General features: G+C 56.4%; 55 protein-coding genes, 1 tRNA gene and 2 pseudogenes (1 of these 58 only partly in view). 16 read left to right on the top strand and 42 right to left on the bottom strand.

Annotation, left to right across the window (positions count from 1 at the left end; genetic code table 11):
• The 8 genes from pstB to ACR0LZ_RS18170 form a co-directional block, all read right to left on the bottom strand.
• Positions 1-77: the 5' end (the start) of a phosphate ABC transporter ATP-binding protein PstB gene (gene pstB / locus ACR0LZ_RS18205; protein WP_480751403.1), read on the bottom strand. Its footprint begins 721 nt before the window's first position; 77 of the gene's 798 nt are visible here — the first part of the coding sequence; it begins with the start codon at positions 75-77; its stop codon lies beyond the left edge, outside the window.
• A gap of 12 nt (positions 78-89) precedes the next feature.
• Entirely contained in the window at positions 90-1442 is a 1353-nt protein-coding gene (gene pstA / locus ACR0LZ_RS18200) for a phosphate ABC transporter permease PstA (RefSeq protein WP_480751401.1), read from the bottom strand.
• The gene (gene pstC, locus ACR0LZ_RS18195; protein WP_480751400.1) at positions 1439-2911 is read right to left on the bottom strand and encodes a phosphate ABC transporter permease subunit PstC; all 1473 of its coding nucleotides are present in this window, start codon (positions 2909-2911) and stop codon (positions 1439-1441) included. The genes pstA and pstC overlap by 4 nt, the downstream gene beginning before the upstream one ends.
• 81 nt (positions 2912-2992) lie before the next feature.
• Positions 2993-4033: a substrate-binding domain-containing protein gene (locus tag ACR0LZ_RS18190; RefSeq protein WP_480751399.1), complete on the bottom strand. Its 1041-nt coding sequence runs from the start codon at positions 4031-4033 to the stop codon at positions 2993-2995.
• Between the two features lie 195 nt (positions 4034-4228).
• A complete protein-coding gene (locus ACR0LZ_RS18185; protein WP_480751397.1) occupies positions 4229-5275 on the bottom strand; it encodes a sensor histidine kinase in 1047 nt (348 codons plus the stop codon).
• 71 nt (positions 5276-5346) lie between these two features.
• Positions 5347-5871: a gamma carbonic anhydrase family protein gene (locus ACR0LZ_RS18180; RefSeq protein ID WP_480751396.1), complete on the bottom strand. Its 525-nt coding sequence runs from the start codon at positions 5869-5871 to the stop codon at positions 5347-5349.
• On the bottom strand, positions 5868-6509 hold the full coding sequence (gene gmk / locus ACR0LZ_RS18175; protein WP_480751395.1) for a guanylate kinase: 642 nt from the start codon (positions 6507-6509) through the stop codon (positions 5868-5870). The genes ACR0LZ_RS18180 and gmk overlap by 4 nt, the downstream gene beginning before the upstream one ends.
• Before the next feature lie 18 nt (positions 6510-6527).
• On the bottom strand, positions 6528-7406 hold the full coding sequence (locus ACR0LZ_RS18170; protein WP_480751393.1) for a YicC/YloC family endoribonuclease: 879 nt from the start codon (positions 7404-7406) through the stop codon (positions 6528-6530).
• A 284-nt stretch (positions 7407-7690) separates the two neighbouring features.
• Between ACR0LZ_RS18170 and ACR0LZ_RS18165 the strand changes: the two genes are divergently transcribed.
• The 3 genes from ACR0LZ_RS18165 (at position 7691) to ACR0LZ_RS18155 (ending at position 10127) form a co-directional block, all read left to right on the top strand.
• The gene (locus ACR0LZ_RS18165) at positions 7691-8311 is read left to right on the top strand and encodes a PAS domain-containing protein (protein ID WP_480751392.1); all 621 of its coding nucleotides are present in this window, start codon (positions 7691-7693) and stop codon (positions 8309-8311) included.
• Between the two features lie 614 nt (positions 8312-8925).
• Positions 8926-9375, top strand: coding sequence for a type II 3-dehydroquinate dehydratase (gene aroQ / locus ACR0LZ_RS18160; RefSeq protein ID WP_480751390.1), 450 nt, complete (start codon positions 8926-8928; stop codon positions 9373-9375).
• Entirely contained in the window at positions 9372-10127 is a 756-nt protein-coding gene (locus ACR0LZ_RS18155) for an autoinducer binding domain-containing protein (RefSeq protein ID WP_480751389.1), read from the top strand. The genes aroQ and ACR0LZ_RS18155 overlap by 4 nt, the downstream gene beginning before the upstream one ends.
• Before the next feature lie 367 nt (positions 10128-10494).
• Here ACR0LZ_RS18155 and tsf read toward each other — a convergent pair whose 3' ends face one another.
• The 5 genes from tsf to ACR0LZ_RS18130 form a co-directional block, all read right to left on the bottom strand.
• Entirely contained in the window at positions 10495-11370 is an 876-nt protein-coding gene (gene tsf / locus ACR0LZ_RS18150) for a translation elongation factor Ts (RefSeq protein ID WP_480751387.1), read from the bottom strand.
• Between the two features lie 76 nt (positions 11371-11446).
• Positions 11447-12226 (bottom strand): 30S ribosomal protein S2, encoded by a 780-nt coding sequence (gene rpsB, locus ACR0LZ_RS18145; protein ID WP_480751385.1) that lies wholly within the window; start codon positions 12224-12226, stop codon positions 11447-11449.
• A 166-nt stretch (positions 12227-12392) separates the two neighbouring features.
• On the bottom strand, positions 12393-13229 hold the full coding sequence (gene olsA, locus ACR0LZ_RS18140) for a lyso-ornithine lipid O-acyltransferase (RefSeq protein WP_480751384.1): 837 nt from the start codon (positions 13227-13229) through the stop codon (positions 12393-12395).
• Positions 13226-13987, bottom strand: a complete 762-nt coding sequence (gene olsB, locus ACR0LZ_RS18135; protein ID WP_480751382.1) for an L-ornithine N(alpha)-acyltransferase — start codon at positions 13985-13987, stop codon at positions 13226-13228. Before olsB ends, olsA begins: the two co-directional genes overlap by 4 nt.
• Positions 13988-14096: 109 nt before the next feature.
• Positions 14097-14285 (bottom strand): DUF3553 domain-containing protein, encoded by a 189-nt coding sequence (locus ACR0LZ_RS18130; protein ID WP_480751381.1) that lies wholly within the window; start codon positions 14283-14285, stop codon positions 14097-14099.
• Positions 14286-14330: 45 nt separating this feature from the next.
• Here ACR0LZ_RS18130 and ACR0LZ_RS18125 point away from each other — a divergent pair, with 45 nt between their 5' ends.
• Positions 14331-14927, top strand: coding sequence for a histidine phosphotransferase family protein (locus tag ACR0LZ_RS18125; protein WP_480751380.1), 597 nt, complete (start codon positions 14331-14333; stop codon positions 14925-14927).
• 22 nt (positions 14928-14949) lie between these two features.
• Here the strand turns inward: ACR0LZ_RS18125 and ACR0LZ_RS18120 are convergent, their stop codons facing one another.
• The 9 genes from ACR0LZ_RS18120 to ACR0LZ_RS18080 form a co-directional block, all read right to left on the bottom strand.
• Positions 14950-16212 (bottom strand): glutamate-5-semialdehyde dehydrogenase, encoded by a 1263-nt coding sequence (locus tag ACR0LZ_RS18120; RefSeq protein WP_480751454.1) that lies wholly within the window; start codon positions 16210-16212, stop codon positions 14950-14952.
• A 38-nt stretch (positions 16213-16250) separates the two neighbouring features.
• On the bottom strand, positions 16251-17357 hold the full coding sequence (proB, locus tag ACR0LZ_RS18115; protein ID WP_480751379.1) for a glutamate 5-kinase: 1107 nt from the start codon (positions 17355-17357) through the stop codon (positions 16251-16253).
• Entirely contained in the window at positions 17345-18379 is a 1035-nt protein-coding gene (gene obgE, locus ACR0LZ_RS18110; RefSeq protein ID WP_480751377.1) for a GTPase ObgE, read from the bottom strand. The genes proB and obgE overlap by 13 nt, the downstream gene beginning before the upstream one ends.
• 37 nt (positions 18380-18416) lie before the next feature.
• Positions 18417-18953, bottom strand: coding sequence for a GNAT family N-acetyltransferase (locus ACR0LZ_RS18105; protein WP_480751376.1), 537 nt, complete (start codon positions 18951-18953; stop codon positions 18417-18419).
• The gene (locus tag ACR0LZ_RS18100; protein ID WP_480751374.1) at positions 18950-19558 is read right to left on the bottom strand and encodes a LysE family translocator; all 609 of its coding nucleotides are present in this window, start codon (positions 19556-19558) and stop codon (positions 18950-18952) included. The genes ACR0LZ_RS18105 and ACR0LZ_RS18100 overlap by 4 nt, the downstream gene beginning before the upstream one ends.
• 97 nt (positions 19559-19655) lie before the next feature.
• A complete protein-coding gene (rpmA, locus tag ACR0LZ_RS18095; protein ID WP_480751372.1) occupies positions 19656-19925 on the bottom strand; it encodes a 50S ribosomal protein L27 in 270 nt (89 codons plus the stop codon).
• Between the two features lie 11 nt (positions 19926-19936).
• Positions 19937-20536 carry a 50S ribosomal protein L21 gene (locus tag ACR0LZ_RS18090; RefSeq protein WP_480751371.1) on the bottom strand — a complete coding sequence of 200 codons (600 nt, stop codon included), beginning with the start codon at positions 20534-20536 and terminating at the stop codon, positions 19937-19939.
• A 211-nt stretch (positions 20537-20747) separates the two neighbouring features.
• Positions 20748-21557, bottom strand: coding sequence for a DUF2059 domain-containing protein (locus ACR0LZ_RS18085; RefSeq protein WP_480751369.1), 810 nt, complete (start codon positions 21555-21557; stop codon positions 20748-20750).
• A complete protein-coding gene (locus tag ACR0LZ_RS18080; RefSeq protein WP_480751368.1) occupies positions 21557-22399 on the bottom strand; it encodes a DUF2059 domain-containing protein in 843 nt (280 codons plus the stop codon). Before ACR0LZ_RS18080 ends, ACR0LZ_RS18085 begins: the two co-directional genes overlap by 1 nt.
• Before the next feature lie 123 nt (positions 22400-22522).
• Between ACR0LZ_RS18080 and ACR0LZ_RS18075 the strand changes: the two genes are divergently transcribed.
• Positions 22523-22612 (top strand) — tRNA-Ser (locus ACR0LZ_RS18075).
• 113 nt (positions 22613-22725) lie between these two features.
• Here the strand turns inward: ACR0LZ_RS18075 and ACR0LZ_RS18070 are convergent.
• The 9 genes from ACR0LZ_RS18070 to ACR0LZ_RS18030 all read right to left on the bottom strand — a co-directional run bounded on the left by ACR0LZ_RS18070 (position 22726) and on the right by ACR0LZ_RS18030 (position 30358).
• A complete protein-coding gene (locus ACR0LZ_RS18070) occupies positions 22726-23196 on the bottom strand; it encodes a DUF411 domain-containing protein (RefSeq protein ID WP_480751366.1) in 471 nt (156 codons plus the stop codon).
• Between the two features lie 104 nt (positions 23197-23300).
• A complete protein-coding gene (cueR, locus tag ACR0LZ_RS18065) occupies positions 23301-23705 on the bottom strand; it encodes a Cu(I)-responsive transcriptional regulator (protein ID WP_480751364.1) in 405 nt (134 codons plus the stop codon).
• A 12-nt stretch (positions 23706-23717) separates the two neighbouring features.
• Entirely contained in the window at positions 23718-26228 is a 2511-nt protein-coding gene (locus ACR0LZ_RS18060) for a heavy metal translocating P-type ATPase (RefSeq protein WP_480751363.1), read from the bottom strand.
• 102 nt (positions 26229-26330) lie between these two features.
• Entirely contained in the window at positions 26331-26816 is a 486-nt protein-coding gene (locus ACR0LZ_RS18055; protein ID WP_480751361.1) for a c-type cytochrome, read from the bottom strand.
• 36 nt (positions 26817-26852) lie between these two features.
• On the bottom strand, positions 26853-27407 hold the full coding sequence (locus tag ACR0LZ_RS18050) for a cupredoxin domain-containing protein (protein ID WP_480751360.1): 555 nt from the start codon (positions 27405-27407) through the stop codon (positions 26853-26855).
• Positions 27408-27458: 51 nt separating this feature from the next.
• A complete protein-coding gene (locus ACR0LZ_RS18045; RefSeq protein ID WP_480751358.1) occupies positions 27459-27890 on the bottom strand; it encodes a c-type cytochrome in 432 nt (143 codons plus the stop codon).
• 143 nt (positions 27891-28033) lie between these two features.
• Positions 28034-29098, bottom strand: coding sequence for a dihydropteroate synthase (locus ACR0LZ_RS18040; RefSeq protein ID WP_480751356.1), 1065 nt, complete (start codon positions 29096-29098; stop codon positions 28034-28036).
• 9 nt (positions 29099-29107) lie between these two features.
• Positions 29108-30034 (bottom strand): methylenetetrahydrofolate reductase, encoded by a 927-nt coding sequence (locus tag ACR0LZ_RS18035; protein WP_480751355.1) that lies wholly within the window; start codon positions 30032-30034, stop codon positions 29108-29110.
• Between the two features lie 27 nt (positions 30035-30061).
• A complete protein-coding gene (locus tag ACR0LZ_RS18030) occupies positions 30062-30358 on the bottom strand; it encodes a virulence factor (RefSeq protein ID WP_480751354.1) in 297 nt (98 codons plus the stop codon).
• A 242-nt stretch (positions 30359-30600) separates the two neighbouring features.
• Between ACR0LZ_RS18030 and ACR0LZ_RS18025 the strand changes: the two genes are divergently transcribed.
• From ACR0LZ_RS18025 to ACR0LZ_RS18015, 3 genes are read left to right on the top strand one after another with little or no spacing between them, the layout of a single operon-like run.
• Positions 30601-31713, top strand: coding sequence for a Ppx/GppA phosphatase family protein (locus tag ACR0LZ_RS18025; RefSeq protein ID WP_480751353.1), 1113 nt, complete (start codon positions 30601-30603; stop codon positions 31711-31713).
• A gap of 9 nt (positions 31714-31722) precedes the next feature.
• Positions 31723-32058 carry a hypothetical protein gene (locus ACR0LZ_RS18020; RefSeq protein WP_480751352.1) on the top strand — a complete coding sequence of 112 codons (336 nt, stop codon included), beginning with the start codon at positions 31723-31725 and terminating at the stop codon, positions 32056-32058.
• A 51-nt stretch (positions 32059-32109) separates the two neighbouring features.
• Complete coding sequence (locus ACR0LZ_RS18015) at positions 32110-32826, top strand: RlmE family RNA methyltransferase (RefSeq protein WP_480751351.1); 717 nt, start codon at positions 32110-32112, stop codon at positions 32824-32826.
• 324 nt (positions 32827-33150) lie between these two features.
• On the opposite strand, the gene ACR0LZ_RS18010 is transcribed toward ACR0LZ_RS18015, so the two are convergent.
• Positions 33151-34008: a YihY/virulence factor BrkB family protein gene (locus tag ACR0LZ_RS18010; RefSeq protein ID WP_480751349.1), complete on the bottom strand. Its 858-nt coding sequence runs from the start codon at positions 34006-34008 to the stop codon at positions 33151-33153.
• Positions 34009-34154: 146 nt separating this feature from the next.
• On the opposite strand from ACR0LZ_RS18010, the gene ACR0LZ_RS18005 reads away from it, so the two are divergent.
• The 3 genes from ACR0LZ_RS18005 (at position 34155) to cls (ending at position 37870) form a co-directional block, all read left to right on the top strand.
• The gene (locus ACR0LZ_RS18005) at positions 34155-35234 is read left to right on the top strand and encodes an AI-2E family transporter (RefSeq protein WP_480751348.1); all 1080 of its coding nucleotides are present in this window, start codon (positions 34155-34157) and stop codon (positions 35232-35234) included.
• Entirely contained in the window at positions 35197-36333 is a 1137-nt protein-coding gene (locus ACR0LZ_RS18000) for an acetoin utilization protein AcuC (RefSeq protein ID WP_480751346.1), read from the top strand. Before ACR0LZ_RS18005 ends, ACR0LZ_RS18000 begins: the two co-directional genes overlap by 38 nt.
• A 124-nt stretch (positions 36334-36457) precedes the next feature.
• Entirely contained in the window at positions 36458-37870 is a 1413-nt protein-coding gene (gene cls / locus ACR0LZ_RS17995; RefSeq protein ID WP_480751345.1) for a cardiolipin synthase, read from the top strand.
• Here cls and ACR0LZ_RS17990 read toward each other — a convergent pair.
• On the bottom strand, positions 37867-38301 hold the full coding sequence (locus ACR0LZ_RS17990; RefSeq protein WP_480751343.1) for an ion channel: 435 nt from the start codon (positions 38299-38301) through the stop codon (positions 37867-37869). The genes cls and ACR0LZ_RS17990 overlap by 4 nt on opposite strands.
• Positions 38302-38485: 184 nt before the next feature.
• Between ACR0LZ_RS17990 and ACR0LZ_RS17985 the strand changes: the two genes are divergently transcribed.
• The 3 genes from ACR0LZ_RS17985 to ACR0LZ_RS17975 are packed head-to-tail and all read left to right on the top strand — an operon-like array spanning position 38486 to position 42571.
• Entirely contained in the window at positions 38486-39133 is a 648-nt protein-coding gene (locus ACR0LZ_RS17985; RefSeq protein ID WP_480751342.1) for an ABC transporter ATP-binding protein, read from the top strand.
• A complete protein-coding gene (locus ACR0LZ_RS17980; protein WP_480751340.1) occupies positions 39130-41544 on the top strand; it encodes an FtsX-like permease family protein in 2415 nt (804 codons plus the stop codon). Before ACR0LZ_RS17985 ends, ACR0LZ_RS17980 begins: the two co-directional genes overlap by 4 nt.
• A complete protein-coding gene (locus tag ACR0LZ_RS17975) occupies positions 41534-42571 on the top strand; it encodes a lipocalin-like domain-containing protein (RefSeq protein WP_480751339.1) in 1038 nt (345 codons plus the stop codon). The genes ACR0LZ_RS17980 and ACR0LZ_RS17975 overlap by 11 nt, the downstream gene beginning before the upstream one ends.
• Positions 42572-43955: 1384 nt before the next feature.
• Here ACR0LZ_RS17975 and ACR0LZ_RS17970 read toward each other — a convergent pair.
• Complete coding sequence (locus tag ACR0LZ_RS17970; protein ID WP_480751337.1) at positions 43956-44954, bottom strand: LysR family transcriptional regulator; 999 nt, start codon at positions 44952-44954, stop codon at positions 43956-43958.
• A 135-nt stretch (positions 44955-45089) separates the two neighbouring features.
• Entirely contained in the window at positions 45090-47525 is a 2436-nt protein-coding gene (locus ACR0LZ_RS17965) for a GcvT family protein (RefSeq protein WP_480751335.1), read from the bottom strand.
• A 187-nt stretch (positions 47526-47712) separates the two neighbouring features.
• Between ACR0LZ_RS17965 and ACR0LZ_RS17960 the strand changes: the two genes are divergently transcribed.
• On the top strand, positions 47713-49233 hold the full coding sequence (locus ACR0LZ_RS17960; RefSeq protein ID WP_480751334.1) for a trimethylamine methyltransferase family protein: 1521 nt from the start codon (positions 47713-47715) through the stop codon (positions 49231-49233).
• A gap of 84 nt (positions 49234-49317) precedes the next feature.
• Positions 49318-50298 (top strand): agmatinase, encoded by a 981-nt coding sequence (speB, locus tag ACR0LZ_RS17955; protein WP_480751333.1) that lies wholly within the window; start codon positions 49318-49320, stop codon positions 50296-50298.
• Here speB and ACR0LZ_RS17950 read toward each other — a convergent pair.
• The 7 genes and pseudogenes from ACR0LZ_RS17950 to ACR0LZ_RS17920 all read right to left on the bottom strand — a co-directional run.
• Positions 50285-51265, bottom strand: coding sequence for an arginase family protein (locus tag ACR0LZ_RS17950; protein WP_480751331.1), 981 nt, complete (start codon positions 51263-51265; stop codon positions 50285-50287). The two genes, speB and ACR0LZ_RS17950, sit on opposite strands and share 14 nt — an antisense overlap.
• A gap of 57 nt (positions 51266-51322) precedes the next feature.
• Positions 51323-52912 (bottom strand): ABC transporter permease, encoded by a 1590-nt coding sequence (locus ACR0LZ_RS17945; protein ID WP_480751330.1) that lies wholly within the window; start codon positions 52910-52912, stop codon positions 51323-51325.
• The gene (locus tag ACR0LZ_RS17940) at positions 52905-53942 is read right to left on the bottom strand and encodes a quaternary amine ABC transporter ATP-binding protein (RefSeq protein ID WP_480751328.1); all 1038 of its coding nucleotides are present in this window, start codon (positions 53940-53942) and stop codon (positions 52905-52907) included. Before ACR0LZ_RS17940 ends, ACR0LZ_RS17945 begins: the two co-directional genes overlap by 8 nt.
• An 80-nt stretch (positions 53943-54022) precedes the next feature.
• The gene (locus tag ACR0LZ_RS17935) at positions 54023-54982 is read right to left on the bottom strand and encodes an ABC transporter substrate-binding protein (RefSeq protein WP_480751327.1); all 960 of its coding nucleotides are present in this window, start codon (positions 54980-54982) and stop codon (positions 54023-54025) included.
• A gap of 305 nt (positions 54983-55287) precedes the next feature.
• Positions 55288-55395 (bottom strand): annotated as a pseudogene (locus ACR0LZ_RS17930) (IS6 family transposase); the annotation flags it as partial.
• A 66-nt stretch (positions 55396-55461) separates the two neighbouring features.
• A complete protein-coding gene (locus ACR0LZ_RS17925) occupies positions 55462-55602 on the bottom strand; it encodes a hypothetical protein (protein ID WP_480751326.1) in 141 nt (46 codons plus the stop codon).
• Between the two features lie 68 nt (positions 55603-55670).
• Positions 55671-55770: pseudogene (locus tag ACR0LZ_RS17920) on the bottom strand (IS5/IS1182 family transposase); the annotation flags it as partial.

The following is a 55770-nucleotide window of genomic DNA, read 5'->3' as shown; positions in this document are numbered from 1 at the left end:
TAGACCTGAACGTTTTTTGCCGTGATCTTGGGTTCCTGCGTTTCCACTTCTCTCTCCACGCGAGACAAATCTTTCATATCGTGCCCCTTTTACCAGCGGCGTTCAAAGCGGCGGCGAAGGATCACGGCCACGGTGTTCATGGTGACGAGGAAGACAAGCAAGATGATGATGCCTCCCCAAGCGCGTTCGTAAAAGGCCGGATCGGCCCGTTTTGCCCATTCGTAAATCTGTGCCGGCATAGCGGAGTTCGGTGACAATAGCCCGCTTGCGATGCCGTCCGGCGCATTCGAGGCGATGAATCCCACCATGCCAATCAGAAGCAGCGGCGCTGTTTCACCAAGGGCCTGCGCCAAACCGATTATTGTTCCCGTCAGAATGCCTGGAGCGGCCAGAGGCAGCACGTGATGAAACACGGATTGCATCTTCGATGCCCCTACCCCAAGCGCCGCATCACGAATGCTGGGCGGTACCGATTTTAGCGATGCACGAGTCGAAATGATGATCGTTGGCAGGGTCATCAGCGTCAAGACCAGCCCTCCCACCAGAGGTGCGGACATCGGCAAGTGCATATAGTTGATGAAGACTGCAAGGCCCAGGATACCAAAAACGATCGACGGTACAGCGGCCAGGTTTGAAATGTTCACTTCGATGACATCGGTCAGCCAGTTTTTCGGCGCAAATTCCTCAAGATAGATCGAAGCTGCCACTCCTATTGGCAATGCCAGCACCAATACCACCAGCATCATGAACAGCGATCCGATCATTGAAACCCCCATACCTGCCGCTTCCGGCCTCTGGTCAGAGGCGTCGGCACCAAAGATGAAATCGGGATTGAAGGTTTTTTTCAGGACGCCCGCGTTGCGTAGTTGGTCCACGAAATCCAGCTGCTCGGCAGAAATGGACTTGTCATTTTCGATGGAAGCCCGCGTGACTCGGCCTTTCAAATAGCCGTCTACTCGCGAATTGGCGAGAAAACGAAACTCGATTGTTTTTCCGATCTTGTCGGGATGTGCCAGAACATACTCACGCAATTGCGCGACTGCGCTTTTCGACAGAATGCCTGCCTGATCTTTCGTTTTCAGTTCAGTATTGAGCCCAAGCTTTTTCACTTCGGTCTCAAAGGCGTTGTTGATGAGAGGCGCATAGCCAAAGGTGGTCACCTTCTTGATGTCTTCAAGATTCCGGTCGCCTTTCTTGTCGAGTTTGCTTTCCAGCAACTCGACCGGCAGGGTTACAAAGGTTTGCGTAAATGCACCCATGCCCTTGCTCACAATGTTATAGACCAGTAGCACAAGCATCAGCAGGCCAATGGCAATTGCAACGGCACCATACGCCTTGAACCGGGTCTCGGCGCGATTTCTGCGGATGGTGCGGGCATCTTTCTTTAGCAGTGAAGCGTTTTGCCTGCGGGACGAGACGCCGTTTCGGCTGATATCGGTCATTCGTACTGCTCCCGGTATTTGCGCACGATGTAAAGCGCCAGAACGTTCAGGCCGAGTGTAAGGACGAACAGCGTCAGGCCTAGCGCGAACGCGACCAGCGTCTCTGGGCTGGCAAAGTCGGTATCCCCGGTCAGCTGGCTGACAATCCGGGTGGTGATAGTTGTCATTGATTCCAAAGGATTAAGCGAGAACTTGGCAATAGCCCCAGCCCCCATGACGACGATCATAGTTTCACCGATAGCGCGCGAGGCGGCCAGCAGAACCGCGCCCACAATGCCGGGCAGCGCGGCGGGAAGGACGACCTGGCGAATGGTTTCGGATCTAGTCGCGCCCAGGCCCAGCGAGCCGTCGCGCATCGATTGTGGAACGGCGTTGATGATATCATCGGACAGGGACGAGACGAACGGGATCAGCATGATCCCCATCACCAATCCTGCGGTCAGTACCGACGTTGCACCGGCCATCCATTCGACCCCCAGAAACCCGCCCTTGGAAAAAACGTTTGCCAGCATCGGGCCAACGGTCAGCAATGCAAAGAGGCCGTAGACGATTGTCGGGATGCCGGCGAGAATTTCGATCATTGGCTTGGCAAAGCTGCGGGTGGCCTTGCCGGCGTATTCGGACAGGTAGATTGCGGCGAATAGTCCAATTGGTACTGCCACCAGAAGCGCGATGGCCGAAATGTACAACGTGCCCCACAGCAGCGGCAGAATGGACAATTCGGAATCGCCGCGGAAATTCGGCGCCCAGGTGCTGCCCAGGAAGAAGTCCTTCCAATCATGCATGCGGAAGAAATTCGTGGTCTCGAAGAGCATCGACAGAACGATGCCAACTGTGGTCAGAATGGCCAGCGAGGCGGCCAGGATCAGTAACGCCAGAATGCCGCGTTCGACGGTATTGCGCGCCCGGAAGTCTTTGTGAGTTCTCGCGTAGGAGACTGCCAGACCGCCAAGGGCAAGCGCTGCGACGAGGATTGCCATTGCACTTCCGCCAAGGGTGTTCATCCGACGATAGCTTTGTGCGGCGCGCAGAACCTCAGGGCGAACATCCGATCCCAGCGCGACGCCGAGATCACCCAATTGCGCACGGATATCTGTTTCCTCTGCATCCAGTGCGCGGGCCTCAAGTCGGGTCAGGACACCCTGTTGCACGGCGATGTCCAATCCATCGGCCACACGCCGGACATCGGACATAAGCAGGTCACGGGTCGATTCCTGCGGAATCGCCTCGTCGGGGATCATGCCCGAGACCCGGCTCTCGACGATCATGGGCTGTGCCAGCAGCCATATGACGAGAACGCCGAGCGCGGGCACAAGAGATGTCAGCGCCACGTTAAATCCGTAGTAGACGGGCAAGGAATGGAGGGCGCGCGTGTTGCCGCCAGCCGAATTCAGTGCGCGACGGCGCCCGGCGACATACCCGATGGCGGCCAGAACAAACAGCGATATCACCAGCCAGAGTGTCGGCATCAGAACCAATATCCGTATTCAGAAGCAGCAAGACCGGGGCAGCGCTCCTGCCCCGGTCAGTTTCGGATGATCGCGGGCAGATTACGAATTGCCGTCCATAGTGGCTTCGTCTGCGACAGCGTTCTGGGTGTCGCCCAGTTCAGGGTCGGCGACCAGGCCGTATTCGGCCAATGGGCCATCGGGGCCTGCGACCTCGTCAGCGACGAAGAACTCGACATATTCCTTGAGGCCGGGGATCACACCGATATGCGCTTTCTTCACGTAGAAGAACAGTGGGCGGGACACCGGGTATTCGCCGGTTGCGATCGATTCGGTCGAGGGAACGATGCCCGACATGGTGGCAACCTGCAGCTTGTCGGTGTTGTTCTCATAGAAAGCCAGACCAAAGACGCCGATGCCGCTTTGGTTTGATTCGATGCGGGCCAGCGTTTCGGTGTAATCGCCGTCGATATCGACAGATTTGCCATCGGTGCGCAGAGCGATACAGGCTTTTTCAGCCGCTTTTTTGTCATCGCCATTGGCCGCCATGAAAGCTTCGAATGCGCCGGTTTCCTCGCAGCCAGCAAGGATTACCTTGTCTTCGAACACCTCGCGGGTGCCGTGCTTGGTTCCGGGGATGAAGGCCTGAATATCAACAACCGGGAAATCCGGGTTCACATCGGCCCAAGTGGTGTTGGGGTTGTCGACCAGAGCGCCGTCGACCAGAATCTTGTCGGACAGGGCCGAAAACCAGTCGCTTGGGGTGAACTCATAAGAGTTGCCGTTGATATCGCTGGCAAAAACGATGCCGTCATAGCCGATGCGGACCTCGATAATGTCGGTTACGCCGTTTTCGGCACAGACCTTGATTTCCTTGTCCTTGATCTTGCGTGAGGCATTGGCGATGTCGATAGTGTTTTCGCCCACACCCTCACAGAACCGCTTGAGGCCAGCGGACGACCCACCGGATTCAACAACCGGCGTCGGGAAGTCGAAATTTTCGCCAAAAGCTTCGGCAACGATCGAGGCATAAGGCAGTACGGTCGACGAGCCGGCAACCTGAACCTGATCACGAGCGGCGGCAGCAGTTGCGGATACAGCGGCAATTGCGAGGGCCGAAGCCGACAGTTTCACAAAGGACATTTCAGTCTCCTTGGTAGAGATACGTTTGCGATCACCCCATGATGATCCTGGGCGCACTCCTAGGGACGGCGCGTAAGCCTTTTGTGACGGGTTTGTAACAGTTGCATGACAACTGGCCGGGTTTGGCAAAAATATTCCGCATTGCTGTTATGCGCATGTTTCATGACTGACACATCAATGCCAAATCTGCTGGAATCACCGCGGCAGGGACACCGTGAAGGTTGATCCTTTGCCAACCTCGCTTTCGACCCGCAGCCGCCCGCGATGGCGATTGACGATGTGCTTGACGATGGCAAGCCCCAGCCCGGTGCCGCCAAGTTGACGCGAGCGGTGGCTGTCAGCGCGATAGAACCGTTCGGTCAGCCGGGGCAGATGAATCGCATCTATCCCCGGCCCCTTGTCGATGATCTGAACCCGCGCTGCGGGGCCGCGAAGGGCCGGATCGCGTTCGGGTGTCATCAGGATCGCGGTCACTTGTCCACCGCTGCCGCCATATTTGATCGCGTTTTCGATCAGGTTGGTGAAGACCTGTCGGAGCTGATCGGGATCACCCTTGATCATTACCGGGTCGTCGGGCGTTTCCAGTTTCAGGGAAACATTCGCGGTGTCAGCCAAGGGGCGAAGGGAGTTCATCGTGGTCAGCAACACCGTCGAAAGGTCGAGTTCCTGCTTTGGGCGCACCCGTTCTTCGCTTTCGACGCGGTTCAGAGACATCAGGTCGCCAACCAGACGGTTCATCCTGTCGGCCTCATCCGCCATAATCTGAAGAAAGCGTGCGCGGGCTGTTTCGTCGTCCTTCGCCGGGCCGCGCAGAGTTTCGATGAATCCCATGAGCGCTGTCAACGGGGTGCGTAATTCGTGGCTGACATTGGCGACGAAATCCCGTCGCATTTGCCCGGCCTGTTCAAGATGGGTGATGTCCTTGAAACAGACAAGCGCCGCCCCTGCCTCGGTCTCGCCGAGGTCAGATATGAATCGGCATTCGACCTCGAAAGTGGTGTCCTGTGCGCCGTCGTTGGCCAGGTGCCGAGTGATTGTGGGCTCTGTGGTCTTAAGCGTTTTCTCCAGAGCTTCGATGACCTGCGGCTGGCGCAGGATGGTTGCAAAATGTCGACCTGAGATCTGTTGCCCCAAGAGTTTCCGAGCATCGGAGTTTGCGACAATGATCCGTTCGGACCTGTCCACCAGAACCGCAGGCATGGGAATTGCAGTGATGAATTTTGACAGGAGATCAAGTGGCATGGGTGGATTCGCGACTATTGGGTTGCCCGGCGACTGCTAAACCCGGATTGCGGTGTCTCGCTGGCGGAGTGTCATGAGACGGGGACAAGGGTTTCGCGAAACTTGCGCATGTTTTCCTGATACATCCGCGCGCTCAAGGCAAGCCGGGCGGCGGCCGTGTCATCGAGTTGGCGCACGACCTTTCCGGGAGTGCCCATGACCAATGAGTTGTCTGGGATTTCCTTGTTTTCAGTGATCAGTGCCCCAGCCCCGATCAGGCAGTTCCTGCCTATTTTTGCGCCGTTCAGGACGATGGCGCCCATGCCGATCAGGGTGTTGTCCCCGATCGTGCAGCCATGCAGCATCACCTTGTGGCCGATGGTGCAGTCGCGGCCGATGGTCAAGGGATAGCCCGCGTCGATATGCATGATGCAGTCTTCCTGCACGTTGCTGCCAGCGCCCACACGGATCTCTTCGTGATCGGCGCGGATGGTGCAGCCGAACCAGACCGACGCGCCTTGTTCGAGCACGACCTGGCCGATTAGGTTGGCATCCGGTGCGACCCAGGTGTCTGGGTGGATCCGTGGCTTGTGTTCGCCGAGAGCATAGATCGTCATGACGTTTCCTCGAATTCGGATTGCAGGGCGCGCACGTGGTCCGTCAGGTGCGGCTGTTGGATGCGGCGCAGTCGGGTCGCGGTGATGATGGTCTTGAGCGCCTCTTCGGTCGCGTCCAGATCATCGTTGATCAGCACGTGGTCGTAACTGCCCCAGTGACTGATCTCGTCCCAGCTTTTCTGCATCCGGCGCGCGATGGTTTCGGCATCGTCCTGACCACGCGATTCCAGTCTGCGGCGCAACTCGTGGATCGAGGGTGGCAGGAGGAAGATCGACAGCGTGTGCTGACCCAGATCGGAGTTTCGGATCTGTTGCGCCCCCTGCCAGTCGATGTCGAACAGAACGTCCTGCCCGTTTTCGATGGCGGTTTGTACCGGGCCCTTGGGTGAGCCGTAGAAGTTGCCGAAGACGTGGGCATGTTCCAGCATTTCGCCCTTGTTCACGGCGGATTTGAACGCCTCTTCGGTGATGAAGTGATAGTCCTGTCCGTCGATCTCTGTGGGGCGTGGTTCGCGGGTGGTGGCCGAGACCGAGAACCGGATGGATGCGTCCCACGCCCGCAGCCGTTTGGCCAGCGTGGACTTGCCCGCGCCCGAGGGTGAGGACAGAATGATCAGAAGGCCCCGGCGATTTGCCATGATGTCGTATTCCCGTATTTATTCCACGTTCTGCACTTGTTCGCGCATCTGATCGATCACGGCCTTGAGCTCAAGCCCCAGGGTGGTCAAATCCGCGTTCTGCGACTTTGAACACAACGTATTGGCCTCGCGGTTGAACTCCTGCATCAGGAAATCCATTTTGCGACCAATCGGCCCGCCCTGCCCCAACAGATCGCGCGCGGCAGCAACATGGGCGGTAAGACGATCGATTTCCTCGGTCACATCGGCCTTGACCGCAATCAGGGCGAGTTCCTGCGCAACCCGATCGGGGTCTGCGCCGTCGGTATTGTTCAGCACGCGCGCGAGATTGACCTTGAGAGTGTCTGCCATCTGGTCCCGCCGGGAAAGCGCCAGTTCGGCAGCCTGTCTGGTCAGAGCCTCGACCAGATCGAGTTGCGATTGCAGCACGCGCGCCAACGCATCCCCTTCGGTCCCGCGCATATCCAGAAAGGACCGGACCAGTTGCCCGAAATCCCGTTTCAGCTGTTCAACCAGAGGCCCGGCGTCATCCTCGTCAGCGCCTGCTTCCATCATACCGCGCAAGGCCAGGAGATCTGATGCGCGGGATGGAGCGAGGGATATTCCCTTGGTTTTTGCCTCGTGCTCGACCGTCGCCAGAGCGTCGAGTGCTGATTGTAGCAAATCGCGGTTCAGCGTCAGGTCGCCACTTTCTTCGCTGCGGGCGACTCGCAGGGACAGGGTGATATTGCCGCGCGCGGCCGCCTTGGCCAGGTCGGCGCGAAGGGCCGCTTCGAGACCGGTCAGCCAATCGGGAACACGCAAGCGCAGGTCCAGCCCCTTGCCGTTCACGCTGCGCAATTCCCAGCTCCAGCTATATGCGCCAAATTCGCCCTTGCCCGAGGCGAAACCGGTCATGGATCTTATCATACCTGCCCTTTCCTGATGCCGGTGGTGGATGCACCTAATGCCATAGGGCGGCAGAGGGCAAGTGTTGGCCTGAAAAGGTCACGTTAACCGGCGTTAACCAAACGTTAAAGATTTGCTCCAAAATTGACTCAACCCGTGTCAGGATAAGACTTGAGTAAACTGCGTATCACTGAGCGCTGAGTAGTTGGGTGATCTGTCATTTGGCAGGGGGTTAAGTGGTGAAAGAGTTGAGTAAAAACGTCCCCGGATCGGTATCGGGGAAGGTGGTGCCCATGGATCGGTTTGTCAGCGGTCGCAGTTTATCTCCCATCCGGCAGGCCGAAGCCTATTGGACCGCGCTGTTGGATGGCACAGGCGTTCCGAAGCGGTCGGATATTGATCCGCGCGGGTTGAACAACATCCTGCAGTTCACTTTCATCCTGGAACGTGTCGCGCCTGGTGTCGCACGGTTTCGTCTGGCTGGCAGCCATTTGACAGAGTTGGCCGGTATGGAAGTGCGCGGGATGCCGGTTTCAGCGTATTTCACACCTTGCGCTCGGGATGAACTGGCCAATGCCCTGGTGCAGGTCTTCGACGCACCAGCCATTGCAGAGTTTAAATTGGCGGCGCCGACACGGCTGGGGATGGCGAAAGTCGAGGCCAGGATGATCCTGATGCCTTTGAAAAGCGATTTGGGCGATGTCAGCCGTGTATTGGGAGTATTGGTGGCCGACACATTCAGAGCCAAAACCCCGGTGAGATTTGACATTGAATCATGTCGGGTCAAACCCGTCTCGCAGCTTGCCGCGAGGCCGGTGAGTTGCACGGAATCGGTTGCGGGACTGACCGCGGATCAAGGAGCGTTCAAATCTCGCACCTTTCAGCTGCGGCTGGTGTCATCAAATGACAATTAGACAAAGAGGATTCACCTGAGGATAAGCTCGTCGTGACGCACGGACGATCTGCGGCCCTGCGGTTATCACACGGTGGACGTTGTCGTGCATAAAGATCGAGGCCAAGTTTAAAGCTGCGACCCTCAACCCTTGGGTGATTGGAAGGCATGCCGTGTCTGTATTCACTGGTTAACAGTTCGGCCCGCGTCCGCTTCGTTCAAAGAGGCCATCTTGGGAAAGGAAACCCTTCGATTTGGATGGCGTGATCGCGTGACTTTCCTTGTCACGATACCAACAATACGAATCAGCATTGAACCAACGCGAACTGGAATATGCTGCAGCATTGAGAGTTTTTGAGTGGTTTTGGATTGATGGCAAGCGGTTATCTGAGTTGCTCGGCCTCAGAAAACACACTGAAACTGATCAGTTAGAGGCGCCTGTTCCAAATTTCGCCATATGATGCACTGCTGAAGTTGCGCCGAACGGGTTTCAGCATCTTTTCGCCATGAAATTGTGCCAGACTTCTACCACGCTGATCGGGCAACCAATTGCCGTTGGGGCTGCGGTACCAAGGCATCGCTGTGGACAGTCGTCTGCGAACCCCGTAAAAAGTACGCCAATGGGGAAATACATACATGAAAAAAATTCTGGTCCTGAATGGTCCGAACCTGAACCTGTTGGGTACTCGACAACCAGAGGTATACGGCCACACCACGTTGAAAATGATCGAAGAGGCCTGTGTCGCGCATGGATCCGTGATCGGCCTTGACATCACATGCGTGCAGTCAAACCACGAAGGTGCGCTGATCGATGCCATTCACGACGCGCGCGGTGTTCGGGACGGGATCGTGTTGAATGCGGGAGCTTATACGCATACCTCTGTGGCCTTGATGGATGCGATTTCCTCGGCCGAAGTTCCTGTCGTCGAGGTTCACCTGTCAAATATCCATGCCCGCGAGCCCTTCAGGCACACATCCTATATCGCCCCTGTCGCGGTCGGGCAGATTTGCGGCTTTGGAGCGCAAGGATATCTGCTGGCGCTCGACGCACTGTCAAATCATTTTCAGCGAGATGACCGACAATGACGCCAGTCGAGTACCTCAATTTCGTCAGCTACGCAAAGTCGCTTGAAGAACTGTGGGATGCACATTGCCGTCAGATGGAAAAATTCGGCTTTGTTCGGCTTCTTTACGGATACACGCAATATCGCACACCTACCTCGTTGGGCGATCCCGAGGATTTCATCATCCTGACCAACCATTGCAAGGAGTACATAGACGGGTTCCTGCACTCGGGGCTGTATTTCCACGCACCCATGCTGAAATGGGCGTTGAGAAATGAAGGCGCCGGCAGTTGGAGGCATATTTCTGAGGCGTTGGCGAACAATACGATGACCGATAAGGAGCGGCAGGTGTATGAGTTCAACGCCTCGATGGGTGTGACCGCTGGTTACACGGTCAGTTTCAACTCGGTCTCCATGCGTACCAAAGGCGCGATTTCCCTGGCCGCGCGAAAGGGGCTGTCACAAGACGATGTCGAGGCAATCTGGGATGAGCATGGAAATGACATCCTGCTGATGAACAACATAGTGCATCTCAAGATCCTGACCCTGCCCTATAATCCGCCCAACCGTTCGCTGACCAAGCGGCAACGCGAGGCGCTGCAATGGGTGGGCGACGGAAAGACGACGCAGGACATCGCGTTGCTGATGGGGCTGACATCGGCAACGGTTGAAAAACATCTCAGGCTGGCGCGTCAGGCCCTGGCCGTCGAGACGACCGCACAGGCTGTTCTGAAGGCTGCTTTGCACAATCAGATGTTCGTCATGGAAGTTTGAACCTGCGCTTTTTGCGCCAGTTGACGCATGGTTACCTAAGGTAAGGAAATCATGACTACCAAACTTTCGGGTGGCGGTGCATTATTATCGCGTTCCGTGAGTGGTGGCTTTGGCCAAGGAACATTTGGACGGATCTTCGCAATATCGTCGCTCTCCGTCCGGTCTGGCAGTGGTCGTTTTATTGTTCGGCGCGCCAATGTCGGAATTTTGAGGGGCCCTTCCATCCCCATCGTGCAGGGCCCCTCATTTATTTCCGGTTTGAGCTTGTCGGGACTGCGATTGGCGGTCCTTTTTTTCGTTCGGAAACGAAAAAGGCCGGCTGCGAGTTCTGCAACCGGCCCTTTTGGCGATCCTGGATGGGTTGAACTTAACCCTGTGCGGCCTTGGCGACTTCGGCTGCGAAGTCTTCTTTTTCGACCACGATGCCTTCGCCAACTTCCAGTCGAATGAAGCCGGTGATGGTGGCGCCGGATTCTTTTGCAGCGGCTTCAACGGTCAGGTCCGGGTTTACGACGAACTGCTGGTTCAGCAGGGTCGACTCGGCCACGAATTTTTTCATCCGACCTTCGATCATCTTTTCAATCACCTGCTCCGGCTTGCCGGATTCGCGGGCGATGTCCATCTGGACCTGCTTTTCCTTTTCGACAATCGCCGGGTCCATGTCTGCTTCGGACAGGGCGGCGGGGTTTACGGCGGCGATGTGCATTGCGACCTGCTTGCCGATGTTTTCGTCGCCACCCGACAGCGCAACCAGCACACCGATCTTGCCCATGCCTGCGGTTGCCGCGTTGTGAACATAGGACACCACGGTGTCGCCTTCGATCTTGGCCATGCGGCGGATCGACATGTTTTCACCGATTTTCGCGATCTTGTCGGTCAGGGTGTCAGCGACGGATTTTCCGCCCAGTTCGGCCGCTTTCAGCGCTTCAACGTCGGCGACGTTGACTGCAGCAGCGGCAATGCCAGCCACCATGTCCTGGAACTCGGCGTTCTTGGCGACGAAGTCGGTTTCTGCGTTAACCTCAACAGCCACGCCCTTGCCGCCCTCGACAACAACGGCCACCAGGCCCTCGGCGGCGGTGCGGCCAGATTTTTTCGCTGCTTTTGCCAGACCTTTGGTGCGCAGCCAGTCAACGGCGGCTTCCATGTCACCTGCGGTTTCGGTCAGGGCTTTTTTTGCGTCCATCATGCCTGCGCCGGTTGCGTCGCGCAGTTCTTTTACGAGTGCAGCTGTGATTGCCATCTCTGGGCTCTCCTCAATTCAAACGGATTAGGGGCAGGTCTACCCTGCCCCGTATGTCATTCATATGACGGGCAGCTTACGCTTCTGCGGTGGCTTCGGCGTCTTCTGCGACGGCTTCTTCGACCGGCGCTTCTTCCAGCTCACCCAGATCAACGCCTGCGGCGCCCAGTTGCGCGGACATGCCGTCAAGCGCGGCGCGCGCAGCCAGATCGCAGTACAAAGAGATGGCACGGGCCGCGTCGTCGTTGCCGGGAATGATGTAGTCGACACCATCGGGCGAACAGTTGGTATCGACCACGGCCACAACCGGGATACCCAGTTTGTTGGCTTCGGCAATTGCCAGTGCTTCTTTCTTGACGTCGATGACAAAAAGAAGGTCCGGAACGCCGCCCATTTCGCGAATTCCACCCAGCGAAGCCTGAAGCTTCTGCTGGTCACGCTCCATGCCCAGACGCTCTTTCTTGGTCAGGCCTTCGGCGCCGGATTCCATGGTTTCGTCGATCTGCTTGAGTCGGCTGATCGACTGGGAAACGGTTTTCCAGTTGGTCAGCGTCCCACCCAGCCAGCGGTGGTTCATGAAATACTGTGCCGATTTTTCGGCCGCTTCGGCGATCGGGCCTGCGGCCTGACGCTTGGTGCCGACGAACAGGATACGGCCGCCTTTTGCGACAGTTTCACGGATCACGTTCAGCGCCTGATCCAACATAGGAACGGTCTGGGTCAGGTCCATGATGTGGATGCCATTACGCGCGCCGTAGATGAACGGCGACATGCGCGGGTTCCAGCGTTGTGTCTGGTGGCCGAAGTGAACGCCAGCTTCCAGCAGCTGACGCATGGTGAACTCGGGAAGAGCCATGCTTTGTTTTCCTTTCCGGTTTCTTCCTCGGCGGGGGTTTCAGAGCGGGTGCTCCAACCGGCGGTCCTGTTGGGGATGTCTCCCCCAAAAGGGCCAAACCCCGCCTGCGGGTTTGAATGGCGCGCGTATACGGCAGGATTGAATGGGGTGCAAGGGCCAATCGCCCTTATTTTGATGACCGCGCGAGGGCGTGGGCATTGCGCACGGCATTTTCACAATGGGCCGCGAGCGCCTTGCGGTCGCCAAAATCACTGACCTTTGCCGGGGAGTGGTAGATCAGTTCGACCCAGCCTTGCCGCCGGGCCGCGAGGGTTTTGAGAAGATGCGGGCCAAACTCCATATCGCCCCACCAGCCGTAAAACCGGTCGGATTCACCATCGGGGGCGTGGAAAATGACCGAAACGGGCTGGATGTGAACGTCATCCCGCAGGTGATCGGAGAAGAACGCAGCGAACAGAGTTGTTTTGAATGGCAAAACCCTCAAACCATCGGTCGAAGTGCCTTCGGGAAAAAACAGGAGTTTATGACCTGCCTTGAGCCGGGATTCAAAAATCTCGGTCTGTTCCCTGGCCTTTTTAGGGTTCCGTTCGATGAACACCGTTCCGGTTGCACGCGCCAGCCAGCCAATGGCAGGCCATCTCGCAACCTCGGCTTTGGACACGAAATAGACCCGCTTGCGCGCATTCAGGGCGAATATGTCCAGCCAGGACGTATGATTTGCAACCACAGCGCCGTGTTGGTGCATCAGTTCACCGGACGTGCAGAACCCGATTCCCAGGATACGCAGCGCATTCCGGCACACGAATTGAGCGATGTGAGGCGTGATCGGGCGATTATGGCCATGAATCGGATGTTCGATCAGGCGAACCAGTAGAAGAACCAGAAGCCCGCCAAACACCAAAAACGCCAAGGGTATGCCACGTGCCAGAACACGTAACCATCCTCCCAAACTGATGCGGATCGGATCAGGTTCATCATCGCTGTTCCACAGAGGGTCGGTCACATGCGCGCTCCGCTGTAGATACGACGCTGGCGCTCGTTCATTCGGGCGGTATCGAGGATCAGGCAGACATCCGTGGTGTTGAAGGCATGATCGATATAGGCGCCGTCCCCAACAAATCCGCCCAGACGCAGGTAGGCCTTGATCAGGGTCGGAACGCCCAGCATCGCCTCGCGGCGATTCAGTTCGGCTTTTGGTATGAGGTTCATATCAACGTAGTGCCTGGGCTGCGCCCTGACGCGAATATCGGCCGGAGCCAGGTGGTTGTGATGCAGCATCGATAGCGGCTGGGCCAGTGTCGTCACGTCGGTGCCGTGAAAGCTGGCGACGCCGAACAGAATGTCGATTTGATGGTCCGCCACATAGGCCGCCAACCCGTTCCACAGATGATACATCGCCATGCCGCCCCGATAGTCGGGATGCACGCAGGACCGCCCCAATTCCAGCAGTTTCCTGCCGCTTCGTTTGAGAACGGTCAGGTCATATTCGTCCTCGGAGTAGAACTGGCCCGCGGCCTGAGCCTTGTCATCGGGCAGCAGCCGATAGACACCAATCACATTGCCGGTTTCATCATCAATGGCCAGCATGTGATCGAAGAAAGGGTCAAACCTGTCGCGTTCCAGTCCTGTGTCGTGATCCACCATCTTGCCCCCACCGCCCAGTTCGCGCACGAAGACGTCATAACGCAGGCGCTGCGCCGCGTGCAGCTCTGCCTCGGTCTCGGCGATCTTGACGGTAAAACTTGGGCCGCGGTCCGACATATCCTATCCAATGGTTTGGCAATCATTTTGCCGTCGCGCTGATACAGTACATTCAAAAGAAATGGCAACCTGTCGATGCTTTTCCGTGTGGACGTTAACCAATCGTCAATCAGTTTTCCGGATCAAAGATGGGCAAAAGGGCGATGTTCGTTCCGTCGATCACCACTTTCCCCTGCTCGCGGAAGTTGACAGTGATCTTGCCACCTATGTTGGACTGAACCTGTCCAACACCCCAGTCGGGGAAATCGGGGTGGCGGACGAACATGCCCGGTGCAAGAATTGCATTAAGGTCTGTCATAACGGCTTGTTTCCGGGATATCTGACGGGTCTGCAGGAGGTACGCATGAGCGAAGGCAACGTCAACCTGGCCGCTTTGATCGGGTCGCGAATCTGTCATGACCTGATCAGTCCGATCGGCGCGATCACAAACGGATTGGAGTTGCTGAACATGTCCGGCGGGGTGCCGGGCCCCGAGATGGAGCTTATCTCGGGCAGCGTGGACAATGCCAGTGCCCGTATACGGTTCTTTCGCATCGCCTTCGGGGCCGGAGGAAATCAGCCGCTGGGACGTACTGAAATAACCGGGGTGCTAGCGGATCTGACGAGAACCGGGCGCGTAAAAATCCACTGGGCGCCAGGTGACGCCAAACCGCGCAGCGAGGTCAAACTGGCTTTTCTGGCAATCCAGTGCTGTGAATCCGCGATGCCATTTGGGGGCACTGTCGAGGTGACCTGTTCGGAAGGTCAATGGAACGTGGTTGGCACAGCCGACAAGATGAACGTGAATCAGGACTTGTGGCACGGGCTGAATACACGGGACTTCAAGGTGCAGGTCACCCCGGCTCTGGTTCAGTTCGCGTTACTGGCGCAAACGGCAAAAGATCTTGGTCGACGCGCGCGGGCCGAAACGACATCGACCCGCGCCTCAATCCGATTCTGACTGGTCTTTCTTTGACGGAGCGTCAGGCGCGGGTGGTTCCGTTTCCGCGCACCAGATATTTGAAACTTGTCAGTTGCGCTGCGCCGACCGGGCCACGCGCATGCATCTTGCCGGTCGCGATGCCAATCTCGGCCCCCATCCCGAATTCGCCGCCATCGGCGAACTGAGTCGACGCGTTGTGCATCAGAATGGCACTGTCCAGGCGCTCGAAGAACCTTGCCGCCGTGGCGGCATCTTCGGTCATGATGCAATCAGTGTGGTTCGAGCCGTACTGGCGGATATGGGCAATGGCCGCGTCAACATCCGCCACGGGGCGTGCAGCGATGATGCTGTCGAGGAATTCCTTGCCCCAGTCGGCCTCGGTCGCGGCAACGGTACCGTCGGTAGCCAAAGCGCCCTCGGCATGAACCTCGACACCTGCGGCAAGAAGTGCTGCGACGACATCCTTGCCAATCGAGTCCACGACATCCTGATGCACGAGCAGGCATTCCGCCGCGCCACAGATACCGGTTCGGCGGGTCTTGGCGTTCAGAACCACATCGATGGTCTTTACCGGATCAGCGGCCTTGTCGATATAGATGTGAACGATCCCTTCGAGATGGGCAAAAACGGGCACGCGCGCTTCGCGCTGCACAAGCCCAACCAGCCCCTTGCCACCGCGCGGCACGATGACATCGATATGGTCGGTCATGGTCAGCAATTCCTGAACCGCCGCCCGGTCGCGGGTCGGCACCAGCTGGATGGCATCTTCGGGCAGGTTCGCGGCCTTCAGTCCTTCAACCAGACAGGCGTGAATCGCCCCCGACGAGTGGAAGCTTTCGGACCCTCCGCGCAATATCACCGCGTTGCCGGATTTCAGGCACAGCGCGCCGGCATCCGCGGTAACGTTCGGGCGGCTTTCATAAATCACGCCGATCACCCCCAAGGGCGTGCGCACGCGCTGGATGTTCAGGCCGGTCGGCATTTCCCATTCCGCCAGAACTTCCCCAACAGGATCGGCCTGATCGGCCACCGTGCGCAGCCCGTCCACCATCCCCTGAATGCGCGCCTCATCCAGCATCAGCCGGTCCATCATCGCAGGGTTCAGGCCCTTGTCGCGCCCAAATTCCAGGTCTTTCAGATTGGCCTTGATGATCTTGTCGCGATTGGCCCAAACAGCATCTGCCGCTGCAATCAGCGCGGCATGTTTGCGTTCGGCAGTCGCAAAGGCAAGCTCTTTCGAGGCATCTTTGGCGCGGACACCGATCTCGGCCATCACAGCGGGTATGTTGTCCAGATCTTTCATAGCCAAGGCCTTTCTTCTACATCTTACAAAACTGCGCTTCAGAGAGCCATATCGTCCCGGTGAACAAGCGCCGCCCGACCCGGATATCCAAGAATACCTTCGATTTCCGAGGTTTTACGCCGCTTGATCGCGTCCGCTTCTTGCGCCGTATAGCGGCTGAGTCCCTGACCCAACCAACGCGCATCGGCATCCAGAATGGCAACTGGATCACCGCGACCGAAATCGCCGCAAACCTCGACGATCCCGGCAGGCAACAGGCTCTTGCCGTTTGCCAGTGCCCTGGCGGCGCCACTATCCACGATGATCTCGCCTCGCGGCTTCATCGCCGCAATCCAGCGTTTTCGCGCCGCATGCGGATCAAGTGTCGCTTTGAACCAAGTGCAGTTCGCTCCATTTTCCAACGTTGTCAGAGGGTTGAGGGGCGATCCTTCTGTAATCGCCATATCGCACCCCGCCGCAATGGCCATTTTTGCGGCCATCAACTTGGTCTTCATGCCGCCCTTGGACAGACCTGATCCTGCGTCTCCTGCCATCGCCTCGATCTCGGGCGTGATTTTTTCGATCACGTCGAAACGCAGGGCAGATGGATCGTGGTTCGGGTTGGCGGAATAGAACCCGTCCACATCCGACAACAGGATCAACTGATCGGCCCCGACGGTTACGGCGATCTGCGCCGCCAGCCGGTCGTTATCGCCATAGCGGATTTCGTCAGTCGCCACGGTGTCGTTTTCGTTCACGATGGGAACGGCCCCGAGGCTGAGAAGTGTTTCCAGTGTTGCGCGGGAATTCAGATAGCGACGGCGATCTTCGCTGTCTTCGAGTGTAACCAACACCTGAGCCGTGGTGATGCCATGCGGATCCAGCGCCTCTTCATAAGCGCGGGCGAGACGGATTTGCCCGACGGCTGCAGCGGCTTGAGACTGTTCCAAAGGCAAGGTTGTTGCAGGAAGTTTCAGAACACCGCGCCCAAGTGCGATGGACCCCGACGAGACAAGGATGACGTCCGTGCCCTGCCCCTTGAGCCATGCCACGTCGCTGGCCAGGGAAACCAGCCAATCGCCGCGCAGCAACCCGGTGTAACGGTCGACCAGCAAGGCCGACCCGATCTTGACGACAATCCGTTTGGCCGACGTCAGGGTTGCCAAGGCTGCGCCTCCTCGGCGGGTTTGTGGCGCAAGCGGTCGGCGTCGATCTGCGTGCGTAGCGCGCGCAGCACCTCGGTCACGCCTTGGCGGGCGACACCTGACATGGTCATAACAGGGCCGCCAACGGCTTCTTCCAGCGCGCTTTTCGCCAGATCAAGTTCTTCTTCGTCCAGCGCATCGATCTTGTTCAGCACGGTAATGCGTGGCTTTTCAGCGAGATGACCGCCATAAGCCTCGAGCTCATGAATAATCGTGCGATAGTCATCGGCCACCGATTCCGAAGTGCCATCAACCAAATGCAACAGAACGGCGCAGCGTTCGACATGACCCAGGAACCGATCCCCAATACCGCGCCCTTCATGCGCACCTTCGATCAGGCCGGGGATGTCGGCCACGACAAATTCCACATTGTCGACACCGACAACGCCGAGATTGGGGTGCAGCGTGGTAAAGGGATAGTCCGCGATCTTTGGGCGCGCGTTCGATGTTGCCGCCAAAAACGTAGACTTGCCGGCATTCGGCATTCCCAGCAGCCCGACGTCGGCAATCAGTTTGAGCCGCAGCCAGATCGTGCGATCAATACCGTCTTGTCCGGGGTTTGCCCGACGCGGCGCCTGATTGGTGGCCGATTTGAAATGCAGGTTACCGAACCCACCATTCCCACCGCGTGCCAGAAGCACGCGCTCACCAACTTCGGTCAGGTCAGCCAGAACGGTTTCCTGGTCCTCATCCAGAATCTCGGTGCCGACCGGAACGCGCAGAACGATATCATCGCCATCCTTGCCGGTTTGTTGACGGCCCCGCCCCGGTTGTCCGTTCTTGGCAAAGAAATGCTGTTGATAACGAAAGTCGATCAGTGTGTTCAGCCCTTCGACCGCTTCTACCCAGACAGAGCCTCCTTTACCGCCGTCACCTCCATCCGGGCCGCCGAACTCGATGAACTTTTCGCGCCGGAAGCTGACGCAACCGCCGCCTCCGGCCCCGGACCGGATATAGACCTTTGCGAGATCGAGAAATTTCATAGTGTCTTCCTAGTGCAAAGGCCCAATCGGGCACATGTCAGAGTTTTCGGCTATACGTCCAAGTGGGCACATTCGCGTTGCGTGCCAGCGAAAAGGTTTCGGCATCGCCTAGATACTGGAAACCGCAATGTGTCAAGACACGCGCCGAGGCGGGGTTGTCTTGAAACACGCTGGCAAACATCGTGCGGTTGCCCAGCGGATTCTCATTAACCAGCGCTTCGACGGCCATTGAGGCGACGCCGGTGTTCCAGTAGATCGGCGCGACCCAATATCCAACCTCGGACTGATTGCGATCCATCTTTTCAAGAGAGATCAGGCCGATCAGTTCCGGCCCTCCATCCTTGGTTGCGTCCATCGTCCAGACGTCTTCGGTGCGGTCATCGGCCATGGCGCGGGTGACGAACGCCTCGACCGAACCCGGCGGTACCGGGTGCGGGATGGAGGTTGTCATGCGCGCCACACGCTCGTCACTGGTATAGTGCTCGATCAACCCCATATCCGACCGGCGTAACGGGCGCAGATCGAACCGCTCGGTTTCAATGACCGGCTGATTTATTATTGTTTCAAGTTTCATATGTGCGCTCCTCCTCCGAACAACACAAACAAGACAGATGCGACGGTCAGTCCCGCCAACATCCTCATCAGATATTTCTCGGACCCGGTTCCTGCAACCGTATGGGCGATCCGATCCCCGGCAAGCGTCCAGATCGGATGCAGCAGCAATTGGCAGCTCAACAGGCAGAGAGCGATCGTAAGCGTGGCCTCGAACGATGACGTTCCTACAGCGACAAAGCCGGTAAACCCGGCCACGATCATCGCCCAGGCCTTGGGATTAAGTGGATGAACCACCAACCCGGCCCAGAAACCGGGCGCGGTATCCTGTGCCTGACCCGGAGCAAGCCTAAGATTGGCGATTTTCCAGGCAAGCCAGAAAATATAGGCTGCAGAGGCGTATTTCAGCACGGTGAAAACGCCCGGCGCCTGCCCTGCCAATTCCATTAGCCCGAAACCGACCGGCCAGATGATCAGCTGTTTGCCCACCACCACCCCCGCAACAAAGGGCAAGGCCGCCCGAAACCCATAGCGCGCACCTGTCCCGAGCAGGGCCATGTTGGCCGGACCCGGTGTGCCGACCTGGGAGGCGGCAAAAATCAGGAAACTGGTCGTTGCGACAGGCATCGGGTTTGTTCTTCAACAGTTGGTGAAAACGAGAAAGGGGACCGGCATGTTCTGCCGGTCCCCCATGAATTTTCTCTTAACCTTCTTGGGTCTCGGCTTACTCTGCGGCCTCCGCCACTGGCAGGACCGAAATAAAGGTGCGGTTCTTGAGCCCCTTGTGGAACTTCACGGCGCCGTCGACGGTTGCAAAGATGGTGTGATCCTTGCCGATACCGACGCCTTCGCCCGGCCAGAACTTGGTGCCGCGCTGGCGCACGATGATGTTGCCTGCGACGGCGGCCTGACCGCCATAAAGTTTCACGCCAAGGCGACGACCTGCAGAGTCGCGACCGTTACGGGAGGAACCGCCAGCTTTTTTATGTGCCATTCTCTCTCTCCTTAGCCTTTGGCCAGCTCTTTGGCCTGCTCAACCCATTCGGGTTTCACTTTGACCGTCTCGATAGCAGCAATCTGCTCGTCCGACAAGGCGGCCAGAGCAGCAAAGCTGTCGATGCCAGCATCGGCCAGCTTCTTGGCGGCGGCGGGGCCGACACCAGTCAGCTGGGTCAGGTCGTCGGCAGCGGTAGCGGCCGGTGCCGCAGCTTTCACGGCGGGCTTGGCTGCTGGCGCCGCGGCGCCTGCAGGCACAGAACCGGTCGCGGTCTTGACGCCCGATTTGTCCGCGCCCGATGCGAGGATGTCGATGATCTTGACAAGAGTCAGCTTTTGACGATGGCCCTTGGTTCGCTTGGAACTGTGCTTACGACGGCGTTTGACGAAATTGATGACCTTGTCACCTTTGACCTGTTCGATCACCTCGGCCTGAACGGCTGCACCTTCGACAAAAGGCGCACCGACGACCGGCGCGTCACCACCCAGCATCAAAACGTCGTTGAATTGAACTTTTTCACCTGCGTCAGCAGCCAGTTTCTCAACGCGGAGCACATCGCCCGCCTGAACCTTGTACTGCTTGCCGCCAGTCTTGAGGACCGCAAACATGCGTCTTTCCTTTTCGTTGCCGCGTTCTGTGGTCCCCAGTTGCCTGGGTGTTCATGGCTCTTGCCACCTCGAACAGCGCGCCCTTGCCGGACGGATTGAGACCCTTGGGGAGTTGTCCCGGGCCAAATAATAACGATACCCGGCGCGGGCGATCCGGCCGGGATGCGCGCTTATCGGAGCATTTCAGATGATTGTCAACCGAATTTCGGAACTAGAGTTCTGTTGCCATCATGGCGCGTGCCACGGCCATTCCCAGATCAAAGGAAATACGATCATACATGTCCGCGAACCCGGAAAAGAAAGCCTCGTTCAGAGCGCGACCAGCATTGGTCTGTGAAAAGGCGATGTTTTCGCGAATTTGCGCGTCGGTGAGCGGCTGGTAGGCCATCAACAGGAATCCGTAGAGCCACACGGTTGTCTCTTCTATCGCATCGTCTTGCTGTTCCAACAATTCCGACAATATGGCGCCGTCGTCTACCGGTGCATCCTGCCCTTCGGCAAAACCGCGAAAAAAATGCAGATCCGAACTGAACGAACCGCGCACGTTTTGCTCTATCAGATCATTGACCCTGATATATTCACGGATCAACCGGAGCCGAGGATCATTGTTGTCCAGGTCTTCATAGATTGAGCGCGCATAGTCCTCGATGGCGGGATCAAGATAGGCGCGGCGGGCCGAATTCTCCAGTGCGATGATTTTTTGGCCGAGATCACTGTCGAAGAACACGGTCGCCTGCACGAGATGCTCGGCCGTCATGTTGCGACCCAGCGCGTTTTTCAGATCGTTGGCCATCTTATCGATGGAATAGGTCTTGTTCACCTGTTGCTGAAACGGCAAGCCACCCTCGCCGCCGAGCATCTCTTCGTCGAGGCTTTGACCATATGCCAGCCCTTCTTCACGAAGGATCGCGACCACCTCGTTCAGCCTGAGGGCTTCGGCAAGCCTGTCCAGGTTTTCGTCCGCGGCACAGGCGGCAGAAACGAAGGACAGGAGAAAGAACAGAGCTGCAATAAAACGCATCAGATATCCTGTGCAGGTTGAAGATCCGCCATCCGCGCGGCCAACACCTCAAACCGGCCTGCCATGATTTCGTATTGCACGGCATTCAGGAGTTCATACACCTCCTGCATAAGCGGTTGTTCAAGCGCCTCGACATAGGTGTCGACTTCGGTGTCGGAGAAATCCTTGTAGGTATAAGCCGCTCCGGCCAAGGCGGAGAGTTGCAGCGCGCTGCGCATGGCCCCTTCGTTCCGTTTCAGCATGGCCAGAAGCTCATCGGCATCGAGCGCCAGGTCAATAACGCCTGCGGCACTGGCAGCCAACAGGAACCTGAGCTGGATTTCCTGCAGTGCGCGCAAGGCGGTGTCGCTGGTATCGATCGCGCGGTTCATCCGCTTGAGGCTTTCCACACGCCGCGCGCCCTGCTTGACCAGATCCGCAACAATCGCTTGCCCTTCCAGTTCTTTGACCTCGTCATCTTCTATCATGTGCGATGCATTTTCTGCTTCGACCAGCCTTTGCCCAAGCTCCGAGGCATAAAACTCGACCGCGTGGTTGAGTGCATCGTTGGAAAGCGTCTGTTCCAGGATTTCCACCGCGGTCTCGTGCATAATCCCGGTGTCGAACACTTCTTCGGTGAGTTCTTCCCACTGGGTCCCAAATGAACCCGCGTCGACGCCAAGCATTTCGGGAGCCGATGACGACGCAAGGGCGATGCTGTTAAGCGCCACGTCGAATCCAGTAGTCGTCAGGAATGCTTCGATCCTGTCCCGATCAGCGGCACGAACGGAAACTGGTGCTGACATCGCCAACACGGCGACAAACACCAACAACGGGGCACAAAGGCGAAACACTGATTTCATGCCTCCTAGCCTATGTGAAATCCAACCATGAGCAATGGAAAAACCGTCTCTGACCAAAAAGCAGAAATTTCCGCTTGCACCCCTGCACGATCACTACTAAATCCCCCCCTCACAGACCCCCGCGGAGAGGTGCCGGAGTGGTCGAACGGGGCGGTCTCGAAAACCGTTGTGGGTGCAAGCCCACCCAGGGTTCGAATCCCTGTCTCTCCGCCATTTTGCGATATTCGTTGAATTGTTGGCTGGACTAGAGGCGCACTGCGTTTCCGGGTATCCCGAAAGCGGCCGCGAGGACGGCCACTCCGCATGTTCTGGTATTTGTGAAAGCCTCAGGCTGCGGGGTAGCTGGTGAAGATTTGCGTGCGCCCGTCACGGTGGACCAGATACACATCATAGGCTTCACGCTCACCTTCAGGCCCCATTCCTGGCGAGCCGTAGGGCATTCCCGGAACCGAAAGACCGATGGCGTCGGGGCGGTCAGCAAGGAGTCGCCGGATATCTTCGGGCGGTACGTGCCCTTCGATCACATACCCATCAACAGTCGCAGTGTGGCAGGACGTCATCTGATCAGGGATGCCGTTCGCGATCTTGTATGCATAAAGGTCGTCCCATGACGCGTCTTCGACGCTTACCGAGAAACCTTCCCGTTTCATGATCCCGATCCACGCGCCGCAACAGCCGCAATTGGGGTCCTTCAGAACGTGCACGGTCGTTGGGGCCAGAGCCAGCGCCTGACCTGCATGGGCAATTGGAAAAACACAAATTCCGGCAACAAAAGCACGGCGGTTCATTGTTGGCATGTCGGGTCCTTTCCGGATAATCGGCCTTTCGGGGTTCTCTTGCCTGGTACCTGTTGCCCAATACTCCGGCTTCTCGGCTTCTTTCCATGACTTCGCTCAAGCGCTCACTCGAACAATTTAGATGGGCTTCGCCCTAGGTCTTCGAGAATTGGGCAATCAGGGCGGTCATCGCCGGCGCATTCGGCGATCAGATGCGAGAGAGTAGCCTCCATCGCTTTCAGGCCCGCGATCTTTTCGGCAATCTCTTTCAGGTTGCGCTTGGCAATTCGTTTTACATCTGCGCTGGCGCGGTCCTTGTCCTCGTAAAGCGCCAGCAGGTGGCGACAGTTCTCGATGGTGAAGCCCAAAGACCGGGCACGGCCGATGAACGCGAGTTTGTGAAGGTCCGTCTCGCAAAAACGGCGGTATCCGTTTTGTCCGCGCTTAGGAGAAATCAGCCCGATGTCTTCGTAGTAGCGGATCGTTTTTGCCGGAAGCCCGGAGCGGGTCGCAACATCACCGATATTCATGGTCTCTCCTCGTTATTCCGCTGGTGCGGCGTGTAACGCCGTCTTGCCGTTCTTTTCGGTTGCAGCACCCCTGCCCGTCGCAGGTCGAACCCATCTGAGCCGCAATGCGTTGGACAGAACAAAGACACTGGACAGAGCCATCGCGCCAGCGGCCAACATCGGCGACAAGAGCGGTCCACCAAAGGGGTAGAGAATACCTGCGGCCACGGGGATCAGCACGACGTTATACCCAAAGGCCCAGAACAGGTTCTGATGGATGTTACGCATAGTTTTCCGGCTTATGTCGAAGGCGTTGACCGAACCGATCAAATCGCCGGAAATCAGCACAACGTCAGCAGCTTCGATTGCCACATCGGTGCCAGTTCCAACCGCGATGCCCACGTCGGCCGCGGCCAGCGCGGGGGCATCGTTGATCCCGTCACCAATGAACGCCAGTTTGTCGCCACTGGTTCTCAAACCTTCCAGTGCAGCCACCTTTCCTTCTGGCAAAACCTCGGCCACCACGTGATCGATGCCCAGAACATCGGCTATGGCCTGAGCGGTACCCGCGTTGTCACCGGTGATCATGGCGGTCTTCAACCCCATTGCGTGAAGGGAGCGAAGAACATCTGGTGTCGTCGATTTGATCGGGTCGGCCACTGCCAGAACGGCAGCAATACGGCCATCGACTGCAGCGTAGAAAGGGGATTTTCCCTTGCTGGCAAGATCCGAACACAAGTCGGCCAGAGTCCCGAGATCCACGTTTTCGCGTGACATGAGGCGATCGGCACCGACAAGAACATCGTGCCCTTCGACACAGGCGCGAACGCCATAGCCCGGGATCGCCGTGAAGCTGTCCATGGCCGTCATGGGGGCTTTTTGTGTTTTGGCCGCGCGCACAATGGCTTCGGCGATGGGATGCTCCGACTTGGCCTCGACCGAAGCGACAAGGCCCAGAATCTCTTGTTCTGAGAACCCTTGTGCCGTTATCAGGTCGGTCAGTTCCGGGCGACCCTGGGTCAATGTTCCGGTCTTGTCGAAGGCTACGATGCCGACATCCTTGAGAAGTTGTAGCGCGTCGCCCCGGCGGAACAGGACGCCCATTTCTGCAGCTCGTCCGGTCCCGACCATGATCGAGGTCGGCGTGGCCAGCCCCATCGCACAGGGACAGGCGATGATCAGCACCGCGACACCGGTCACAAGGGCCAGGCTTAGCGCCGGATCGGGTCCGAATAACAGCCAGACCGTAACTGTCAGGGCCGCAGCGGCCAAAACTGCGGGAACGAACCAGGCGGTTATCCTGTCCACCGCGCTCTGAATGGGCAGTTTTGCCCCTTGCGCCTGCTGCACCAGATTGATGATTTGAGCAAGCATAGTGTCCGAGCCGACTTTCTCGGCCCGAAATGTCAAGGTGCCACTGCCGTTCACGGTGCCGGCGACAACCATCGTTCCCTTCTTCTTTTCGACCGGCGCCGGCTCACCGGAAATCATGCTTTCGTCAACATAGGACGAACCCGTCAACACATGCCCATCCACAGCGATTTTTTCACCAGGACGAACACGGATCACGTCCCCGACGCCAATATCCTCGATAGCGCGCTCGACTGCTTCACCGTTCTCTTCGACCAGTGCGGTTTTGGGCTGTAGGCCAACCAGCTTGCGTATTGCGTCACCGGTCCGACCTTTTGCGCGCGCTTCGAGAAACCGGCCAAAGAGGATCAGAACCACGATTACTGCAGCGGATTCGAAATAGACGTTTGCGGTTCCTCTGGGAAGTATACCCGGAGCAAAGGTCGCCACGACAGAAAAACCATAAGCCGCCGATGTTCCCAGCGCGACCAGAGAATTCATGTCGGGAGCGCGTCTAACAAGCGCCGGGAAGCCTTTGGCATAAAACTGAAAGCCGGGGCCAAACAACACCATGGATGTCAACAAGAACTGCAGGTAGTAGCTGTTCTGATGTCCGATCGTATTTGCGATCAGGTGATGTAGACCGGGAATAATGTGGCTTCCCATCTCGATCAGGAAAACAGGCAAGGCGAGGACGGCTGCCAGCAAGGTGCGCTGCGCCAATATCCGGATTTCATCCTGTTTTTGCTGATCGGCTGCAGCAGTTTGGCCCGCGCGTACTGACGCCGGGTATCCGGCGGACGAGGAGATTTCTGCGATTGCCGCCGGAGTCGTCGCCCCGACCGCGTAGCGAATGGTTGCGGTTTCGTTGGCAAGATTGACCGACGCATCCAATATACCGTCGCCGGCCTTCAAGGCGCTTTCTACACGCCCGACGCAGGAAGCGCAGGACATGCCGCTGATTTCTAACGTGGTTTCGTCCGTTATTGCCGGATAACCAGCGCTGTTCAAGCCGGCCACCAGATCACCGACAAACACGGCATCGTCATATTCGACCTGCGCCGAAGCGTTTGCGAGATTGATCGAGGCGGAATGAACGCCGGGAAGCTCAGTCAGGGCATTTTCGACGCGCCTGACGCACGACGCGCAATTCATTCCGTTTATTAGGAGGCGAATGTTTCGAGTCATATTCATCACCAGTGGCTTTGCTGGTGAAACAGATAAGAGTTCCAGTTACTGGAAGGTCAATAGCGCCGCGGACAAAAACCCTGTCATTACGGCGTAGAGGAAAGAACCTCACTTGTCAGAGGTCGAAAGTTCCTCTTCTTGTGTACGGAGTTTTTGGTAGTCGCGTTCCTTGTCCGACCAGTTAGATTTGATGAACATCAGAACGTTTGCTATGTCGATATCCGTCAGCGTATCGCCAAAACCCGGCATTGCACTTTTCACCCCTTCGATGCCCATTTCTTTCAGGATCGCCTGTCCACCCTTTTTGACATAGTCGAACAGCATCCCATCGCCGTGGTGCCACGTATGACCTGTGTGGTCGTGGGGGGGCGCACGCAGGCTCCCATCATCGTTGGGTGTCTGCCAGTCTGCCTCGCCTTTCAAATTCGCCCCGTGACACGGGGCACAGAACTCGGCGTAAAGCGGTGCGCCCTTCGCGATGTCGCCTGTCGGCGCTCGTTTCGCATCCAGCAGAAAAACCAGGAATATCCCCACCAGCGCGAGAATGCCCAGCAGGGACACGGGTAGGATTGTTTGCCCGACAGACTTTTGCAATTCGCGACCCAATCCTGATTTCCGCGGCACCGGCCGTTACGAATGGTCGTGGTGTCCCATTTTGAGGGTACCGCGCATGCCGCCTTCCCGGTGGCCCGGTACGTTGCAGGACAGTTCCAGATCGGCATCACCGGAAAAAGTCCAGATCAGTTCTGCTGTCTCACCCGGTTCCAATAAAAGGCTGTTCCCGTCGTCATGGGCCATGCCGGTTGTACGCATCACGTCGTGATTGATCCTGTCTGCCTCCAAGGCGCCTGTTTCCATCATTTCCAGCATTTCCGACATATGGGCCTGGTGCATCGCAGCCGTCCCAATGTTGAATTCATGCACAAATTCGCCGGTGTTGGTGACAACAAACCGAACGGTTTCGCCGGATTTGATCGAAAGGTTATTGGGTTCGAACCTCATTTCACTCATCGCGATATTGACTGTACGGTCGACGTCAGCCGCATCTCCTGGCGTCCCAATGTTGACTGCATCGTGGTGGCCACCGTGCCCATGTCCGCCCGAATGCGAACCGCCCGCATTTGTTTCACCGGCTTGCCAGCCAATTAGAGCCGCCAGAGCAGGTAACAGCAAAACCCGTTTCATTGTTTCTCCCTTTCAAATTCATCTTCCGGCTCGTCAGTATTTCCGCCGTGATCAAATACCGTTTTCCCGTTGCAGTTCCCTAACATAGGAAACGATCCCCTTGACGTCACCGCGCGTCAGGCCCTCGACCGGAGGCATGTTTCCAAACCGCCAATGATGCGAGCGGACGCCGTTCGCGACAGCCACCAAGAAAGCCTGGTCGGAATGGTGGCCAGGTTCATAGATCTTGTGAACCAGTGGCGGTCCCGATCCATCAACGCCTGCAGCATTCACGCCATGGCACATAGCGCATTTGGCTTCGAAGGCGACTTTTCCCACCAAGGCCATTTCGGTGAGTTCGGCGGGTACCGACACTTGCGCAAGCGCAACGGTTCCACCTGAGGACTCGCCAATCGCCGCAGGCTTTCCGCCAGACATTGAAAAATACAAGGTCCCTGCCCCGACTACGAGCAAGCCAGTCAAGCCCAGCATGTTTTTGTTCATTCCAAGTATCCGCTTTTGCTGATTCACCTCGCTTTTGCCAACTTCCAGTACTGGAACGTCAACCTAGGCTTTTCAAAAGTTCGTGACAGCAAACGAAAAGGCCGGGCAAATGGCCCGACCTTCTTTTTCAAACTTGACTTGGATTATGCCCGGCGGCGGCGGCCACCGCCACCACGACGGCCACGGCCTTCACCTTCGGAACCTGCAGCATCAGGCGCCTTGTTGAACCGGATCCATTCGGAACCGTGCGGGTCGTTGTTGGTCAGCAGATTTGCGGCGCGGATGGCCTCCATCTCCTTGCCCGCGCGCGGCAGTGTCGAACCCAGGCCAAACATCGTGACAAAGGTTTCGTCATCCATGCCTTCGGGAAGGATGATGCCGGCGGCGGCAACTTCTTCTTTCTTGGCGGCAATTGCCTTTTGCGTAATTGGCAATGCGACCGGGTTCATGATCGCTGAGGTCATGCCGGCACCCATTGCCATCGGCAGGAAGGCATTGTTGATGCCGTGACGGTTGGGAAGACCGAACGAGATGTTTGAGGCGCCACAAGTGGTGTTTACGCCCAATTCTTCGCGCAGGCGGCGGACCAGTGCAAATACCTGTTGGCCTGCGGTTGCCATCGCGCCGATTGGCATGACCAGCGGGTCCACGACGATGTCGTGTGCAGGAATGCCGAAATCCGCGGCACGCTGAACGATCTTCTTGGCCACGTCGAAACGCACGTCCGGGTTTTCCGAGATACCGGTGTCGTCGTTGGAGATCGCAACAACCGGCACGTTGTATTTCTTGACCAGCGGCAGAACCAGTTCCAGACGCTCTTCCTCGCCCGTGACCGAGTTCAGCAACGGACGGCCTTCGGCGGCCGCAAGCCCGGCCTCTAGCGCGCCGGGCACCGACGAGTCGATGCAGAGCGGAACGTCGACCAGGCCCTGAACCAGCTCGACGATCCGGGTCATCAGCGGCGGTTCCGTCTCGTTCGGGTTGGGGTTCGAGTTGTATACCACACCCGCATTGATATCGAGCACCGTGGCCCCGGCGGCAACTTGCGCCAGCGCGTCTTTTTCAACGGTCGAAAAATCGCCCGCTTCCAGTTCGGCAGCCAGTTTCTTGCGGCCGGTGGGGTTGATCCGCTCACCGATCACGCAGAACGGTTCGTCGAAACCCAGGATGGCTGTTTTTGTTTTTGATTCTACGACTGTACGGGTCATGTCCGATCCTTAGGAGTTTGCGGGCTTTGCCGAAGCGCCGCCGTTTTCAATGGCCCAGTTGGCGTTGGTCTTGATGCCGCCAAGCGGGAAGAAGTGCACGTTGGTGATGTTGAAATCCGGATTGGCTGCCTTGTGCTCGGCCAGTGCGGTGATCACGTCGTTGGGCTCGTAAGGCAGCAGCAGCTTGGACACGTCCATGGCGCGCTTCTGAAGCACCTTTAGTGACGGGCCAACACCGCAGGCGATGGCGAACTTGATCAGCGTTTGCAGCTTAGCGGGACCTGCAATGCCGATGTGGATCGGCAGGTTGACACCTGCCTCTTTCAGTGCGTTTGCCCAGGCGATGATCGGCTTGGGGTCAAAGGCGAACTGGGTCGCCAACGCCATTTCGGCGTCGGTGCGCTCGCTGAACTGCTGTTTCCACTGCAGCGCCGCGTCGACGTTCTTGCGTGAACCGTCGGGGTCGATGTCCTTGTTTCCTTCGGGGTGTCCGGCAACGTGCAGGCGCTTGAAACCAGCTTTGTCAAACAGGCCGGTTTCCATCAACTGCATCGAGCTGTCGAATTCACCATGGGGCTTTTCGACACCGCCAGCCAGCAACAATGCCTGATCAACGCCGGCCTCGCCCTGATACATTGAAATCCAGTTTTCCAGCGTCGCCGCATCCTTGATGATGCGGGCCGGGAAGTGGGGCATAACCGGATAGCCTTCGGCCGCGATTCTTTTGGCGGTCTTGACCATTTCGGCAATCGGAGTACCCTCGATATGGGCGATATAGACGCGAGTGCCCTGGGGCAACAGCGTGCGGAAATCCTCGACCTTTTCAGCGGTCCTCGGCATGACCTCAATCGAATAGCCCTGCAAAAAGGCTTCGACGGTCGGGTTTACCGGGGCTTTCTCGGCCACATCACGTTTCTTGAAGTTCAGCAAAGCCATCTTGGCCTCCCATAAAGAGTTTCGGGCTTATGCCCAACCGTCATTTGCAATCAGGGTCTTGATCCGGTCCTGATCGTATTCAGCTTCCAGACGCCTGGCCTCGGCCTCGGCAACGTCAACCGGATCGCCTTCGACCTCGAACGGGGCGGCTTTGCGCCATTCCGCAAGATAGGCATCGGTATCCTGTGCTCCGACCTTCATCGCGGCACGGTCGATCGCCTGCTCGAAGCGCTCGGCCAGTTGCTTTTTAGCTCCGCGCCGCCCCTTCCCCACGATGACTTGGGCGGGGATGTCGCGCCAATAAACGATGGTAACTTCGGGCATACCGAATGATTCCTCCTGACCTGGTGAGGCGGTTCTAAACTCCAATCTGCGCCAAAGTCGGTCGGATTTCGACACCTGCAGCATTTGCAGCGACCTTTTCGCATACCCAAGGATACGGTAGGAGCCTGTAGGGATTCTACCGCTGCCGCGTATCAAAATTCTCATGACCTTCATGAGCCGCTTGCGCCGCGCCAAGGCCCGCCATATGGTCGAGGTAACTCGAAATCGGAGGGCGTGTAGTCATGGCGCCCAAGCGTCCCAAAGGTGCGGGCGCGTTCCCGAAAGCGGTCGAAAGCCCCGCGCCTAGCAGGCCCGATCCTGATGCGCTGTATGCCGCGCTGGATCTGGGTACAAATAGTTGCCGCATGCTGATTGCCCAACCCAAGGGCAGCGGTTTTCATGTGGTGGACAGTTTCTCAAAGTCTGTTCAACTGGGCGCCGGGCTGGAACGGACAGGTAGGTTGTCGCGTTCATCGATGTCCCGCACGGTTCAGGCCCTTCGCATCTGCCAGCAAAAGCTCAAACGCAACAAGGTCAACCGGATGCGGTTGGTGGCGACCGAAGCCTGCCGTCGTGCCAAGAACTCGCGGGAATTCATCCGTCAAGTCAAGCGCGAGACCGGATTGACACTTGAAATCATCCAACCCGAGGAGGAAGCCCGGCTCGCCGTGATCTCCTGCGCGCCGCTGGTGTCGACCAAGACTGAGCAACTTTTGGTGGTCGATATCGGAGGCGGATCAACCGAGTTGGTCTGGATCGATATCTCTTCGGTTCCACGCCGCGACCGGCCTGCGGCGATCATGAGACTGCATGCTGGATTTCATCCACCCGAAAGCCCCTTTCCCGCCGCCAAGGTAGTGGATTGGATCAGCGTGCCGCTGGGTGTCGCCACCCTGCGCGACCAGTTTCACGATGTTGAGGACGACGCCGCCCGTTTTGCGCTGATGAGCTGGTTTTTTGAAGAAAACCTCGCCGATTTTGCCCCTTACAAAGACGTACAAGCGCGGGCGGGGTTTCAGATCGTCGGAACCAGCGGAACCGTGACGACGGTTGCGGCTTCGCATCTTGGCCTCAAGCGATATGACCGAACTAAGGTGGATGGCCTTCGTATGACATCGGATCAAATCGACAAGGTCATTCGCGGCTACCTTGATCTCGGTCCGGAAGGTCGCCGCCGCGATCCCCGCATTGGCGAGGACCGGCAGGCGCTGATCATGTCGGGTTCGGCCATTTTGCAGGCGTTGTTGCGCTGTTGGCCCACTGACCGGCTGTCGGTCGCAGATCGTGGACTGCGGGAAGGGCTGCTTTATGCACAGATGAGCGCGGATGGCGTGCTGGAAGATGGGCCGTTCTAAGAAACAACTATGAAACTCGTGCGTGTAGCCAGCGCCTATCGTATGGCGACCGTTGCGACTACGATTTGCGTATTGGAAGCCGCCGGGTTTGATGTTTTTTGCCCCGGCTTTCATACCACGGTATTACTACCGCACTATGCGCTGTCATTTGGAGGTGTTCCGATTTGCGTACCGAAAGATCAAGCTGCAGATGCCCTGGAGTTGCTGCGATCTTTCACCTCTCCAAATGAGAATAACCGCGCAGTTCTTTCTCAAGCACTAAATTGTCTCGGTTGGCTCGGATTTGGCGTTTCGACACCTTGGTCAGATCTGGCGCTGGTAGATAAAGTCACACCCCTTACTTGATACAGGGGCGTCTTGCCGATATTGACCGGACAGTTTCAGGAGATCGGTCAAATGGCAAAGACGCCGAGCGGAAAGAACACCTCTGGCCGGGGCCAACGCGATCTGAAGGTCAAGGTCAAGACGGCACGCGGGCGCAAGCTCAGTTCAACCCGCTGGTTGCAGCGCCAGTTGAACGATCCCTACGTCAAACGGGCGCAGGCCGAAGGATACCGAGGTCGCGCGGCCTTCAAAATCCTGGAACTGGACGACAAGTTCCGATTTCTTGTACCGGGTGCGCGCGTTGTCGACCTTGGTTGTGCGCCAGGCGGATGGTGTCAGGTCGCCGTCAAACGCGTAAACGCACTGGGCGAAAAATCCGGCAAAAAGATCGGGACAGTTCTGGGTATTGACCTACAGGAAGTTGAACCGATCGCGGGTGCCGAGATTCATCAATTGGATTTCATGGCCGATGATGCGGATGAACAGGTGAAGGAGTGGTTGGGCGGCAAAGCGGATGTGGTCATGTCCGACATGGCTGCCGCCTCGTCCGGACATAAGCAAACCGACCATTTGCGGATCATCGCACTGTGTGAAACTGCCGCTCATTTCGCTTTCGACGTTCTCGAGGAAGGCGGCACATTTGTCGCCAAGGTGTTGGCTGGTGGAGCCGAGGGTGATCTGCAGAAATTGCTCAAGCAGAAGTTCGAGAAGGTCGCGAATGTCAAACCACCTTCTTCCCGCTCGGACAGTTCCGAGAAGTTTGTCGTGGCAACAGGGTTTCGCGGTTAGCGATCAGACTGCGTGAAACGGGTTTTTGTCGTTATCTTGTGAATTTTTCGTTAAATCTGGCTTATTGGGCCGGTATTGATTGACCGCATTGACCATATCTTCGGCCGATGGTGCCTCAGGTTTTTCCGACAAGTCATTGTATCTGAGTAGGGAAAAGAGTTGGGCGTGCCGGCCCAAAGGTTCTTTCTCGAACATGGATCACCTAATAACAAACCAGGTCCACTCGGACCCATGTTCTTTTTGATAAACCAATTTGGCTTTTTGAGGTCCTTTTTGTGACGGCTATGTGGCGCATTGATCTCGGGCTTGGAACTTATAACACACTTAACGCCGTGGTGCAGCGCTCAGATCCATCAGGGCACCATTGAATTCGGCGCCAAGGATTAGAATGGCAGCGCAAAGGTACAGGAAAATCAATGCTGCCATAGCCCCGGCCAGTCCCGCATAAGTCGCGCTGTAGGTGGCGAACTGCGCGACATAAAAGGAAAACCCCCAACCGCCTGCTGCCCAGAGCAAAATTGTCAGCCCCACTCCGGGCAGGATTTGCATCAAGCTGTGGCGGTGAGGTGGCAACAAAGCATGAAAGGCGAGTACCATGCCGACCGGCATCGCAACGGTGAAAATCCAGCCAAGCCGGTCGACGGACAGCCATTCCACCGCTTCGCCCGGCAACCGCTCGGTCACCAGCTTGGTGTAGGCGGGCAAAACGACCTCAAAGGCTGCAGCACTCAGAACAGCCGCTCCTCCCCCGATAACCAGTGCCACGCATAACAGACGTGATTTCCAAAACGCGCGCGTATCCACATCGTGATAGGCTTGCGTCAGCGCGATACGCACGGCATTTACGCCGTTTGACGCAAAATAGACGGTCAAAACGCCGCCAATGGTCATGACACCCGAGCTTGCGCCGCGCAACACGGCGCGTAGCTCCGCTTCGATCGGATCAGCCACCTCCTTGGGCCAGGCCCCGAACATCAACTCGATCAACTCGTCGGTCATATAATTCTGTGAAAGGCTCCCGGCGAGGGCAACGGTGAACAGCACAAACGGAAACAGCGCCATCATTAGCGACATAGCAACATGACTGCTCATGACAAAGCCATTCTTTGCGACAAATCTCTTGCCGGCGAGCCATAGGGCGCGCACAGGCCGTGGGATGGCGAGATTCGAGGAAACCGTCATAACCAAACCCTAGCCCGGCTTTCACGCGGCCTGAACCCCGGAATTGCCAGCCCTGCCAAGGCATCCGGAACGTTGCACTCTGGTATCAGAATGGGCAACATCCCTTAGAATGGGTAAAACAGTGGGCCGACAAGGGTTTCAGTTACATGACGGACAAACACGACAAAACCCTTTCGTCCATACGGTTCAGCCTGCCTGCGGTTAGGGACACGCTGATCGTCCTGACGCTGATCGTCTTCGCACTTTACGCGGGATCGGCGTTTCTAATCCCGTTGGCGCTGGCTTTGTTAGTAAACGTCCTGATCATCGCAGTCAGCGACAGAGTTGTTTCCTGGGTTCACATTCCGGTATGGCTGGCAAATCTTTCAGGCATCACCGTCGTCCTGGCAGGATTGTTCCTAATCGTCTACGTCCTTGGCAGCCAGGCCACACAGTTCGCGCGCACCCTGGGCACGTACGAAAACCAGTTTGATGTGGCTGTCGGTCGGATCACCGGTTTCGTCGGCAACGATGTGACAAATTTCGTGCGGGACAACTTGATCAACATCGACATGGCGCTGGTGGCCCGTACGGCGCTGGGCAGCGCGACCTCGCTGTTGAACCAGTTCTTTCTGATCAGCCTTTATGTCGCCTTCCTGATGGCCGAGCGGCTAGCCTTTCGCAAAAAGATCCGACTTGCGGCTGGAAGCCCAAAGCTTGGTGATGACATGGCTTCGGTCATGGATGCGATTTCCTTGAGTTTACAGAAATACCTGGGTGTCAAGACCTTCATCAGCGCCGTGACCGCCCTGATCAGCTATGCGGTATTCAAGGTTCTCAAGTTGGAGTACGCGGAGACATGGGCCGTTTTAACTTTTGCACTGAACTTCATTCCGTCAATTGGCTCGATCATCGCGGTGATCTTTCCGGCGCTGGCCTCGCTGGTGCAGTTCGAATCCGTCACACCGTTTCTGATCATCGTGTTCGGGTGCGGAACACTGCAGTTCCTGATCGGCAATTTCCTGGACCCGGCAATGCTGGGTCGATCACTGAACATGTCAACATTTCTGGTCATTCTGGCACTGACATTCTGGACAACGGTTTGGGGGCTGATCGGGGCATTTCTGAGTGTTCCGCTGACGGTCTGCATCCTGATCGTCTTTAGTCATGTACCTTCGCTGCGGCCTGTTGCGATCCTAATGTCGCTGGATGGTCAATTGGTTGATAACGGCCCCGACGGTGAATGACTCTCTGTTCATAGGGGCGGAAATTTATCGCCACTCGACCTATGGACGAAACCATCCGCTGGCCATCCCGAGAGTGTCGACGGTCATAGACTTGTGCCGGGTCTTGGGGTGGTTGCCCCAAGCGCAATACTTGACGAGCCCGAGGGCAAAACCCGCCGCGCTTACCCTGTTTCACACGCCGGAATATATTGCCGCGCTGCAAGATGCGGAACGCCAGCAATATGTCAGCGACAATGTACGTAAACGCCATGCATTGGGCACAATGTCGAACCCGGTCTTTCCCGAGATGTACCGGCGCCCCGCCACGGCTGCCGGTGGGTCGATGCTGGGGGCGGAACTGATCGCTGAGAGAGGCGCCGTCTTCAATCCGGCAGGCGGCACCCATCATGGATTTCCCGACCGGGCTGGAGGCTTTTGCTATCTCAACGATCCGGTTCTTGCGATCCTGAGGTTACTGGCTACAGGATTGGAACGCATCGCTTACGTTGACATCGATGCACATCACTGTGACGGAGTTCAAGACGCTTTTGCCGGTTCCGAAAAAGTCCGGCTTATTTCGGTTCACGAAGAAAGGCGCTGGCCATTCACCGGCGGTCTCAACGATGATACCGGCGGCACAGCATTTAACTTGCCTGTACCAAAAGGTTTTAACGATGACGAGTTTTCTTTGGTCCTAGACAACCTGATCCTACCGGCAATTTCGGCTTTCAAACCGAATGCAATTGTATTGCAGTGCGGGGCGGATGCCGTATTCGAGGACCCGCTGTCGCGGCTTACCCTGTCCAATAATTCGCACTGGCGATCCGTAACTGCACTGAACGATTTAACCGATCGCCTACTTGTTCTTGGCGGCGGCGGTTACAACCCATGGTCGGTCGCAAGGTTGTGGACAGGCGTCTGGGCGACGCTTTCGGGGTATGAAGTGCCCGACCGCCTTCCCCAACCTGCTGTTTCGGTCCTGCAGGCGTTGACATGGCGACGGGCGGCGGGGCGCAGTCCCCCGGAAAGCTGGTGCACGACTTTGCGCGATAAGCCGCGTTTCGGCCCCATACGCGAAACAATTCGGGCAACGGTAGCAGAGTTGCGAAGCAGGCTTTGAGTTTCACTTGCAAACTGGGCAAACATGCGGACAAACCTCTCAGGCTCAAAAATCATTGCTGTGGCCTCAGACCTTGATCAGGAATACACTGACCTTGTTAAGTTACTGAAACGACCGGATTACAATGTGGACCGCCATCGTCTCTGCCACCGTTTTTGCGGCTTACGCCTTGGCCGTATATTGCGCTGTGCGCGCAGCACAAACCGCACGAACGCCACAAGGCGCGGTGGGTTGGGTGGTTTTCCTTCTGTCCTTCCCGTTCGCCGGCTTGCCACTTTACATGTTTCTGGGACATCACCGGTTTCGGGGCTACCGCATTGCTCGCCGCGAAAGTGAACGGGTTGTCGCCGGCCTCAAGGCCTTTGCCGAGGCGAGCAGCCCCGACCCCAAGGAAATGTCCATCAACCCTCGACCCTTCGAGGACCTGGCCCATATGCCGGTGTCCCGCGGCAATGGCGCCGATCTGTTGATTGACGGGGAAGATACCTTTCAGGCAATCTTCAAGGCGATCGACGCCGCAGAAAAATACGTTCTGATTCAGTTCTATATCGTGAGAGACGACGAGCTTGGGCTGGAGTTGCAGGAAAAACTGATCGCTGCGCACCGGCGGGGGGTGCATGTCCGTTTCCTGACGGATGCTGTCGGAAGTTATGGCCTGCCCCGCAGATATTTCGACAAGCTTCGAAAGGCAGGGATCGACGTTGCTGATCCGCGCGACCAACGCGGACCGAATTTCCGGTTTCAGCTCAATTATCGCAACCATCGCAAAACCGTCGTGATTGATGGCCACACGGGGTTCATTGGCGGCCACAATGTGGGTGTGGAATATCTGGGGCAAGAGACCGATTTCGGCCCTTGGCGGGATACTCATCTGCGTGTCCGCGGCCCCATAGCCCTGCAATTGCAGTTGGTTTTTGCCGAGGATTGGCACTGGGCGCGAAACGAAGACCTGATCGATCTGTTAACATGGGCGACCCCTGCCGCACCCGAGGACATGAATGCGCTGATCGTGGCGACCGGCCCCGGCGACCGCACCGAGACCGGTGCGATGATGTTCTTCGCAGCAATCACTGAAGCACGTGAACGGCTGTGGGTTGCCTCGCCGTACTTCGTTCCCGATATCGACATCATGACCGCGCTCAAACATGCGGCCATGCGAGGTGTCGATGTGCGCATTCTGGTTCCCGAAGTGGCCGACCACAGGATCCCCTGGCTTGCCGCATTCGCCTATTTCGATGAGATCCGCGACTGTGGCGTACGCATCTTTCGGTATGACGACGGTTTTATGCATCAAAAGGTATTCGTGGTCGATGATACTTTGGCCGCGGTCGGTACGACAAATCTCGACAACCGGTCATTCAGGTTGAATTTCGAAGCAATGGCCCTGTTTTTTGATCACCGTGCCGCACACTCTATCGCCGAGATGCTGAAAGACGATTTCAATTCCAGTTATGAATTGACAAAAAGGCTGGAGGATCAACCGATTTATATCCGGTACGGGGCACCGATTGCCCGCCTTTTCGCACCAATCCTCTAAGACAGGAACCGGTCCTCGAACAACCGGGTCATGAGGGCCACGAGGAACGCGGTAGACAACCCAAAAGCCAGCAATCCTGTCACCGCTGCAAAGGACCCGAAAATCCTCAGCTCTTCGCCCAGCACAATGTCGCCATAGCCCAGGGTGGTGAAGGTGACCAATGAAAAGTAGAGAGCGGTGTTCCAGTCTGGGAGGATATCGCTCCAAACCCAGACAATGGCCCAGATCCAGACCTGAATTGTGTGAATCGCGACGATGGTGGCCAATGCAACCACGATCGGCGCGGCGGTTCGCACGACCAATCCGCGATTGCAACATTTTTCGTGCACGCTTCGGATCAGAACCGTGCACCAGGTCAAAAGGCCGATCTCGATGAGGAAGCAAATCATCAGATAGACACTGCCCCACAAAATTTGTTGCGACAATGTCATGCTTGGTCTCCTCGCTACCTGGTCAAACTCAGTTCAAGAATGACCCGGCGTTGATAGAGGAACAACCCCTGGCCGACACTTGCATCAATGGTCATGTTGCGGCGAATTGTTCAAAGGCGGGATCAACGCTGGACATGCGGTTGCCGAGGAACACATTCTCAACCAACACGAAAACGGAGCGATGATGCTGCTAAATGTAGACAAGGTAAGAAAATCCTACCCCGGCGGGCGCCCTGTTCTGAAAGATGTTTCGTTTCAAATGGATGCAGGTCAGACCCTTGCCTTGACCGGTGAAAGCGGAAGCGGAAAGAGCACTCTACTGAACCTGGTGGCCACGCTGGACAAACTCGATAGTGGCGAAATTACCTTGGCGGGGATCCCCCTTTCGTCGTTGTCAGACCGTGGTCGCGCGCAGATGCGCCGCAATACCGTGGCCTTGGTGTTTCAGCAATTCAACCTCATTCCGTCGCTGACTGTCGAACAGAATTTGTCTTTCCAAGCCCGGCTTTCTGACCGGTTGGACAAAACGTGGCTGGCTGAGCTGACAGAGCGGCTTGGCCTAACAAACCTGCCGCAGCGTTATCCCGAGCAGTTGTCGGGTGGTCAACAGCAGCGGGTGGCGATCGGGCGTGCCCTTGCGGCGCGACCCAAACTACTGCTTGCGGACGAGCCTACGGGAAATCTGGACGAAACCGCCAGCGAGAACGTTCTGGACCTGATGCTGCAGCTTGTTCGCGATACGGGTACAGCACTGCTTTTGGCCACCCACTCGCCAAGCATTGCCGGACGACTGGACCGGCGCGCGCATCTCGCCGGTGGCCAACTTCAATGATAAGGGCCACGATCCCGGCGCTTTGGTCGCATTGGCGGCGACACAAGATGCAATTGGTAACACTTCTATGCGGTGTCGCGCTGGCAACAGCGCTTTGGTCGGCGGTTCAGGCCATCAACGCCGAAGCACGGGCAAGTTATGCCACGGCGAACCGGCAACTCGCATTGGGTCAATTCGAAGAACTTCGTGCGCCGAACGGCTCTATCCCCCTTTCGCGCTATGTCGAATTACGGCGGGCGGGCTGGCAGCTTGCGGCTGTTCTCGACGGCAATCTGCGTGTCGAAGATCGCTATTTCAGAGTGATGGGCGCCGACCTTGTCTCTTACCCCGCTCTGGCGGCAATTGAAGAGGCGCAACAAAACGCTGCCATTGGAACCCCGGCTGAAGCGCTGACAGAACCTGGCTTGTTGTTCGTGCGCCCTGATATTGTTGAAATGCTTAACCGCCAGCCTCACCTGCCACCGGTATACCCCAGCGAGGCAGTTCCGCCCGACCTAATCCTGACCGATATCGGTGTCGCCGAAAAGATTCTAAACAAGGTGAACGAGATCTCGCGATTGGTCATCCTGCCTGATCAGCCAATGGGATTGCAGCCGTTGAGTGAACTGGCACCTGACCTGGAACGGATCAGCAGCGGCCCAGGTACCGATACCGCGCAACTGACCGAAAGTTTTCACCTGAATCTGACCGCATTTGGTCTTTTATCCTTTGCAGTGGGTTTGTTCATCGTTCACGGCACCATTGGCCTTGCCCTGTCGCAAAGGCGTGGCATGATCCGTACCCTGCGCGCGCTGGGTGTTCCGTTGGAGCTGATCACCGGGCTCGTCGCAACCGAGCTATTATTTCTTTCATTCGCTGGCGGAGGATTGGGCCTGGTCCTTGGATACTGGCTTGCGGGTGCACTTCTGCCGGATGTTGCGGCGACATTGCGTGGACTGTACGACGCGCCGGTTGAAGGGCAGATGTCACTACGTCCCGAATGGGTTGTCTCGGGGATCGGCATGGCTGTTGGTGGGACATTGGTTGCAAGCACTCAGGGATTATGGAAGTTGGCACGATTGCCGCTACTAAGCGCCCCCGGCGAGCAAGCTTGGCGTGGGGCGGGCAACGCGCAAACGCGAAGCGCTGTTATCGGTGCTGCGTTGGTTGCCGCCGGAGTGGCCCCTGTTGTCCTGTTTGATGGCCTTTGGGCAGGATTCGTGCTGTTGGCTGGTTTGCTGTTGGGCGTTGCGCTGATGCTTCCGTTTGCGTTGTCGCGCGTCCTGATTTTATGCGCGCGCACTGCCAAGACGCCGATCACTCAATGGGTTTGGGCAGATTTGCAGGCGCAACTGCCGGGGTTGGCGCTGGCGCTGATGGCTCTGTTGCTGGCACTGGCTGCCAATATCGGCGTCGGAACGATGGTGTCGAGCTTTCGCTTGACGTTCGACGGCTGGCTGGATCAACGGTTGACCTCAGAATTGTATGTAACTGCTCTGGATGACAACCAAGGCCAGGAACTTGGCGAGTGGCTTGCAACACGGGCCGATGCGGTTCTGCCCATCCGCCGGTTCGAGTTGCGGCACGAGACAGGGCCGCTGTTTCTTTATGGCATCATCGATCACCCGACATACCGGCAGAAATGGCCTCTTATTTCTGCTGATCGCGATGTTTGGGACAAGGTGGCCACAGGAACAGGTGTACTGGTAAACGAACAACTTGCGCGGCGCGGCAACCTTTGGCCCGGAGATACACTGATACTCGCCCCTGACTGGGCTCCAACAGTCACAGGGGTATATTCGGATTATGGCAACCCGACCGGTCAGGCGATCATCTCTATGGAACGGTTTGAAGAACGCTTTCCCAACGCCCCGAACCGGCGTTTTGGCGTCCGTATCGCTCCTGAACTCGCTACCGAGTTGGCACGGAGTATTCGCACACAGTTCGATCTGCCTGACACTTCGGTTATCCATCAGGCCGCCTTAAAGGAGCAATCCCGCGCAATCTTTGAGAAGACGTTTGTCGTAACGGCTGCACTCAATATCCTTACCCTCGGCGTCGCGGGGTTCGCAATCCTGACAAGCTTGTTGACACTTTGGGGGCAACGCCTGCCGCAAGTTGCGCCAGTTTGGGCATTGGGCCTGTCTCGCCAGAACCTGGCCGGATTGGAACTGATCCGAAGCGTCGTTCTTGCTGCCTTGACGGCCATACTGGCACTTCCTTTGGGTCTGCTTTTGGCATGGATCCTGCTTACAGTGATCAATGTCGAGGCATTTGGTTGGAGATTGCCGATGTATCTTTTTCCCTCAGATTGGCTCTTGCTTTCGATGATGGCCCTGTTGGCCGCTGCATTGGCTGCTGTTATCCCCGCGCTCAGACTTTATCGCCTGCCACCATCCGATCTGTTGAAAGTCTTTGCAAATGAACGTTAAAGTGCTTGTCTTGTGTCTGCTCCTACCTTGGCCTGTCTTGGCACAGGGTTTTGCAGGTCTAGGCGCGACCGCAGAAGGTTTTGAGACTCCCCGACGTGGGTATAAGCTTTCGTTTCCCGCCGATCACGGCGCGCATCCTTCGTTTCGCATCGAATGGTGGTACGTCACCGCCACGCTCTCGGGAGAAGACGGGCGCGACTATGGCATTCAGTGGACGCTTTTTCGCACTGCCTTGAAACCACGGGAAGCGGACGGATGGCAAAGCCCCCAACTGTGGTTGGGCCACGCAGCGGTCACCACACCCGATGCCCATATGTTCGCCGAGAGACGTTCGCGTGGCGGCATAGGTCAGGCAGGGGTCATTGCCGATCCCTTTTCGGCGTGGATCGACGACTGGCAAATGGCTGGCCCAAATCTCGACACCCTGTCATTGTTCGCACGTGGCGCCCGATTTGCTTATGATTTGACCCTCGAAGCAAAAGGTCCGCTCATTCTTCACGGTGAGAACGGGGTATCGACAAAGTCGGCATCCGGTCAGGTCAGCTTTTACTATTCGCAACCCGCTTACGCTGCGTCCGGCATTTTGAAACTGCCAGATGGCGAAATTGCGGTCACGGGACAGGCTTGGCTGGATCGGGAATGGTCTTCACAGCCCCTTGCAGATGATCAATCGGGATGGGACTGGTTCTCATTGAGCTTTGACAGCGGAGACAAGCTCATGGCATTTCGGCTGCGCAGCAAAAATGGCGACTTTACCGCTGCAACCTGGATCTCTCCAAACGGGAGTTCAACATTCTTGCCAGATGGTTCTCTGTCTGCCAGACCACTGCAAAACAGCCAAGTTGCAGGACGGACCATCCCGACCGGCTGGAATTTGCAACTGGAAAAGCAGGGCCTTGACGTTCAGGTTACCGCTCTCAACCCATCATCTTGGATGGGAACGTCTTTTCCCTATTGGGAAGGCCCGGTCTATGTTACCGGCAGCCACACGGGCCGAGGATACCTGGAAATGACGGGTTACAAGTGATGAGAGTGTCAACAAGACAGTCATATCAGGCACGCTGAGTATGGACTATCGGTCGAACTGACTAAAGTTCTTACTCACGAAGGTTCCAATACGGAAACAAATTGTCAACAATGGAGATATAGACATAATTTTGCCGCAATGACAGGATTCCGACGTGGGTGGCGCGTCAATATTTGTTTCAGCGTATTTTTTTAACTCATGGTGAGTTTGACACGCCGCCCCACGATATTTCATCGCGTATTGATGCAATGCGCAACAGTCTGGCATAGTTCGAACCACGATGCCAATGCGGCGCTCAACAGGCGAAATCGGGCCAAAAACCGATTGTCGTCGCGTTCCTTTGAAATCAGAGAATTTGAATTCTTCATGAACCAGACAAACTTTCGCCACGCCTGACTCGTACCCAGACAAGGCGACGCGTCTTGATAGTCTAATTACGATTTCCATGAGGGGGTACGAGTTCGGCGCGTCGCCCAGTCTATTCCCAAGGCAGTAAGAACGTAATCTGTACGCCGGGGGCCCTTACCGACATGCCGGTTCGTTTCCCGATTTCAAGGAATTCGACCGAGTTTTGATTTCTGCCGCGACCAAGGCGCACACAGCTCAATCGACGGATCTCAGACCCACTCAGGCTGACGGAGTACAAAACCTTCATTCCATACTTTGGTCATATGGCTGATTTTCTCTCCATCGAAACCGAAGACGTAGACATAGCCGCTTGCCACGTTTTTTTGACGCGCCGTTTCCGGCATCACCCGTCTGGGTTCCCTTGAAGACTGCCACCGCAGTCACTCTGCCGGTATCGGTATCTTCAGAAAGTGCCTTCAAATCATACTGTGCGTCTGGCATGGGACCTAGCAATCCCTTGGCCCATTCGGAATATGCTTCGAGAGTCGCGACATCCTTGATTGCCTCACCTTGGGTTGAAAAGGTAGCGTTGTCATGACACCACTCACGACAGGCCCCCCAACCCAAGCATGTGTCGCAAGCCTTTACAGATCTGGGGACACCTCACTGCGGTCTGAATATTTGACATGGCACCCCCCATTTTTTTGCGTCTGGTATGCATGTGGCCCCTTGTAGTTTACCACATTCTCGAGTTCCGGTCTGGCATTCTCAGCCGACTTTCATCTCACGCGGCTCGGATGCCGTCAGTGCAATGCGACCCCAACAGGATAACTGACCATTGCCCGCCTTGACACCGCGCCCTTGGCGAAATGAGTGCCGAGACCTGATTTGCGCCCATCTGTGAACGAGATTATCGACAGGTTCCATTGCTGTGGTTCGACACCAAACAGATTATTTCCGGATCGGCGTTGGTTGTCGCAAAGTTTGCGTTTGGTGCATAAAACGAAGAGAAACCGCCCAACTCGCTCAGAAATGATTAATTGGACTGCATGTCCGTCAACACCCGAAAATCACCGTCAAGCCAAGGAATCTTTCTACAAATGGGATCGCAAAAATACTGTTGTATCAAACCACTAAGTACTTTGTGGATCAACAAGGACGTAGATTTGGGATAGACGTCAGTTGTGAACAAGGAGATCGTTCGTGAAAAGTTGCGTCCAGGAAATGGCATGGTCCTGACACTCTCATGAAAGCGCTGTGCGCGTCGAAAGCTGGCAACCGTGGTAATCGCCCAACCGCTACCTTCCGCAACCAGACCGACAATCGATTGATTGCATTCGAGTTCGAACCTGTTTGGCAGGTTGAACTTGCTGCGGTTGAGTTGAACCTCAATCTGCTTGCCAATCGTGTAGTCCCTTGAATACCGCAAAAACGGCAATTCGGCATCCGGAGTGAACACATCCTCCACAGTTCCCACAAAGTTCTTGGGCAGAATTACGATGAACGGATCACGCAACAATGGATACTCCAGCAATCCGTCGGTCTTGCCCACCGGAAGTGTTGCCACTCCGGCGTCCAGTTTGTGCTCCTGCAGTTTGGCGATGATCTCGTGGCTCGGCCGGGTGAAATGTCGAAAGCTGCACCGCGGCAACGCTTGCGCTAAGAATCTGAACAACTCTGGCGCGACTTGGTAGTCGAAATCGTCAATCAACGCGAGCCGCAGCGACGTGGCATTGCGCCAGGTCCCCGAGCGGATTTCCCCTTCCCCTCGCTTCAGTACAGTAAGGCCTTCACGAACATAGCGTGAAAAAACCTCTCCTGCGGGGGTTAAGCTCATTGGCCGACGGCTGTGGTCGACCAATTCGACCCCTAGGGCGCTTTCTAGGCTTCGCAAGTGATTGGATACAGTACTGATGGACAAGTTCGTTTCGGACGCCACTTTTTGAATGGAGCCGGATTTGGCGATCAACTGGAATACTTCCAGCCAGCGGAGACTTAGAGACTTTGGCAAATGCGGTGTTCCTGAAATTTCCACTCTTTCTATAAAATCGAAACAGAGAACCTACGCCGCGGCAATACCAAATATGTATTTCTTCTCATTGGCACTGCGTCAAAACTCCAATGCCCGGACACTCAGGGGCTTAATACCGAGCGCGGGAACCACATGAAATCAGCTACGCAGTCTGGTCATTAGAGGATCATAAGGGCTGGGTGCAATCACTGTTGCTTCGGTCCGAACACCGCACATATCAATCTCAAGACTGTTGCCTCGGGCCTGACAAGCGACATCGACAAATGCATATGCCAAGTTCAATCCGGTTCGATGACCCCAATCCCCGGACGTAACCGTGCCCACGACATCATCACCAATCATCACTGACGCCCCCGGGTGGGCCGGTGCTTGTTCGGCGTGAACTTGCAGGGTCACCAATCGTTTTTGCGGTCCTTGTTGAAGGTTGTTCAGCAGCGCATCCCGACCGACAAAACAGGCTTTGTCCAAATTCACGAAACGCTCCAAACCTGTTTCAAAGGGGTCATATTCAGTGACAAGATCCGATTTCCAATGAAAGAAGCCTTTCTCAATTCTCATGGATTCGATGGCCCGGGCGCCAAACAGGTGCAGGCCATAAACCTTACCTGCATCTTGGAGTGCAAGAAATGCCGCATGGAGCGAAGCGTTGGGAACGTGGATCTCATATGCCAACTCACCTGAAAAACTGACGCTCATGACAGTAGCGGGTGCGATACCGACGAAACACTCTCGCACGCTGAGCCATGGGAAGGCCCGAGCAGACCAATCGCCGCGCGAACAGGACGACAGAACTTTTCGGGCGTTTGGGCCAGCAAGAACCAGAATGGTTTGGTCGTTTGTAAGGCTTCGAATCTGCACGTCCTCATCAGGTTCCAGATGCTGCTTGAGCCAGTCCATGTCGTGAAATTCGCTTGCTGCCGCCGAGCCGTACCAAACGCGTTCAGGCCCTCGGTCGCTGGCCGGTAGGTTGGCGACAGTCGCTTCGGCCTTGATCCTGCCCTGATGGTTCAACAAGTATCCCAACCCGACCCGACCATCGCGTTTGGCCACGGCACCGCAGAACATCCGGTCCAGAAATGCATGGCGGCCTGATCCGATGATTTCGATGCGGTTGAAACCATTGACCTCGGTCAACCCGACATTTGTCTGAATGTTTTTTACTTCGGATGCGACAACATCAAAAGCTTCGTCAAAATCGAAACTCAGCGTTGGTTTGAATTCGGCATGAGGTTTGATGTAATCGACACGCTCCCATCCGTTTACCACCGTGAATTCGGCACCGGCCGCGGCCAAAACGGGGGTCAATGGCGTGGTTTTGGCCGGGCGGCCCGCTGGCCGGTGTTCATGCGGGAAGTGAAACCTGAATTCGTTTCGGTAATCTTCTACGGCTTTCAACGCGGTAAGTTCCACATTGGCGTGACCTGTGAATCTTCGCGGATCGATGCACCATGTGTCGTAACACGCTTCACCATGCACGATCTGCTGCGCCAACAGCCAACCGTGCCCACCTCCTTCGCCCAGCCCGGCGCGAAGGCCAATGATGCAAAACGCGTTTCGCTTTCCCGGAATGGGTCCCACCATCGGCGCCCCATCAATGGTGTATGTAATCGGGCCATTGACGACAGTGTGTATTCCAACTTCCATCAGGGCTGGCATCCGGGCAAAAGCGCCCTCCAAGACATCTGTCACCCGGTCCAAATCGTCGGGGCACAGGGCGTTGGCAAAGTGCGGATCGATCCCGTCCATCCCCCAGGTCTTGCAGTCCTGTTCATAAAACCCGACCAGCAAACCATTCTTTTCCTGACGGCAATAATAGTCGCTGATCGGGCATCGTAGCAGTGGCATTCTATGACCGGCGTCCCGGATGGCGGGGATTTCTTCGGTCAGGAAGTACTGATGCTCCATCGACGCGACCGAATGGTGAATGCCCATCATCGCACCCACTTCGTTCACACGATAGCCGCAAGCATTGACGACAATGTCACAGTCAATGTTTCCGTGTTCGGTTTGGACGGTCCAAGTCTCGTCGTTGTGCTGAAGCAATCCGACAACGGGAGTATTACGGTAAATCTCGGCGCCCGCTTTTCGTGCCCTCCGCGCCAGCGCCTGACACAATTGCGCGGGGTCGATATCACCATCCAACGGATCCCACAGGCCTCCGATCAGGTTTTCGGTGGAGATCAACGGGTGTCTGCGGGCGCATTCGCTGGCATCGATCACCTCGAAATCGACGCCCATTCCACGGGCCACCGATGTAAAGTGGCGATACCCTTGCATCTGCGCCTCGGTGTTGGCCAAGCGGATACCGCCATCACCGTGATGATAATTGATAGGATAGTCGGCGTCTTCTGCCAGTTCCTTATAGAGGCGGATGGAATGCGACTTCAGTCCTATAATCGTCTGGTTCATACCGAAATTGGTGACTTGAGCGGCCGAATGCCATGTTGTGCCGGATGTCAGTTCATTCCGCTCGACCAGAACCACATCGCTCCACCCTTCCTGGGTCAAGTGATAAAGGGTCGAACATCCGGCAATTCCTCCGCCAATAACCACAACCTTTGTGCGCGATTTCATCCGGTTTGCTCCTCTCTCCGCAACCACATTCATGGAAAGAAAGCCGCCTTGTCAGCAACGAAGCATTTGGCAGTTTCGAAAAATCGAAACTTAGGTTTTAGATTTCACAAGGCTTGGTTGACATTTTGCCGCTCGATACTGGAAGCCTGTAGTGTACAGCCAGCATTGACGCGGGAGCGCAGCGGTTATGTCGTCTGAAGTTAGCAAAAGAATCGGGCGAAGGGCTCGGATGGCGCAACGAGCAGCGAAACCGGTGATCGCCCCTTGCCCTCCCGGTCAGACCGGCGGTTCATTCACCCCTCTCGCAGAAGCCGAAGTGGCGCTGATCTATAACGCCGCACTGCGGTTACTCGAAACCCTCGGCATGGGGGAAGTACCAGAGAGGTTGCGCAACGATCTGACGGCTGCGGGGGCAATAGAAGGCCAGCGAAGAAGATTGCTTTTTCCACGTGCGATGGTTGAACACGCAGTCTCAATTGCGGCCAAGACATTCGTATTGCATGGCCGGGACGAAAGCCGATCAATAGAAGTTGGCGGAAACCGTGTATTTTTTGGCACCGGCGGCGCGGCGGTACAGACGCTTGATCTGGAGACGCGACGATATCGCCCCTCGACGATGGCTGATTTGCATGACTTTGCCCGTCTGCAGGATACGATGGAAAATGTCAGTTGGTTCACCAGATGTTGCGTAGCAACCGATGTGCCGGACGCGTTCGACCTGGACGTCAACACAGTCTATGCGCTGGTCAAGAATACCACCAAACCAGTCGCTACGTCGTTTACATTGGCAGAACACGTATCACCCATCGTTGACCTTCTGGACATCGTCGCCGGTGGGCCGGGAGAATTTGCCAAACGTCCATTCCTGAAAGCGCACATCAGCCCCGTGATTTCCCCGTTGCGGTATGGCGAGGATGCAGTTGACGTGGTTTACGAATGTATCCGACACAATATTCCCATGTCCTGCATCACCGCTGCGCAGGCCGGGGCCACGGCTCCTGCGACATTGGCCGGATTTCTTGCTCAATCCCTCGCCGAAACATTGGCGAGCCTGGTGATGGTGAATGTGATTGCACCCGGTTTCCCGATGGTATTCTCGAACTGGCCATTTATCGTCGATCTACGAACCGGAGCTTTTGCTGGCGGAGGTGGTGAGACCGCGGTTCTGAACGCGGCCTCGGCGCAAATCATCAATTGGCTGGGTTTACTTTCGGGGGTTGCAGCCTCAATGACGGACGCCAAGGCGATTGACGCTCAGTACGGGATGGAAAAGGGCATGACTTCTCTTGCCGCCGCGTTGGCTGGGGGTAACCTGATCTATGAAAGCTCGGGGATGACGGCATCATTGCTGGGGGTCAGTTTCGAAGCATTCGTGTTGGATAACGAGATGCATTCCCACACCTATCGCGCCCTTCGCGGAATAGAGGTGACCGAAGAGAACCTCGGCTTTGAAGCGATTTGCCAATCCGTGCTGAGTGACGGTCATTTTCTGGGAAGTTCGCAAACCTATGACGCAATGGAGAGAGACTATTTTTATCCTTCGCTGGCGGATCGGAATGAACCACGGACATGGGAAATGAACGGTGCAAAGGATGCGTGGACCAAGGCCCGCGAACGGGCAGTCGAGATTCTAAAAGCACATCATCCAGAGTATCTTACACCCGAGCAGGACGCTCAGATCCGGAAATGTTTTCGAATTCTGACCTGAGCCTTTTCCGCATAACAATTGTTTTAGCGAAGATCGATGATACGGACCGGATGAAACGGAAAATCGCGAGGATCAACAGTCAACATGACAGACACATTCTTTCAACCGGTTTCAGCAATGGAGCTAGCGCGTTTTGCGGGTGTTCCGACATTCATGCGTTTGCCAAATCTGGCACCGGATCATGAACGCTTTGAAGAAGTTGAACTGGGCGTCGTCGGCATACCCTGGGACGGAGGAACCACCAATCGCCCCGGCGCCCGCCACGGACCTCGGCAATTGCGCGACTATTCGACCATGATCCGGGCCATGAACCCTGTCACAGGTATCAGCCCGTTTTCCTTGGTGAACTGCGCCGACCTTGGGGACGTTTCCCCAAACCCCGTGGATATCGAAGATACATTGGAGCGCGTTACGTCATTCTATTCCACATTTGTTCGGAATGGCATCGCGCCACTGACGGCAGGTGGAGACCATCTGACAACGCTTCCGGTTTTGCGGGCTTTGGCAAATTCTGGTCCGCTGGGGCTAATCCAATTCGACAGCCACACCGACTTGTTCGACAGCTACTTCGGTGGCCATAAGTTCACGCATGGGACGCCGTTCAGGCGCGCGGTTGAAGAGGGGCTGGTCGATCCAAAGCGCTTTGTTCAGGTTGGCATTCGAGGCACAGCCTATAATACGGAAGATGTCGAATGGGGTGAGGCACAGGGAATTCGCATCATCCGCATCGAAGAGCTATTCGACCGTGGCATTGATGACGTCATGACCGAGGTAAATGGCATCATCGGAACAGAGCCCTGTTATTGCACTTACGATATCGACTTCGTGGATCCGACTTATGCACCTGGCACCGGAACCCCCGAGATCGGCGGGCCTAACAGTTTTCAGGCCCAGCAGGTTATTCGAAAACTGTCAGGGCTGAACATTGTGGGTGCCGATCTGGTTGAAGTCTCGCCACCTTTCGATCCCGAAGGTGGCACTGCGTGGCTTGGTATTTCATTGATGTTCGAATTGCTCTGCGTGATGGCACAGGCGATAGATGCCCGACGCGCTAAGTCGAACTGACATTTTCCGCGATCATGGAAATCATCTCGAACATCACAGCCGCAGCAGTCAGGGCCGTGATGTTGTTTGGGCTGTCCTTGGTTGGCATCATGCACACGACATCACCGCCAATGATGTTCAAACCGCGCGCGGCACGCAGAATTCCTACGGCTTCATCGATGTCAAAGCCTTTTTCTCCGGGCTCCAGATTCGAGACAGCGGGCGCCACCGTCGGGTCGAGGCAATCCAGGTCGAAAGTGATATAGACAGGGCGATCGCCTAAGACTTCTTTGGTTTGCGCCACGACGTCGGTCAGTCCGCGTTGTCGAAACTCTTGCATCGTCACGATGTTGTACCCGTAGTCATATGACGGCTGTAACCAGTCCAGACTTCGTGGGTGGCCCCGCAATCCGATCTGCATAGAACGTTTTGGGTCCACCTGCCCCTGATCGGCCAGATAGGCACCCCAATGCGCGGCAGATTTGTGCGCCCCAAGAAAATGGTCGACCTTTGTGAACACATCTGTATGCGCATCAAGGTGCAGAAAGCTAACAGGCTCGCCCCCGGCCAGCTTGCCGCATCCCAACGCCTGAACGATGCCGCCAGTGATCGAATGATCTCCACCAACAGAAACGGGTCGAGCCCCCGCAGCGTCGATATCCTGGTAAAAAGCCGTGATGCGTTCGATGCAGTCTTCATTGTCATTGGCACGGGGAAATGGGACATCGCCCACATCAGCAATTTGGGCACTTGCCCAAGGGTCGATCTGAAAAACCGAATGCACTCTGCGTTGAACTGCTGAAACATGGCGCACTGCCCTTGGGCCCAAATGCTGATCCCGCTCGGTTGTCCCGTTTCCGGTCGAATGTGGAACCCCAACCAGCGCGATATCTTGCCCTTCGGGCTCAGTGTGAGCACACCTGAAAAGCGTTGGCACGCCCCACCAGTAGAGATTGTCCATCATTGACTTCTCATAACGGTCGGTCATCGCAGGCCTCACTAACTGAAAAAGGCCCCGAGATGTTCCCGAGGCCCTGCTGCTCCATCAGATTTTCTCATCTTCCCGTCTGAAGGCGCCCTGAACAATCCGGTCGATAACCATAGCACAGAACAGAATTGCGAAGCCGCCCAAAAGACCAGGCCCCTTGGCCGCGTATTGCAGTGCTTCGAGGATCTCTTTTCCAAGTCCTCCCCCCCCGATCAGCGAGATGATGACGACCATGGATAGGCACATGAGAATCGTCTGGTTCACGCCTGTCATGATCGAAGGCAGGGCAAGCGGGATTTCGACGTCCTTCAAGAGTTGCCATTTCGACGCCCCGAAAGCCACAGCCGCTTCCTTGATACTGTCTGGAACCCCACGCATACCCAATGCCGTCAGGCGGATCACAGGCGGCATGCCAAAAATGATCGTCGCCAAAATTCCAGGAGGATTGCCCGTACCAAAAAATGCGATGATCGGGATCAGATAGACGAAGGCCGGAAGGGTTTGCATCAGGTCCAAAACGGGTTCGGCCGCCGAATAGGCCCGTTTGGACTTGCCAAACCAGATCCCCAGCGGGATACCGAAAACGACACAGAGTATCACCGCCGCGCCTACAAGGGCCACGGTTTCCATCGCAACATCCCAGTAGCCCAAAAGTGCGATATAGGCCAGGGAAGAAGCTGTGAATATGGCCACTCTCGGTCCCGCAGCGCGCCATGCCGTCACGCAGATCACCAGCATGACCACCGGCCATGGTGAACCGATCAAGGCGACCGTCAGCGCATCCAGAACAGTGCGAACTCCGCCTACGATGCCGTCAAAGACGTCTCCTCCAGCTGCAGCAGCGCCGTCGATGCGCGCCTCCATCCATGTGGCAAGGGTTGAAAACAGGGTCCCGCCGTCCTGACCGAGAAAGATGGCCGAAACCTCTTTTTCCGGAAACTCGTCAAGCATGGCGAAAGATGCGTTCACCGTGAATTTGTAGACGATCAGCGGAGCAATCGCCGCAATCAGTACGACGCCAAGTATGGTGTTCCGGGTTGAGCGCCCGCTTTCGGTGCCTTCAGGATCAATGCGCCACCGCGAATATTGTTTCTCATAAACCCTGTCCGCGTACAGCCCTTGCGTCAGTTTGAAGACCGCGAGCATCAATAGCCCGAAGATCAAGATGCCCAGTGCTTCGGATTGGGCTGCTTGCGCTTTCTCGAAACTGGCGTCCGCCGCCTTCTGGATATTTGCCGCCAACTTGGTAAACCGATCTATGTCGGCTTGCTCGGTTGCTTCTGCTGCCCGGCCTAGCAACTCGTCGGCACGAGCCTGTTGACGCGAGGCACGGCCGAGCAGATCTGCTCCTGGATTGCCCCAAGCACCCCGACCAATCTGCACCCAGGCGATGATCTCGAGTATGAGAAAGGTCCAGAACATTCCCCAGATAGCACGGCTTGCCGCCCAGAACGGACCCAAGACCGCCGCCCAAAGATTGAACGTATTGGGCAACAGGTTGACCGCATCGTGGATCTTGTGAAATGCACCGACATAGTAGTCACCATTGGTCTCTGCAAATTCGTGGATCGAACTGTCCAGCGCTTCACGGTCGACTTCGATGTCGGATGCTGCGGTGACTTTGATATCAGACGCCAGATCACTCATTTTTGCCCCCCTGAATTCCGCGCAGCAGACGAGGTTTTGTAACCAAGCCGACATCTGCTCCGGCGTCGGTAATGACGACAGGCATTTCCGTATTCACGGCCAAGTCAATCAGTTGGTCCAGGTCCGCACTTTCGTCGGCACGCGGTGCCCCATCAATCGATCCATTGTAGCTGTCCAAAGGTTCCATAATTGAATGGGCTTTGACGAGTTTGAGCTTGGATATTCCCTGCACAAATTCGCGAACATAGTCGTCTGCCGGGTTCATCACGATATCCTCTGGCGTACCGATCTGGACGATGACCCCATCCTTCATGATCGCAATGCGGTGGCCGATCCTGATGGCTTCATCAAGGTCATGGGTGATAAACAGGGTTGTTTTCTTGAGTTGCGCCACAAGTGCCTTGAACTGATCCTGCAACTGCAATCGGATCAACGGATCCAGGGCTGAGAACGGTTCGTCCATCAATAGTATTTCGGGATCCGACGCGAGCGCACGGGCAATGCCGACGCGCTGCTGCATTCCCCCTGACAACTCCTTGGGAAGCCGATCTTCGTAACCAGTCAGATCCACCAATCCCAGTGCGTGATCCGAAACGGCCCAGCGTTTGGACTTTGAAACCTTTCTGATTTCGAGCGGATAGGCAACATTATCCCGAACTGACCGATGCGGCATCAGTGCCATGTGTTGGAAGACCATTCCGATCTGCTGCGCCCGAATACGGCGCAGTTCCGACTCCCCTATCTGCGAAACATCGCGGCCCAGGATCTCGATCTTGCCTGCAGTAGGCTCGATAAGGCGGTTGACATGCCGCACCAATGTAGACTTGCCTGACCCGGACAATCCCATGATGCAGAATATCTCGCCTCGTGAGACCTCGAACGTCGCTCCTTGTACGCCAACGACGCAGTTGAACCGATCAAGGACTTCGGGTTTGCCGATCCCTTCCTTCATGACTGCAGACATCGCTTCTTCGGCGCGGGCGCCAAAGATCTTCCAGACGTCTGTCAACTTGACGACCGTTTCGTTCATTTCCGCCCCTTATCATGCAAAGCAAGCCGCCAAGGCTGTGCCCTGGCGGCCTGTGTGGACTCATTGAGCGCCAGCGCGTTCTATTGCGCCATCCACCCAAGAACCTGGTCTTCGTGTTCGCTTACCCATTCTTCGGCGTATGCAAGGGGTTCTTTCTTGTCGATGACCAGCGCGTAGGTCATTGCGGAAACTGTTTCCGTGTCCAACGCCATGTTCGCCAATAGGCTCGCCACCTCCGGGTATTCTTCTTCCAGTGACTTTGCGTAGTGCAGGTGCAGATACGCAGAATCCCAGGCCACGGCCGCCTCGGATTCCTCCAACCAGTCCGGGCTGTCGGTCGGCTGAACAACCTTCCATTTCGCAGCATCATAGGCAGGCTCTTCCAAAACCGTCATGTCATGCAGCGCAAAGACGTAGTGAGGCGTATAACAAAACCCGACCCACGGGTCGCCGGCCTTGATGGCATTATCCAGATTGGCATAGGCCACTGTTTCGTCGATTTCCACCAACTCCATGGTCTGGTCATACCCATACGACTTTGCCCGGATCTTTTCGACATTGGTCGAAGCCCAACCGGGAGCGCCAATCCAGATCTCGCCCTGACCGTCACCGTTGGAATCGAATATCGCTGCTACGTCTGGATTCGTCAGATCATCGATCGATGAAATCGCGTGTTTTTCGGCGGTTCCTTTGTCAACGCACATCCCCTGGAACGCTTCAACACCGTTCGGGTTCATCACAACCGTACCATTTCCCTTGACGTAAGTGTCATGAAGATTTTGCTGGTTCGGCATCCACACCTCGGGGTGCACATGCATCGCACCGGAATCCATCGCTTCGAAAACAATCGGATTGGTCCCATTTTGAAGTTCAACTTCAAGACCCAGGTTTTGCTCAATCGCCACCTTGAGGATGTGCGCTGTTGCGTTCACCGAGGGCCAGTTTGGAACCCCAATGACAATGTCAGCTGCTATGACCGGCGTTGAAACAAGCGACATAACCGCGGCCACACTTGCCAGCAAACCTGTTCTTTTGTCCATTTGATTTCTCCATGTTGGTTTTCAAGACGTTGGGCATTTGGCAGTTTGCGCGCCCTCATCGATGATTTTTGTCCCAGCTCCAGTTTCTCGTCGCGTGGCATCAGCCTATTCAGCCAGGTTCTAAAAGTGAAACATGTGCAACCCAACCCCATCAAGCTTAGTGTTATTAAAATGGTTTCAATGCGATTTTACGAAAACAAAGATTCGAATTTACGAAATACTAGACATGTCATCGGAACAAGCGAAGCAAGCGGTGCTGGCGAACTAATGCTAACTAATCTCTACAAGGGCAGGACCACTGCCCCTTATTCGGCGCAGAGACTGCGCCAATTGGCAAGTGCGGCGGCGCAGTTGAGCTTGAAATTTGGTCTGGAGTTGAGGCTGCGCTCCAAATTGAACAGGTTGTAAACCGAGGGCGATTGTATACTTTGCAAATAACCTGAGCATACCCACCCTATCACGCCAAGGCATGTGTCCGCTCAGTCTTTGGCGGGCTTTTTCTCTTTCGGCTCCTCGCGCATCTTTTTCAATGCACGCTTGAACGTTTCTTCATCTCCATCCGCCTCGACTTCACGGGCGAGTTCCTTGAAGCGCTCAAGTTGAGATTTGTCCTTTTCCAAGCCTACAAGATAGTCGCAATCACTGGACAGAAAAAGGGGCGATCCGAAGATCGCCCAAGGGTCAGGACTCATAGCCAATAGATGACGGTTGCCGCTAGGGCGATGGCTGAAAGGAAGACCTTTGGGCATCTGTAGTAACGGGTTGCGACGCGCCGCCAATCCTTCAAC

It is taken from the genome of Ruegeria sp. CI1 (genome assembly GCF_056536925.1).
This window is presented reverse-complemented; position numbering and strand designations above follow the sequence as displayed.

What these genes read in the sequence shown, in the direction of transcription:
- ACR0LZ_RS18105 (WP_480751376.1), bottom strand. Translation starts at nt 18,953, where the DNA reads ATGAAACTTGAAACAATAATAAATCAGCCGGTCATTGAAACCGAGCGG.
- ACR0LZ_RS18045 (WP_480751358.1), bottom strand. Translation starts at nt 27,890, where the DNA reads ATGAACAAAAACATGCTGGGCTTGACTGGCTTGCTCGTAGTCGGGGCA.
- ACR0LZ_RS18050 (WP_480751360.1), bottom strand. Translation starts at nt 27,407, where the DNA reads ATGAAACGGGTTTTGCTGTTACCTGCTCTGGCGGCTCTAATTGGCTGG.
- ACR0LZ_RS18155 (WP_480751389.1), top strand. Translation starts at nt 9,372, where the DNA reads ATGACGCCAGTCGAGTACCTCAATTTCGTCAGCTACGCAAAGTCGCTT.
- ACR0LZ_RS18060 (WP_480751363.1), bottom strand. Translation starts at nt 26,228, where the DNA reads ATGAATATGACTCGAAACATTCGCCTCCTAATAAACGGAATGAATTGC.
- ACR0LZ_RS17985 (WP_480751342.1), top strand. Translation starts at nt 38,486, where the DNA reads ATGCTGCTAAATGTAGACAAGGTAAGAAAATCCTACCCCGGCGGGCGC.
- ACR0LZ_RS18000 (WP_480751346.1), top strand. Translation starts at nt 35,197, where the DNA reads ATGGTCAATTGGTTGATAACGGCCCCGACGGTGAATGACTCTCTGTTC.
- ACR0LZ_RS18030 (WP_480751354.1), bottom strand. Translation starts at nt 30,358, where the DNA reads ATGCCCGAAGTTACCATCGTTTATTGGCGCGACATCCCCGCCCAAGTC.
- gmk (WP_480751395.1), bottom strand. Translation starts at nt 6,509, where the DNA reads ATGGCAAATCGCCGGGGCCTTCTGATCATTCTGTCCTCACCCTCGGGC.
- olsB (WP_480751382.1), bottom strand. Translation starts at nt 13,987, where the DNA reads ATGTCGGACCGCGGCCCAAGTTTTACCGTCAAGATCGCCGAGACCGAG.
- ACR0LZ_RS18070 (WP_480751366.1), bottom strand. Translation starts at nt 23,196, where the DNA reads ATGCCAACAATGAACCGCCGTGCTTTTGTTGCCGGAATTTGTGTTTTT.
- ACR0LZ_RS17935 (WP_480751327.1), bottom strand. Translation starts at nt 54,982, where the DNA reads ATGGACAAAAGAACAGGTTTGCTGGCAAGTGTGGCCGCGGTTATGTCG.
- ACR0LZ_RS18015 (WP_480751351.1), top strand. Translation starts at nt 32,110, where the DNA reads ATGGCAAAGACGCCGAGCGGAAAGAACACCTCTGGCCGGGGCCAACGC.
- ACR0LZ_RS17980 (WP_480751340.1), top strand. Translation starts at nt 39,130, where the DNA reads ATGATAAGGGCCACGATCCCGGCGCTTTGGTCGCATTGGCGGCGACAC.
- ACR0LZ_RS18190 (WP_480751399.1), bottom strand. Translation starts at nt 4,033, where the DNA reads ATGTCCTTTGTGAAACTGTCGGCTTCGGCCCTCGCAATTGCCGCTGTA.
- ACR0LZ_RS18090 (WP_480751371.1), bottom strand. Translation starts at nt 20,536, where the DNA reads ATGTTTGCGGTCCTCAAGACTGGCGGCAAGCAGTACAAGGTTCAGGCG.
- obgE (WP_480751377.1), bottom strand. Translation starts at nt 18,379, where the DNA reads ATGAAATTTCTCGATCTCGCAAAGGTCTATATCCGGTCCGGGGCCGGA.
- ACR0LZ_RS18125 (WP_480751380.1), top strand. Translation starts at nt 14,331, where the DNA reads ATGAGCGAAGGCAACGTCAACCTGGCCGCTTTGATCGGGTCGCGAATC.
- ACR0LZ_RS18080 (WP_480751368.1), bottom strand. Translation starts at nt 22,399, where the DNA reads ATGAAATCAGTGTTTCGCCTTTGTGCCCCGTTGTTGGTGTTTGTCGCC.
- ACR0LZ_RS17945 (WP_480751330.1), bottom strand. Translation starts at nt 52,912, where the DNA reads ATGAGTGATCTGGCGTCTGATATCAAAGTCACCGCAGCATCCGACATC.
- ACR0LZ_RS18100 (WP_480751374.1), bottom strand. Translation starts at nt 19,558, where the DNA reads ATGCCTGTCGCAACGACCAGTTTCCTGATTTTTGCCGCCTCCCAGGTC.
- ACR0LZ_RS18040 (WP_480751356.1), bottom strand. Translation starts at nt 29,098, where the DNA reads ATGACCCGTACAGTCGTAGAATCAAAAACAAAAACAGCCATCCTGGGT.
- ACR0LZ_RS17950 (WP_480751331.1), bottom strand. Translation starts at nt 51,265, where the DNA reads ATGACCGACCGTTATGAGAAGTCAATGATGGACAATCTCTACTGGTGG.
- ACR0LZ_RS17990 (WP_480751343.1), bottom strand. Translation starts at nt 38,301, where the DNA reads ATGACATTGTCGCAACAAATTTTGTGGGGCAGTGTCTATCTGATGATT.
- rpmA (WP_480751372.1), bottom strand. Translation starts at nt 19,925, where the DNA reads ATGGCACATAAAAAAGCTGGCGGTTCCTCCCGTAACGGTCGCGACTCT.
- ACR0LZ_RS18010 (WP_480751349.1), bottom strand. Translation starts at nt 34,008, where the DNA reads ATGACGGTTTCCTCGAATCTCGCCATCCCACGGCCTGTGCGCGCCCTA.
- ACR0LZ_RS17975 (WP_480751339.1), top strand. Translation starts at nt 41,534, where the DNA reads ATGAACGTTAAAGTGCTTGTCTTGTGTCTGCTCCTACCTTGGCCTGTC.
- aroQ (WP_480751390.1), top strand. Translation starts at nt 8,926, where the DNA reads ATGAAAAAAATTCTGGTCCTGAATGGTCCGAACCTGAACCTGTTGGGT.
- ACR0LZ_RS18185 (WP_480751397.1), bottom strand. Translation starts at nt 5,275, where the DNA reads ATGCCACTTGATCTCCTGTCAAAATTCATCACTGCAATTCCCATGCCT.
- ACR0LZ_RS18005 (WP_480751348.1), top strand. Translation starts at nt 34,155, where the DNA reads ATGACGGACAAACACGACAAAACCCTTTCGTCCATACGGTTCAGCCTG.
- ACR0LZ_RS18120 (WP_480751454.1), bottom strand. Translation starts at nt 16,212, where the DNA reads ATGAAAGATCTGGACAACATACCCGCTGTGATGGCCGAGATCGGTGTC.
- ACR0LZ_RS18020 (WP_480751352.1), top strand. Translation starts at nt 31,723, where the DNA reads ATGAAACTCGTGCGTGTAGCCAGCGCCTATCGTATGGCGACCGTTGCG.
- ACR0LZ_RS18035 (WP_480751355.1), bottom strand. Translation starts at nt 30,034, where the DNA reads ATGGCTTTGCTGAACTTCAAGAAACGTGATGTGGCCGAGAAAGCCCCG.
- tsf (WP_480751387.1), bottom strand. Translation starts at nt 11,370, where the DNA reads ATGGCAATCACAGCTGCACTCGTAAAAGAACTGCGCGACGCAACCGGC.
- ACR0LZ_RS18180 (WP_480751396.1), bottom strand. Translation starts at nt 5,871, where the DNA reads ATGACGATCTATGCTCTCGGCGAACACAAGCCACGGATCCACCCAGAC.
- ACR0LZ_RS18130 (WP_480751381.1), bottom strand. Translation starts at nt 14,285, where the DNA reads ATGACAGACCTTAATGCAATTCTTGCACCGGGCATGTTCGTCCGCCAC.
- pstA (WP_480751401.1), bottom strand. Translation starts at nt 1,442, where the DNA reads ATGACCGATATCAGCCGAAACGGCGTCTCGTCCCGCAGGCAAAACGCT.
- ACR0LZ_RS18165 (WP_480751392.1), top strand. Translation starts at nt 7,691, where the DNA reads ATGGATCGGTTTGTCAGCGGTCGCAGTTTATCTCCCATCCGGCAGGCC.
- ACR0LZ_RS17940 (WP_480751328.1), bottom strand. Translation starts at nt 53,942, where the DNA reads ATGAACGAAACGGTCGTCAAGTTGACAGACGTCTGGAAGATCTTTGGC.
- rpsB (WP_480751385.1), bottom strand. Translation starts at nt 12,226, where the DNA reads ATGGCTCTTCCCGAGTTCACCATGCGTCAGCTGCTGGAAGCTGGCGTT.
- cueR (WP_480751364.1), bottom strand. Translation starts at nt 23,705, where the DNA reads ATGAATATCGGTGATGTTGCGACCCGCTCCGGGCTTCCGGCAAAAACG.
- ACR0LZ_RS18085 (WP_480751369.1), bottom strand. Translation starts at nt 21,557, where the DNA reads ATGCGTTTTATTGCAGCTCTGTTCTTTCTCCTGTCCTTCGTTTCTGCC.
- ACR0LZ_RS17960 (WP_480751334.1), top strand. Translation starts at nt 47,713, where the DNA reads ATGTCGTCTGAAGTTAGCAAAAGAATCGGGCGAAGGGCTCGGATGGCG.
- ACR0LZ_RS18170 (WP_480751393.1), bottom strand. Translation starts at nt 7,406, where the DNA reads ATGACCGGTTTCGCCTCGGGCAAGGGCGAATTTGGCGCATATAGCTGG.
- speB (WP_480751333.1), top strand. Translation starts at nt 49,318, where the DNA reads ATGACAGACACATTCTTTCAACCGGTTTCAGCAATGGAGCTAGCGCGT.
- cls (WP_480751345.1), top strand. Translation starts at nt 36,458, where the DNA reads ATGTGGACCGCCATCGTCTCTGCCACCGTTTTTGCGGCTTACGCCTTG.
- ACR0LZ_RS18025 (WP_480751353.1), top strand. Translation starts at nt 30,601, where the DNA reads ATGGCGCCCAAGCGTCCCAAAGGTGCGGGCGCGTTCCCGAAAGCGGTC.
- pstC (WP_480751400.1), bottom strand. Translation starts at nt 2,911, where the DNA reads ATGCCGACACTCTGGCTGGTGATATCGCTGTTTGTTCTGGCCGCCATC.
- ACR0LZ_RS17965 (WP_480751335.1), bottom strand. Translation starts at nt 47,525, where the DNA reads ATGAAATCGCGCACAAAGGTTGTGGTTATTGGCGGAGGAATTGCCGGA.